Raw genomic sequence first — 57671 nt, 5'->3', positions numbered from 1 at the left:
ACTGCATTATGCAGACCTTCTTTGGCTACAATAGCCACCGGATATTACGCGTCAACCATTGGTATCACAGGTAACACACCTGCCTTCGATGTGTATGGTAAAAAAGGATCCGCTGAGCATAATACACAACGTGAAAAGCTAATTTCTAAAATTGACAATGTTGATACATTACCTCAGCTTCTAAAACCAAAAGGGTATGTCTCTTTTCAATCCGGTAAATGGTGGGAAGGAAGTTATAAGCGAGGCGGTTTTGATGAGGGGATGACTCGTGGTTTTCCTAAAAAAGGCGGTCGTCATGGTGATGATGGGCTTAAAATTGGCCGTGAAGGTATGGAGCCTGTGACCTCATTCATAGATAGAGCGGTTAAAGACAAAAAACCCTTCTTGGTATGGTACGCACCCTACATGCCGCACTCACCTCATAATCCTGTTGATAGGATTTATAAAAAATACAAGTCGTTAGACTTGCCCGAGTCAGTAAAAAAATACTATGCAATGATAGAGTGGTTTGATGAAACAAATGCAACACTACTCAATCACCTGGAAGAAAAAGGGGTTAAAAATAATACTATTATTGTTTACGTCTCAGATAATGGCTGGATATCAAATCCTGATAGATTAAACAGCTTTTTACCACGCTCAAAACAAAGCCCCAGTGAGGCAGGAGTTCGAACACCTATTATCTTTTCATGGCCCGATAAGCTTAAGCCGCAATTACGACATGACTTAATAAGTAGCATTGATATCGTTCCTACATTACTTGGGGCGGTAGGCGTACCTATTCCAAAAGATATGCCTGGTTTGAATCTGATGGATAATATGCTCTCGGAAACCCCTATTGATCGCGAAGCTATTTTTGGAGAGGGTTTTGCACATGATATTGCTGATTTAGATGACCCTGAAGGTTCACTAATGTATCGGTGGGTTATTGATGGCGATTGGAAGTTAATATTAAGCTACGACGGAAAAACAGATCAATACCGTAAACGCCATACCACATTAACTAGCCCGCAGTTGTTTCACCTTGCGACAGATGAGCATGAGCAACATAATTTGATTGATGAATACCCAGAGATTGCCGCGAAGCTAGCGAAAAAAATCGAGCAATGGTATCCATTGAAAAAACGCAAAGTAATCCAATAGGTTTTCCGCAAACGTGTGGTTGCAGAGATAGTTAAACCTACCGATAGCTGTTAGCCACAGATAAATTATTATACAATAAAAGCCTCATTTGAGGCTTTTATTGTTTTTGGGATTTATTCCTCTGTCTGATTCTAACCAGAGACTACGTCTGTTATGGCGCAAAAATGTTGACTTAAACTCGGATCACAGAGGCACTTGCAATGGTGACTGAGGGGAATACATGTGCTAGTTGTTGAGGTGTTAATTTCCAGTGTTCATTGAGGGTCTTAGCAATCCACGAAAACGTATTTGAAGTAGGCATTAAATCCCGTTTTTCAAAAAGCTGTTCATCAGCAAGGCCGGGCCACTGGCCAGCAATTTGTCCACCTTTTACTTTTCCACCAGCGATAAACATGGCACTTGCGGTGCCGTGATCTGTACCTAGGGTACCATTTTCTTTAACCGTTCGACCAAACTCAGTGGCTACTATAACAACCGTATTTTGCCATTGCGTCCCAAGCCCCTGTTTAAGCGCGTGCAAGCCGTTATCAAGTTCTTCTAGTTGCCTTGCTAAGCGGTTATTTTGATTGCTATGTGTGTCCCACCCGCCAAGCTCTAGCATTGCGCAGTCAACGTTACTTTTTGGGTCAATCATTAACTTGGCACATGCTTTACTTAAATCAACAAATTTACCGGTGCTTTTGCTTGATTCTTGTTGCGTGAGCCCTTGTAATGCGAGACCTTGGTTTAAACGTTCAAGTAACAATTTATCATTAGCATACATAGCTGATAATGCTTGATACACATCACTATCAGCATCTTTCAATCTACTCGGATACCAAGTATTTGCTTGTGGTGTATTACGTAAGCTAATAGGGGTTGAGCGTGCAAGGGCAATGGCATTAACATTCCTTTGAGATATAGCCCTTGCTAGCCAGCCAGAGTCATGATCAATACTAGCTAAACCACTTTCCAAATAATCTTGCCCATCAAAATGAGAGCGTTCTTTATAGCCAGATGAAACAGCAACAACAGGTAAAAGCTGCTTATCTTTATACCATTGATGAAGGTTTGCTAGTGCTGGGTGAAAACCATACCCCTTATCCAACGGTAATAGTTGTTCTTTGATACTGCTTGCGAGTTTTGGCCGTTGCTTTAATAGGTTTGCGTCAAATGCAGGAACTACAGTACCCAGTGAGTCCATAGCTCCACGCAATACAACCCATACAAGTTTTGCTGGTTGCGCACTAGCTGGCTGATTCGCTTCCAAGCTCATTGCTAATAAAGGGGTTTGAAACACCACTAAACTTGCGCCTAACGCTTTAATAAAGTCTCTACGTTCCATCATTATCTCCTTAAAAACTCTGGGCTCATTAAAAACAATGTCAGCGCTTGCTTGCGACTTTCTGCTCTAGATATGGTTTGATAGCTCAATTGGCTAATAGACTCTGAAAAACTATTTTTTATGATGGCTACAATCTGTACTTTTTTGGCTCTAGCTGCAACTGTGGATGCCCAGTTAACCCTTGAAATTAAAGCACTAGCGCCATTCCAGTCATCTTCTTTATCACTGTAACCTGCCGGAGATCCTGCTTTAAATGGTTGCTGACCAAGAGTTACCAGCGATGAATATAGTTGTCGATTATTGGTTTTCAAATCCAGCGCTCTAAGCGATGAAATTACAAATTCACGAGGGGTTTTAAATTTTAGCTGCTCTGCGTGCCATGCTTCATCAGCATTGATCAGCGTAGTCATGACTTCTTTGAGATTACCATTTGTAGCCAGCCAACACTCAGCCATTTTATTTACTAGGCTTACTGGAGGATTATCACTAATAAAGTGATGGGCTAGTTTATAGCTAATATGCTTGGCTGTTGCTGGGTGTACAGCTAAATCGCGGAGCATACTTTTGCCTTGCTCACTATCTTTTTGTGAATACGTTTTATTTAATAGAGTACGTACTCCAGGTTCATGTCCTGAACGACGATATTTAAAGCCCTGCTCTTTATCTTTAAGTGGGTTAGCTACGCTCCAACCAGTAATTCCTTTTGCTAATTCAATTACATCTTTTTGGCTGTAACCACTGTCGACACCTAATGTATGCAGCTCTAAAATTTCACGGGCTAAGTTTTCGTTTAAACCTCGGCCATTCTTTTTAGCAACCTTTGAATTAGGCCCAAATGATTTTTCGTTATTTAAATAAATTAACATTGCAGGGTGTTGTATAACACTAATGAGTAAATCATCAAATCGGCCCAATAAGTTAGGGGCAATGGCTTCGCGCTCTAGTGTTGGCGCTAATGCGGTCATCACAGGACCTGCACCACTAACACTAAAATGATTAGAGAAAAAGTCTAACAGTCGCCAATTTAAACTATGCTCAGAGCTAATTGCATGTTCAAGTGTATCAATGCTTAATTGCAGGTAAGTTTGTCGGTGATAACTTACTTTTGGTGCTTTAGTTTGTGGTGTCTGAGAGGATTTATTACTTTTGAGATTATTTTTATCAGATTTCTTTTGTTCACGTAGTTCAGCCAACTTCTGCATAATCTCATTTGAGTGAGCTAAATTTGGGTCAAAGTGAATGGCTTGCTTTAAATGCAATTGGTTAATAAGCCATTGTTTAGGATCTTTATTAGCGGTAGTGAGTTCTGAGGGTTTAGCTCCCAAACCAAAACGATTTATCGCTATAGTAGCTTGAATTGACATAATGACCTCAAACGGTTGTACTTAATAATGAAAATACACTTTTCAGCTTTTATCGCTATTTAATTTACATATCTTTACTCAACTCACTTCTATTCAGTCTGATGATATCAACCAAAGTTCCTCATGAATTAAACAGATCACTGAATTATTAGGGTGATTTAAGAAACAGTGTTTTTTATTATTGCTGATATACAACTAATTGCAACTCAAGTATATTGAAGTAAGTCCATCTGATTACATGTTTTATTGGAAACAAAATGATTATTTCAGCCTCTACAGATTACCGCAAAGCTGCTAAAGCTAAACTACCTCCTTTTCTATTTCATTATATTGATGGAGGCTCATACAAAGAACATACTCTAAATAGAAATGTACAAGATTTATCTGATGTAGCCTTAAGGCAGCGTGTTTTAAAAGATATGTCTGACTTAGATTTAAGTGCAGAGCTATTTGGGGAGAAGTTAAACCTACCTTTAATTTTGGCGCCTGTAGGCTTAACCGGCATGTATGCACGGCGTGGGGAAGTACAAGCTGCTAAGGCTGCTGAAAACAAAGGTATCCCTTTTACAATGTCTACAGTGTCAGTGTGTCCAATAGAAGAAGTTACTCCTAACATTGACCGCGCAATGTGGTTTCAGTTGTATGTGTTGAAAGACCGAGGCTTTATGAAAAATGCGCTAGAAAGAGCAAAGGCTTCTGGCGTGAAAACCCTTGTATTCACAGTAGATATGCCTGTACCAGGTGCGCGATACCGAGATATGCATTCTGGCATGAGTGGCCCATTCGCAGCGTCGAAACGAATATTACAAGCTATGACACATCCTCGCTGGGCTATGGATGTGGGTTTAATGGGTAAACCTCACGATCTTGGAAATATTTCTGCATATCGTAACGAAAAAACGTCTTTAGTCGATTATATTGGTTGGCTTGGTAACAACTTTGACCCATCGATTAGCTGGAAAGATCTTGAATGGATAAGAGATTTTTGGGATGGTCCAATGATCATTAAGGGTATTTTAGATGAAGAAGACGCGAGAGATGCCGTCCGATTCGGTGCTGATGGTATTGTAGTCTCTAATCATGGTGGTAGGCAATTAGATGGAGTTATGTCGTCAGTAAGAGCATTACCTAAGATTGCTGATGCGGTCAAAGGAGATATTAAAATTCTCGTAGACTCAGGTATCAGAAATGGACTTGATGTAGTCAGAATGCTGGCTTTAGGCGCTGATTCAGCAATGCTAGGCCGCTCTTATATATACGCCTTAGCAACGAATGGCCAAAAAGGCGTTGAGCATTTGCTAGACCTGTATGAAAAAGAGATGAGAGTAGCGATGACTTTGACTGGCGCAAAGTCAATAAATGATTTGGGTCCGCAATCTTTGGTTTCATATTAATAGTTGTTCTGAACTACAGGAAAACCTATTTATTAGGAGTCCTAGCAGTTATGTGGAAACAAAACGCTTTAATGACACCATATTTTTATTAAATATGGTGTATTAGACCAAGCATAGATAAGACATATTATTTTTTGTAACTGAAGCTTATTAAATCAATAAATGTTCGCCTATGTGAAAACCCTACAATGAATACATTATTCACTATATCAAATTGCTTTTTACAATATATGCTTTCTTAAAGTCTTTTATTGGAAAGCGAAAAACTCCAGCTAATACATTTTTATATCTATATTTTACTGTAAACACCACTTTTCACATCGACCCCATTTTGGGAATTATTTTTCTTGTTAAATATTTGTTAATTTTGTAATATTCAAAAACAGTCCGGTATAGTCAATATCATTAACTATTGATCATATTTAGTCATATAATATAAGGTATAAAATGAAAAAAATAAAACTCTTTGGACTTTTTAGTATTGCTCTAGCGCTGTCAGCAACATCGGGTTTAGCTCAAGCTTTGCAAAATAGTTGCAGTAAAAAGCCATTTAATCCCGCCAGCGGAAATTATTCACAACTTGTTGAGGCGCTGCAAAGAGCCACTAATACCGGTGTTCCTGTTACAATCACTGGTGATTTTACTATATCTAAACCTATTACGATCGTTCTCAGAAAAGATTTAACGGTAAATGCATCAGGAGCTACCTTTACTTCGGCTACAGGGCTTGATGGTGACATGTTTAGTATTGATGCAGTGAAAAGTGCTTCTGATCAATGCCGTTATTCTAATAAGCGAAACGCAAATGTAAGTTGGAAAGGAGGGTATTTTGAATTTTCAAAATCTGATAACTCAGCCGTTGTACCAATTCAAAGTCTTGTACCATCTTCTAGGCAAGGAGTTCAGAAAACAGGTGATGCATTATCTATAAGAGGTGCATGGACAAATGGGCCGCAGCGAATAGATAACGCACTTGTTGATGGTGTGCTCATGCGCGGAACGTTAGGCTCTGATAAGGTTTTTTCGGACGCGGGCGGTGACAGTGGTGTATTTATGAGCTCCGTAAAACGTGGTGAAGTTAGAAACAGTGAGTTTTACGGTATTCGCGATGCGGGTATTTATGTGTCTGCTAATGGCCAAAATGCGAATATGCGAAGTGAGTACCACTTAATAAATAATGTTATTAAGCGTGCATATGACGGTATATCCTCTAAGCGTGGTGCTGATGGTATAGTGATGCGCGGTAACGAGATTGTAGACACTGCAGTTGGGCTTAGCATTAAGCAAAACTTGCCAGGGCGTGTAGCGTCAAATATCACAATTGAAAATAACGAAATCAATCGCTCTGTAAGAGGGATATTATTAGAAAATACGCGTAATTCAAAAGTAAATGGTAACGCCATTATTAACTTAGGCGGCAAAGTTGCTGGTTCAGAAAGTGCGTTAGGCGGTGGCGGTAAATATAGAGGTGTAACTTTTGAGAACCTTGGTGGTACTTTAAATCAAATGAGAAATAATAATTTCAGTGCTGATGGCTCAACTTCGCAAAGACGTAATAAAACAGTGATTGCATTGTCTAAGCAAGGTAATGCACCTATTAGTATCACCGGAAATACTTATAATAGTTATATTGATATTCGTTCTGTAAACGAATAATGGTGACTTGTTGGTGTTAATAATGACATTACGTAAAGTTACACTTTTGATCGGTGTAACTTTATTTGCATTACTCTTCGTGCAGCAAATACTGCAATCAGAAAATGATACACTAGATGATTTGAAGAGACTGAGTGATGATGACTCAAAAAGCACCTTTCCAAAAAAAGAGGAATTGGTAGAAAAAGACTTTACTATTTCCTCGCCTCTTTCACATAAACAAAATCCCAGAATTAACAGACATACTAAAGATATACATAGCTGGATAGAAAGGTTAGGTCACCCCATGTCAAATGACGATATTATTTCATCGTCAGAAGCCATGCTAAACAAAGTTGCTCAACTAGCAGAATCTCAACCTGATATCTATTATCAGTTACTTAATACATTAGTTGATTTGCCGCATGGTGAGCATCGTATTTATTTGCAAAGAATTTTAGCGCAAGGTACTACAGAACAAATTAAAGCAGTAATTGACGAATTGCTATACCACCATATTGACGAAAATCGCACTTTTGCGATTCAATTATTATTTTCATTAGATGATAAAGCTGCGCAAGCGCAACTGTTAAATACAGTATTTAATTTATATTTAAGTGAAATTGAACAACTCCAATTATTAAGATTTTTAGCCGATGCTGAACACGCTAAATTAGCAAACTTACACCAAGCCTCAATTGAAACCCTTTACCAGTATTCGCAAAGTCTCAATATAAAAAATACAGCATTAGAGGTGTTGCTGAACAATACTAGTTATACTGATTTATCGGTGTATGAATTATTAGTGAAGTCGGGTCCTGTAAGTGAAAACCATATGCTTCGTATTATCAGAAGCTTAGCCATATCAGAACAATCTAAGTTAGGCGATATAGATACATTATTAAATCATTTATATTATATGAAAAGTGATTCGTCACAGAGTCTTGAAAATAAGGCGGTTATTGCCGATATTCTGACCTTACTAAATGCTTAATAAACTTACTAGCACAATATTTAGGCTTACTATTGTGCTAGTGAATATAATTTTCCCCCCTGGTTTCATGATAAGGTTTTAATTGTATTAAATTATTAATCTATCTTAATAATGCGTACAGGGCCTAATAATCCGGAGCTCTGAAGTGTTCTATTTTTCTCTTTTGTAAAAAAGTTATAACCTGTGAAAGTCACACGCTCACTCTTTGGTGGTGGCTCATTTGCATTGAGCCAAGGTACAGTTTTACCTGTCATTTTATAGCCACTGGTATCTGGAAGTGCCTCGTCACCAATTAAGCGGTTCACCCATGTATTGGTTATTTTTACTTCGAGTTCATTGCGACCAACCTTGATTGTTTTACTGATGTTTAAAGCGAATGGTGGTTTCCACAATGTTCCTAACTTTTTACCATTAAGAGAGACTTCTGCTATTTGCTGTACTTCACCTAAATCAAGGTAAATCGCTTTATCAGAACTGATTTGCTCCTTAGTGATAGAAAATGTTTTGGAATAATTCGCGGTGCCAGAATAGTGTCTTATTCCTTCATTTGGGTGGGTACTCCAATCCTGTAATTTATCAAATGTTACTGATCCGGGACCTGCCAAATTTTGGTCAAACTCAATATTCCACGAGTCGTTTAGCTCTTCTATTCTCCTGTTTTCCTTGTCTTTTAGGTACACATCTGTAACAAGTTGAGAGTGTGCACCGTTATATTGTGGCGTGTTTTTATCACGACGAATCAAAATAAATCGGCTCGCATAAGGCTCAAGCACTAAGTCAAATATGATTCGATTACCGTCTCTGCGGTAATTTTGGATTTGTTCAATAGTGCCATCCGTATTGTTCCAAATCTCCGGTGAGCCGTCGCCATCACGTATTTCGATGCTGATTTGTTGAAACTCTGGCTTTTCACTGTGAAAAAAGTATAAGTCATTACCGTCAATGCGGCGTTTTGCAAAAACTTTTACGGGCTCGTCGTTTATTAAAAGATCAGGTTGTAATTTAAGTTCCTTAATTGTCTCAGCAAGACTTAAGTTGCTTACAAGGCCTTTTTTATAAGCCTTAATGGTGCTTGCAGTATTTGGCCAAAGCTCATCAGCAATTTGCTGAAATTTGTCTCTATTTGGCCACTCGCTGAACCCGATCACATCTTTCGGTTTGTTACCAATAACGGTTGCACCAGCAGCTACTAACGACTGTATCCGTTTTAACGTTTTTAAGTGGAGATAATCAGTTTTGGTTAAGTATAATGCTTTATATCGAGTACCTTCAGGTAAGACAAGCCAGCCATCTTTTACACTTATACGGTTAAGCAATACATCGGTATTAGTGAAGTCGTGACCAAAACCTGCTGGTATTTCAACACCACTATTTCCTCGTACTGGTGCAACATCGCCTACATGTACTAAAAAATCAGCGTCCGGCACACCTTGTTGTAATAGGTACGATCCGCGGGCTAAATATTTAAACCAATGCGTCCCCCCGTTATTCCACCATGTTTGAGTGCGATCAATATGAGACCCAATTGAGTCCATTGTCATACCCGGCTTAATATGATTGTTTGGCTGATGTGCAAAGCGGTGGAACATGGTCTCGTTAATGCCTCGAGCCCACATATGATCACCATGATGTTTGTAATAGAATGGGTGGCCTTTCCAGTTAACGGTTGTAGAGGTAAATGACTCCGCGGAGATGATTTTTTTACCGTAGATATGACCTGATGAAATAGCAGCACTGGTTCGCCCATGATAAACCTTGTCTGTACCTGGGAATGATTTCACCCAAAACTCGCCCATTAAACGGTCTGCTTTACCGCCTGAGGCTAATTCATCAAAAGGGCCCCAGCCATAAGGTTCAATGTATGACTCTAAGCCATATTGGTGTGATAAACGAGTAAACTCACCAAAGTAGTTTTCAACCATTAAATCTGATTGATGCTGGCGTAGCTCTTGTAAAATAGCTCCTGTATGTTCTGGTGATTCAATTACGCGGCCAGTTAGTAAAGGTAACCACTTAATTAAGTCGTAACCGAACTTTTCTTGGAAGGTTTTTTCTATCCCTGTGGTCCAGTTTTGTCCACCCACTTCATAGCTATCAATTTCAGTTGTTTTTAGTGAGTTAATGCCTTTTGCTTGCACTTTTTTTACTAATTTTCCTACAAAAGCATCAAAGTGAAACCGTAAGGCTTTTGCATCAAACTTATCAACCTCTAACCCTTCACCTTCAACTGTCGCGGGTACATTATAAGCGCCGGTACTGGTGTAACCAAAACGCAAGACGCGCCATTTACCTTTAGGGAGTTTGATGCCTTTTTTGGGTAACTCGCCACGATTCAACACTAAAACATCTTTTGCTTTAGTAATCGCAGATTGATTAATTTTAGGTGCTAAACTTACTCGGCCTCGTTCCATCGAATTCATCGAAAACCAATCATCAATTCGCGGCACTGACCATAAGTCAAAGCGTTTTAGTGTTATAGGTTTGTCAAACACCAAACGAAAGAATTTGGCTTTATAGCCATCCGTTTCTTCACTAATAAGCTGCGGGCTAAAAGCCCATAGTCTTGCTCCGGGTCGAGGCCGCCTTAGCTTTTTAACGACGGTAGTGAAGTTAATACCATCAGCTGATATTTGTAATGCTGCATCACCATGACGGTTAGGGGTTTCAATATGTAAACTACGCAATGTGGTTGGCTTATCAACTTCTACTTGTACCCAGTAGTTATTGGCTTTATTTTCTTTGAAAGTTAATGTGCTATCCCAGTCATTGTCGGTGAGCAGGTCAGCATTTAATGTAGGATCTGAAACAGTCACTTTCGCATTAGCAAACGCGTTACTTTGGTTATATTTATTTGCAGGTAACGCAATAACTGCAACATCACGATAAAATTGCTCATAGAATCCTGGTTGAGGGGGTAAAAATAGTTGATTATCTTGGCTTATTTTCACAGCTTTCTCTGACCAAGTGATCCTTTTCATCGATATTTCAGGTGTAACCCAAGGGCCACCACTTGAAGTCCAACCATCGGCGTTATGAATGCCAAACTCAATGTTATTTTTATCGGCCTGTGCGGCTGCATGGACAAGATGGTCATAAAATTCTTCAGTGCCAAATCGAATTGGACCATCTGATGAATAGGGCCTATTACGGCGATGTACATGAAAAAATATAGCCCCTCCAATGCCTGCTTCTTTCATGGCTTTAAAGTCTTGAGTAAACCCTGGTTTACTCAAGTTACCGTTCATTGCATGCATCCACGTTTTAGGTAAATAATTTTGTTGGGGATCATTAAACGAGTCAGGGGATAATTGTTCTGCTAAGGCATTTAGAGAAAATACAGCTATAGCTAATGGCAGAATAGTATGAGTCTTGAATTTCATATTGTTCTCTTTAAAAATTTACGGTACTAATTTAGCGTTTGGCTTAACCCACTTTAGAACGCTCTATTAGTTAGCTTTAGGTGCAACGTCCTGATAGCTAATATCTTCCCCTTCGGCTTGACGAACTTCGTCAAGATACATAATCATGTCTTGGTTACGGTTGACGTATTTACCCCAAAGATACCAACCAAATGAAGGGTAAACTCCCATGTCATCGTTATAGCCAATTTTAATATGTGTACGGTTAACCATTTGCTTACCATCCACCCAAATAGAAATTGCACCGTTATTTTCAAAGGGGTCTGTTTTTACCTTGATAACAAAATCGACCCAGCGGTCTTGGTATTCGGCTAGCTTAGCTGGAACATCAAAGGTTTCATTATCTTCACCATGACTACTTGTACTGGTCTTTTTACTGTCCCATGAATAGCCAATATTAAAGCCATTCTCCACTAAGTTTATTGAAAGTGGTGGGATACGATTTGGTTCTTTATTTTTGTCTCTAGCTCCATGAATTTGAAAAAATAGAGCACCTTGGCCATCCTCTAGTTGTGTTTGTTCGCTAGGAAAATAAGCGCTAAAGCCGTACCAAACAGTCGCTAATGTCGTGCTGGCTTTATGCCCATGAAACATCGCTTTACGGTCTGTATTATCGAGCACTTGAGGGTCACCATTGTATTTTTGAGGTTCATCATGCTGCCAATGTAACTTTGCTGAAAAACTGCCGAAACGTGCAATTGAACTTTCTACCGAAAAGGAATGCGGTCCTTGAAATTGAGTGAACAAAAAATTTTTCGGTAGTGCTCGATTGAGTCCCGGCTGGTGTGTACTTATACTAAGGCTGGTATTTTCCGCATTCCATCCTCTTTGTTCAAATGATTCATAGTTCACCGAATCAAGACGCTTAACCTCAGAATTACTATTAGTTTTATTGTTGACAGGGTAACTCGGTGTACTGAGTGATTCCTGAGTATCTGCAGTGTAATCATTGCTATTACAACCTGATAAAAGCACTGCCAATGCTGCGAGCTGAAAGTATTTATTTCGCATTAATCAAATTCCTACTTAGTCTTATTTTTAGGGCTCTATTACCACTGGATTTGATATTTTTGCACCGCGAAAGAGGGCAGTGTGTTGTCTATTTCTACTAATGAGGTAGAAGCACCCTTACTTTCCTTGGTCACAGATGTGCGCCATTCACTCCAGTTGAGCGTGTTGATTTTTCCATATTTGGGTAGGCTTTCTTTATAGACTTTAAGTCCGGCTTCGTTTAATGCGTTAGTCGCTGATGCAGTTGGGTGAGCATCGTCTTTGCGCCAGCCTCCTTGGCTTTGCGGTATCATGGCATTAGGGTGATCTGCAAAAAATAATTGATCAATATTGCTTGCGTTATCAATTTGCGCAACTCTGTATTTAAACTTGGTACCAACTGGCTTACCGACATTTAATGAAAGTGAGATTGGCTCGGGTGCTTGATATTCCATGTTTTCTTTATTAAAGCTAAACATAAGAATATCAATGTTTTGGTTGTTTGAGTTTTGAGAAAATATACCATCAATATAATTTCCACTGATTGATTGAGTAACACCTCGTATATTACGGTAAAAAGTATTGCCAACCATATCGATGAGTGCAAGTTGCGTCATTGCTTCCGGACTATAGGAGCCATCTCTTGCATTACCCCATTGGTAAACATCTTTTATGTTTTTCTCGAGCATCATTTTTGACAACATGGCAAAAAAAGCAGAGTTGTGCGACGTTGCCACACTGACGAAACCAGCACGTTTCATTTTTACGATAAATTTATACTCATGAATCTCAAAACGGGCATCATCGTTATAATCAGGGTGCTCGAGAATTGGTGCTATTTGCGTTTGATATACTTCATGCATATCCATTTCATGGGGGTGAGTAATATGGGGGTAATAGGAAATGGCTAAAAAGTCATAGGGTACGTTATTTTGTTTTGCCCAGCTGACAAAGCTTGGAGCATAAGCATCCTCAGTGTTGCCTGTATAGTCAATATACTTACTTTTATGGGTCGCTTCTCTAAAGTGAGTACCAACTATGGCATTAGGTAGCACAGACTTTATTGCTAAAACTGTGTTCTGATAATGTTTAAAAAACTCTTCTTGAGTGGCGGCCCAATGCTGTGGCCGAGTATCTATTTCTGAGCCAATTCTGAATCGCCAATTATTTACTTTTTCTTCGCCATAGGTTGAAACTAAGTGCTTTATGAACGCTGAAATATAGTTATGCCAGGCTTTTGCGTCTTTTGGCGGTAAACCGTTACCATAAACGCCGACTCGGTCTTTGGCTAAATAATGTATGCCATCAGGCTCGTTGACAAAGTTATAACCACGCTGGAATGCCCAAGGAGGGTTATCTAACACTATTTGAAATATATCCCAATCACTTTCAAGCCAACTATCAATGCGATCAGTCGCGGCTTTAAAATTGTAGACGTATTTCTCTCCATCCCAAATATAGGTATCACCAGTAAGATCTTGGTTGTACCAACCACCTAGCATACGGACAGTATTAACTTTGGCTTTTCGACCAAAGGTAGCTGGTTTAGATTTAGGGTTACCGCGCTCGGTCCTTACTGCGATATCATAAAAATCATAAATCTCACCTAGCTTTGCTTCATCGGAGGTGAAGTCAGCAGTGAAAGTATGTGTCATTTCATTTTGCTGTTCGATCATATTATCTTTATGTAATTCCGTTGTAGCAGACGATTGGCAGCCAGAAATACAAATACAGAGTGTAATTAATGTGTGCTGAAGTAGTTTCATTGTTTTTTCTTAATTGTTTTTTATGTGACGTTTTTCATAAAACGATGGAGCGTCTTGTGGAAATTTTTCATGTAGAAGGGTTTTTAACCCTTGTTCAAGCGTTTGATATTGCCTCTGGCCAGACACATTAGCGGTTGCGACAACGCTGGCTGTGTGATTGTAGAGCTCAGTACTCTTAATCCGTTGCGTTTTAGCATCTCGCCATTCTGTATAGCGCCAAAGGCCGTCCGTCACTGTCACTCCCATGATTTTTCCACGATTAAATAAGCTATAAGCAGCTTTCTTAAATGGCATGTCAGGGTTATCTGCTAAGGCTAATAAGCTTTTACCATCTATGTTAGGGGTGGGGAGTCCGGCTGCTTGAGCTACAGAAGGGAAAATATCAACGTTTTCGACAAGTGCGCTTGATGTTACACCTGCTTGTCGGTTTTCATGTGATAACTCACGGCTGATAATAAGGGGAACCTTTGTATCTAATTCCATATTGGTGTGTTTATTCCACGCACCATACTCACCTAATTTATATCCGTGATCGCTCATAAACACGACCATTGTATTGTCACGTAATCCCATTTCATCTACTGCTTTCATGACTCGGCCAACTTGTGCATCCATGTAACTTACTGATGCGTAGTAAGCATGAATAAGCGTTTTAGTGAGCTCATCATCAACATCACCTTTTTTCGGAATACCGCCATACATGCGAAGCTCCCCCCACTTGGTGAGAGCTAGCCTATACATATTCTCTGGTTTATCTCTGCTTGGAACTGTGAACTGCTCTCGATCATAGAGACCCCAATATTTTTTTGGGGCATTAAAGGGGAGGTGTGGCTTACTAAAGCCTACAAACATTAAAAATTTATCATCTTTAAGTTGTTTTAGAGTATTGATTGCATCCGTTGCTACTTTGCCATCTTTATAAAAGTTGTCATCTACGTCGCCAGCTTCATAAGCGAATCGCGTTTTTGAGTTTTCAGCGATAGCGTAAAAGTTATCAAGCTTTTTAATATGCGTTGACCAGTTTTCTTGGTCGTCCGTTACACTATGGTAAACCTTACCTATGCTAATAGTCTTGTAGCCGTTTTCTTTAAAAAGCTGCGGCATAGAAACAATATCAGGTTGATTTGGGCGCAAGCGACCATCCCTGCGAATTGTATATAATCCAGTTGTCTCAGGGCGTAACCCTGTCAGAATACTAACTCGTGACGGCCCACAAATCGCTTGTTGTGCATAAGCATTGGTAAATTTTACGCCTTCATTCGCCAGTTTATCTATATTAGGACTTTTTACATCTTTGTGACCATAAACGCCAAGATCATTACGTAAATCATCAACCAAAAAAACGAGTATATTGACGGGTTCTTTAGCCTTTTTGCCATGCATTTCATGCTTTGTTTGGCTTGTACTGCATGCTGTAAGCGCTAGCATTAGTAATGCAGCTATATAATTAAATTTTGCCATTAATCAGGTACTCCCCAGGTGTTAATCTTTTCTTAGGGGTAACAGCTTTGCCTTGCTTTAAAATTGTTACGTTACTTAAATGAGCCAAATCTAGTATAGCTGTGGAGTTCTTTGGTACTGTGAGAGAAATAGATGCTTCATTCCCCTCTAATGTCCAATTGAGTTTAATGGCACCATTTGTTGTTGGTATGGTTCCGCTAACCTGATTTAGATAATGAGAAAATTGTGGTGAAACGTTAAATTCTCTAAATCCTGCTTCTATAGGCTTAACACCCAATATTCCTTCATAGAACCACCTTGATATAGTGCCGTAAGCGTAGTGGTTAAGAGAGTTCATTCCTTGTGGGTTAAAGCCATTCTCTAATGAATAGGAGTTCCAGCGTTCCCATGTTGTCGTTGCGCCATTGTTGATTGAATAAAACCATGAGGGATAACTTTCTTTAAATAATAGTTGATAGACTAAATCGCTACGGCCAGCTTTTTGCAAAGCTGATGCTAGTAGCGGTGTTCCCAAGAAACCGGTGCGAAGGTGATTGTCAGCTTTATCGATGAGCTTAATAAGTAGGTGCTGTGCTTTTTTAACCTCTGCTAGCTCGAGTAGATTGAACTCCAAAGCAAGCAAATAAGCTGTCTGCGTGGCCTCACCTTTTTTTGGTTTTAGGTTTTGATCAAAGAAAGTGTTTCTAAACGCGGCTTTTATTTGTTGATGCAACTTCGTTAGTTGCTCTATATCAGCCTGCTGGTTAAGTACTGTTGCTGTTTTTAGCGTTAACTCTACAGAACGAGCATAGAATGCCGTACCAATTAAACTGAAATCTGTATCACCTCGGTTTGCTTTTTTCCCCTGCGCTTTCGGGTAAGGTTGTAACCAGTCACCAAACGTTTGCATGTTAGAAATGAGATTATCACTTTGGCTCTCGTGGTACTTTAGCCAATTTTTCATCATACTGTAGTTATCTGATAGAACTGATTTGTCGCCAGTCATCATGTACAGTTCCCAAGGAATAATAGTGGCGGCGTCGCCCCAGCCTGAAGAGGTCCATTTTATCCATTCAACATACGGAATATACAAAGGAATTTTGCCATTATCAGTTTGTTCTTCACGCATGCTTTCTAACCAGGCTGACCAAAAACCATACGCATCAGCCATGTACATTGAAGGTGTAATAAACGCATTGGCATCGCCAGTCCAACCAAGTCGTTCATCTCGCTGAGGGCAGTCTAGGGGAACATCATAAAAGTTACTTTTAAGGCCCCAGTTAATATTTTTAAAAAGCTTATTTAACTTAGTATGAGAGGAATGAAAGTTATCATACAGCTTGATATCAGAATGCTGTACCAGTGCTTTCACCCAGTCCTTAGATGGAACTTTTGATGAATCGAAGCCTGATAGTTTTATGTACCTATACCCATGAAAAGTGAACGTGGGCTTGTATGTAATTCGCTCAGATTTGGATGGTGTGAAGTAGTTAGTTGATAATGCACTGCGATAGTTATCAGTATAAAATTCGCCCATGTGTAGTGCTTCAGCAAATTCAATCTTAATTTTTTGGTTGGCTAATGCCGGTACTTTTATTTCAGGTACGCCAACCATGTTTTGACCAAAATCAAATACCACACTATCTTTTGAAATACTCATAATTTTGACAGGTGAAAGTTCATTGATAACTCTTATAGGCTCGTGCCTTTTTGGGCTGAGCTTAATAGTTGGATCTATTTTTTGTGTGTACACGCTTTGCCATTTAGCACTATCAAATTCATTTTTATTCCAATTAGGCTGCTCTAAAGCTTGTGCATAATGTTCACCATCGTAATTACTAGCAAAACGAATAGGACCATTTTGAGTTACTTTCCAAGATTCATCTGTTTTGATAATTTGTTTGGAGCCATCAGTAAATTGTATTTCAAGCTGAGCAAGTAAAAGAGGGGAGTGAGTATGATCTGTCTCTTTTAAATCGGCTATTCGTGCTGAAAACCAACCTCCTGCTAATATTGATGCAAGAGTGTTTTCCCCTAGTGTTAATTTATCAGTCAAGTCATACGTAAGGGTTTCTATTCGTTTACTGTATGGTGTCCAACCCGGTGTCATTACGTCAATTTTAGAAACTTCTTTACCATTAATGTAAGGTTTAAATACACCTTTAGAAGTAATATATAAACGCGCTTTGTTTATATTTTTTTTGATATTGAATGACTTTCTAAAATATTGGGGGGTAGCGATAGTACTCTTTGAAGGTTTTTTGGATTGCTTGGTTTCTGGATGACCGATCCAATGAGCCTGCCAATCTTTATTAGTCAATAGCCCAAGCTCTATACTTTGCGGTTCACTCCATTCGGAGGGTCTGCCTTTTTCATCCCAAACTTTAACACGCCAAAATACGTTTTGTCTTGAAGAGAGAGGCTGCCCTTGGTATTGAATCCAACTAGTCTTAGGTGAGTTTACCTTTTTACTATCCCATAAGTCTGGCTGCTCAGAAAGTAAGTCTAAAGTTGTGCTTACCTGGATTTGATAAGATGACTGGAAATTCGAGTGAGTATTTTTTGCTATTTCCCATGAAAAACGAGGTTTACCTTCATAATAACCAATGGGTGATTCAAAACCTTCACCTACTTTTAACTCTATGGGAGCAGCAATTGATTCAAAGGCTTTTTGTGTAGAACTGGGCGTTTCTCTTTCACTATTGCACGCTACGTTCAAGGACATAATTGACATGATAATCAAAGGCTTAAAAAATGCCTTAAATAAACAGTGTTGTCTTGATTTATTCATTTTGTGTGTGTGTTTGTTAATCAAATATTTCTTTACAGTAACATTAAAACTGTCATTTTCAAGCTAAATAAGTCATTATGGTGATTGGTTTTGATTTTTTTCACTCCGAGTAGTGATGCAAATTTTTGGATGGATAAAATGAAAATGTATTTAAACACACTGTTTTTAATAACTTTAATTACCATAGGGTTTAACTCTCATGGGGCCGAACGAGGGGATGTTAAAAAAACGACTAACAAACGTCCAAATATTCTTTTTATCCTTGCTGATGATCATCGCTGGGATTTGCTAGGCAAAAATCACCCTATTATAAAAACACCTAATTTAGATGCGTTAGCAAATCAGGGGGTGAGCTTTTCTAATTCATTTGTTACTACTCCTATTTGTGCATCAAGCCGTATTAGTATATTAACCGGGCTAACAGAACGAACTCACGACTTTACTTTTAGTCGACCAGCAACCGGTGCTATTGAATCTGACAATATTTATCCAAAAAAGCTAAAAGATAGTGGGTATACGTCTGGATTTGTTGGTAAATATGAAATTAAGCTCTCAGGTGATGATTCAGATAGGTTTGACTTTTTTGAGCCGCTGCTACATTCAAAAACAAACACTTATAAAGGCAGCGAAATCCCTCAAACTCATTATATTACGCAAAAGGCTAAAGACTTTATTGTAAATATGCATGACACTTCTAAGCCTTGGGTGCTCAATGTTAACTTTTGGAACCCTCATGCACTTGATAGTGACAAAGAGAATCAATATCACTACCCAGCAAAATTCGAAAATTTATATAGTGATATCACGATTCCTCCTGCAAAGTTATCTGATGATGGGACATTCGAGGCGTTGCCAGAGTTTTTAAAGAAGTCTATTGGGCGGATGCGTTGGGAGTACAGGTATGCCAATGACGCAATGTACCAAAAAATGATTAAACGTCATTATCGTGCAATCACCGCGGTTGACGAGGGCGTTGGTCAAATTATCGCTCAACTTGAAAAGCTGGGGGTGTTACAAAATACGATTGTAATTTACACCGGGGATAACGGATACAGCCTAAATGAACGTCAATTAGCTGGTAAGTGGTTTGGTTGGGAAGAAGACCTTAGAGTGCCTTTGATTATCTATGACCCACGTAATAGTGAACATAAAGGTGTAAGTATTGATGAAACAGTACTTAATATTGATATTGCCCCTACTATTTTAGATTATGCGGATGTAGCAATACCACAAACGTATCAAGGTAATAGTTTACTTGGGCTGGTTGAAGGTGAAAAAATGTCTTCATGGAGAGATGAATTTTTCTTTGAGCATATGTATCAGCCAAAGAGGGTATCGATACCTCCTATGGTTGGTGTGCGAACAAACAACTGGAAGTTTGTGGATTTTTATAAAAATAACTATTTACAACTTTATAATTTAATTGAAGATCCCCAAGAAAAATTAAATCTAGCTACACTTCCTGAGTATAAATCTAAAGTTGAGTATTTTCGGAAGCGCACAGATGAATATATTAAAAAATATGAGAGTGAGAGAAGTAAAGAAGTAAGTTCAAGAGTATCATTTTTAAACTCGAGAGATTAATTTTAAATTTCAGTTAGCTCAGCATATTTAAAAAAGGTCGCTTTTTTAAACATAAAGCGATTTTTTATAATATCGTCCGCGGATCTTTGAATGCAAAGTAGGTAGCGATGTTTAGTAGGAGCCGAATTAAGTCATTCGGCTCCTGAGATAGTGCTAGTACTAGAAAACCTGTGTCATTACTTTTACTTGTTAAAGAGTAATAACACAGAGTTTTGAATCTACCGATTAATCTAATTTAAAAGCTTTTACTGCTTGTTGTAGCTCATGAGATATAGTTGATAATTCATGAGCATTTTCAAGTGTTCCATCAGAACTCACAGCCGTTTTATTAGCTAAATCTCTAATCGAAACAATACTTTTATTTATATCTGTGGCTACATTGGTTTGCTCTTCTGCAGCTGTTGCTATTTGCGTGTTCATATTTTCGATAAAGGTAATTGATTCACGTATATCTGCTAGTGCTTTACTAGCAGTGACAGATTTTTCATAAGTAGACTGAGCTCCTTGCATATTAGTGCCCATAAATGAGACTGATTGTTTTGCAGAGTTTTGCAGTTGTGTAATCATTAATTGGATCTCATCAGTACTTTGCTGGGTTCTGGTTGCTAAGTGACGTACTTCATCAGCTACAACAGCAAACCCTCTTCCTTGTTCTCCCGCTCTTGCCGCCTCTATAGCCGCATTTAGTGCTAATAAGTTTGTTTGCTCAGATATCCCTTTTATAACGTCTAAAATACTACCAATTCCCGTGGTTTTATCTTCTAGCTCGGTGAGCACCTGTTCAACTTCTTGCATGCCAGACACTAATCTGGTGATGCTTTCATTCATAGAAGCAACGATTTCATTGCCTTGCTTAGCATTTTCGTTTGCTTTTTGAGTTGAGCTTGACGCTTCTAGTGCATTACGAGCAACCTCTTCAGCTGTAAAAGTCATCTGGTTCATCGCTGTTGCGGTTAACTCGAGCTGTTCCATCTGAGTCTGAGAATCTTCTTTAACTGAGTGCGCGCTATTTATCATTGCTTCCGCTGAAGTATTAAGTGTCGATGAAGCACCATTAATATCGTAAATAATATTCTTTAATTTATTTACCATTTGTTGCACTGCACCGTAAATCCCTGTCGGGTTTGAGGTATTATTACTGGTAGTTGTAAAATCACCTGATGAAATTTTTTTGACAACCGATTCTATTTCATAAGGCTCACCGCCAATGACCTCGTATAATCGTTTAACAAATACAAGGGCGAGAGCGATTACAATTGCAAGTAAGAACAATGCAACCAAAATGAGGCTACGAATAAACGAGTTAAGTTTAATTTCCCCATTCAATTGTTTTTCCTGAATAGTGTGCGCTATTTCATCAATATAAAAGCCTGTACCAATATACCAATTTGTACCAGGAATCATTTCTAGATAGGCCATCTTCTCATAAATTGCAGAGTTATCGCCCGGACGCCCAGAAAGGTAAGTTAGATAGCCGTCTTTTTTTGTTACAGCTTCGATTTGTTTCAAAACGCTTTTATTTTTACTGAGATCTTTCCCTCGTATTGCTGGGTTTCGTCCATTTGCCAGAGCAATACCGTCTATGGTCATAATAAAAAAATAGTTAGTTGAATCAAACTTTAGATTGTTTATTATATCAATAGCTTGCTCATTATTTCCCGCTGTAATTGGTTCTTCAATAGTATTGAGTGCCAAACTAACTAAGCTTTTTAAATGATGGCGTTTAGCTTTTGTTATATCGGTTTGATAATGCGCTAAATCGCTATCAAAAGTATCAATAGAATTGTTATAAGTCAGAAGTACAAAAATTGCTATGATGGCAATAATAGGTGTGATGACGCTAAGTATTATTTTCTTTCTAAAGCTTAAATCCATATTTATTCTTACCCTGCAAATACTAAGGTGCTTCTATGCGCGCATGACAAGAGTGGCATGCAAAATATGCACAAAACTTGGGGGCTGCTATAGCAGTTATAATTTTTTGTTTATATCTGTATGAATGAACATCAAATAAAGTGATGTTTACTTCTATGAAACAGGTTGAAAACGGATAAATGGGTTATATTTAAACATGTGAGTTACCTATTATTGTGTAAGTGTGCTAATAGCAATCTTATTTGGTTTTAGTGATTGAAAGTGATTGTATTTGGCTATGTTGGTTAATATTGTGTTAAATGTCAAGTTGTGACTTTTAGGTGGGAAAGTAAAGTTGTAACCTTGTCTTTTCTGGCAACTATTTAGTTATAGCGTACTGTTCTTACGGGTAACTTATTTAAATGTGTCGTTTAATTAAAAATATGTTTAAGCGATTTATATTCTTTTCTTATACTTTCAATGAGCAAGGTTATTTTTTCTGGTTTATGTCGCGTGTAAGGGTAAATAGCAAACACACCTAGTGAACGTGCTTTATATTGATGTAGCATTTGTACTAATGAGCCATTTTTAAGCTCTTCGTATACGCTGCACTTCGGAACATAAATCAAACCTACATCATTCAAAGCTGCTTTTTTCAATGAAAGGGCATTATTAGAAGATATACTCCCTTTGACTAGAATTGACTTTTGTTGTCCGTTCTTCGTGAAGCGCCATTCATTACTGCCGTTTGCTTGTAGATCATAACAAAGGCAATTATGCGCTCTCAGATCTTCGATTTCTTCAAGCTGGTGGGCACTCTCTAGATACTTTGGTGAGCAGCAAACTACCCAACTTGATTTTAATAGGGGCACTGCAATGAGAGATGAATCTGCGAGATCTGCTGTTCTTATAGCTAAATCCACTCCTTCTTCGACTAAATCAATCAGCTTGTTCTCAAGCCTTAACTCAATCGTAACCTTAGGATACTTTTGACAAAAATTAGCGACTAAATCAGCTAATAGTAGCTCCCCTGAAATTGTAGGAACTGACATAACAATATGGCCAGATACTTCTTGAGAAAGCTCATTAATAGCAGTAAAGGCATCATTAGCTTGTTGGTTAATATCTTTTGCATGTTTATATAAAAGCTTTCCAGCATCTGTAAGGCTTAGCTTTCGTGTTGTTCTATAGAGTAGTTGGGTGTTTAATTCGTGCTCTAATGCCGACACTTTTTTACTGATAACAGTCTTTGATAAACCAACTTTTAATGCTGCCTGACTGAATGAGTTTTCCTCAACAACAGCGGCAAAAATAGCGAGTTCAGATGCACCTATCATTAGTAGCCTTAATTATGTCTATTATCGAAACAGTTTGTTTGTTTATTGTCAATATACACATAAATAATAGCGGAGTATATTGTTTTGCTGATAATTAGCTAGTAAGTGTTTTCGTCCATCTGCTGGAAACGCTGGCGACTAGTGACGTTTAAAGATCATGATAAAAACGTAGGAAAGTAAATTGCAAAGATTAATACCGGTACTAAAAAAAGATAATGTTGAGCTAGAATTAATTATGTTGATCAGAACAATTCTTGCAGCTTCTAAAGAGATTTCATTCAGAGTCAGCCAGGGAGCTTTGGCAGGTGTACTCGGTTCTACGTTGGATGAAAACATTCAGGGTGAAGTACAAAAAAAACTTGACGTTATCGCCAACCAGTTACTCAAAGATATGTTGTTGGATGATGACTCTGTTCGCGCAATTGCTTCAGAAGAAGAAGATTTTGTTGTAGCTGGGACGCCAAATGCGCCATATATCGTCGCTTTTGACCCCTTAGACGGTTCTTCGAATGTAGATATAAATGGTCAAATTGGCACTATTTTTACTATTTATAAAGCAAGAGATGACGTTGCTGATGACAGTGATGAACAATTTTCTCAATCTGGCAATCAGCAACTGTGTGCTGGTTATGTATTATACGGCGCATCGACTTTACTAGTTATGACAACGGGTGGCCCTACACGTTGCTTTACGCTGGATTTAACACATGGTGGCTATTTACTTACCGATAGTAGCTGTAAAATTCCACTTAAAACAAAAGAGTTTGCTGTTAATTTAGCAAACTATAGGTATTGGTCCGAGCGTGAGCAGTTTTATTTTGATGAAATTTTATTTCAAAATGAAGAACATGCAGGTTCATCTATGCGATGGAATGCAGCTATGGTTGGCGACATGCATAGAATTATATGTAGAGGTGGTATATTTTTATATCCTGCAGATAGTAGAAAAGCGAGCCGTAATGGCAAAATTAGGCTGCTTTATGAGGCAAATCCATTAGCGATGCTTGTTGAAAATAGCGGCGGAAGAGCAACAAGCTTAGGTCAAAAAATATTAGATATTCAGCCTGAGTCTTTACACCAAAGAGTACCGGTAGCCCTTGGCTCTAAAGAGCAAGTTGATGAGTATAATAAAGTAACGTTAAAGTTATAGTATTCGCGTAAAAGTTACTTCTTTTATTATATAAACTTCCTGCACTTTACCTTTAATATTTTTAAAGTGTTAGTGGCATTAACGTTTAATTCCATACTTTAAACCAATACCTCTTAGGTATTGGTTTCATTAACTGTAATTGATAGGCAGAAATATAAAAATTAAAAAATTCTTATATTTAAAAGTTTCATAAACTTATTATTTATGTCCTCAGTTCACCATTGCTTAATAATTTTAAGTGCTTATAGGATTTCAAAGTTGCTTAGTCATATATTTGATATTGATGGCACCCTAACTAGAACAGGGTACGACTTATGGTTTTTAACAATGAAAGAGTTGTGTGAACCAATTGCTTTTAACCGTTTAGTTTTAAACTGGAATGTTAATGATAGAACACACGAAAATGCTCACAAACGGCTCGTTGATGGGCTTAATTTACTTAAAGCAGTCAGCAATCCAGAAGAAAAGTTATTTAAAACGGCAAAGCGATTAACACTCAGTTTGATCCATCAAAATATAATACCCAATAAGGCAATATTGACACTACGTCAAAGCATTCAATTATGCGATTTAGTGGTATTAAACACAGCTAACTTTGCAGAGGTTGCTAAAGGATTTACTGCAGCCCTATTAGAGAGCGGATTAATCACTCAGGTTGAACATGATAAGATCGTTGTTTTGGCTACAAATATTAATTGGGATTCATTTTCTGCGCAGTGTTTTAATGTGGGTGATGTAAAAATACACACATATTACAGATACTTACAAAGCCAGAATTACGTAGTTAAGGTCCCGGATAAAGTGTTTGTTGATGATCCATTTTTTAGTGATGCCTCACTTGTAACTGAGGCACTACAGGTCGTATTAATAGATAATCCTCAAAATAGAGATTACTCAAGAAACGTTGGGTTTGAAAGGGTCTTTTGGGTGTAGTAGCTTAACACAAGCGGCGAGGCTGATTGCTAATGATTGAGTTAATCAATCAATAGCCTCCACTACAATAACTTCAATATTTTGCTCTTCAAACGTTTTAATAAGTTTTGGATTCGCATTTGAATCAGTAATTAATATGTCGACCTCTGTTAAAGGACAAAAAATAAAGTTACTTTGCTGACCAAGCTTTGTGCTATCAGCTAAAATAACTAATTTCTCTGTTTGTTTTTTTAATTTTTTTTCAGAACGAATTAATAGAGGATCGGATTCCATAACACCAAATTCACCTACGCCAGGTGTCCCCATAAACATCATGGATCCTCTATAGTTCTCTGTAGTATCACTTTCATAAGAGCTTAATATAATACCCTGTTCCCTATATATTTCACCGCCAGGAAGGGATACTTGGTTTGAACTATTTTCTGAAATGTAATTTGCTAAGACAAAAGAGTTAGTCAGAATGTTTAGTTGTAGCTTATCAAGATACTCACCCATCATAAAGGTAGAGCTACCGCCATTGATAATAATAGAGTCCCCGTTGGCACACAGTTCGACTGCACGTTTTGCAATTAACTTTTTGGTTTTGGCATTTTTTGTTTTATCTAGAATAAATGAGGAGCTAGAGATATTTTTTTTCTTTCTCATTTTAGAGATTGATTCTGCTCCGCCCCTAATTTTAGTAATTTCACCTCGGTTAGACATTTTTGTTATATCACGTCTAATTGTTGCCTCTGAAGCATTTAATAGTTGTGTTAAGCTGCGAACGCTTGCAAATTGGCGCTGCTCTAAGATGTTAACTATCAGTTGTTGTCTATGCTTTTCTAGCATGGGAAGCGTATGTTCAACACTTGCAATACTTTCAGAAGATTTATTCATGTTCACTATATTTTATGTCATTTATAAAACTATTGTATCACAGCTGACTAAAAAAGACATTTATTGGTTTATTTTGATTGTTGTGACGGGTCTGGAAATTATCTGTTTCAGCCGTGTTTCTGCCTTTTTTTAGTAATTCGGTTTCTTCATTTAAAGAAAAGTTAAACTTTGAAAGTCGATAATTAGTTACATTTAATCAATATCGCTCAATATAATCATTTACAATCATTTAACCTGCAGTTAGAATCGACCAGCTAAACGCTTTTTTAATAAGAATACTAAATAGCCGTTGTGTATCTAAAAGTGGCTTATCTAGATTTGATCTGAGGATGTAATTGTGAAAGTAGCTGTATTAGGTGAATGCATGATTGAATTAAGTCAGCAAGTTGGTGACCAATTTAAAATTGGTTTTGGTGGAGACACTTTAAATACCGCTATTTATTTATGCCGTTGTAACGGTGAAGCTGACTATTTTACCGCATTAGGAAATGATCCATACAGCCAAAGCATGCTTAATGCTTGGCAAGACGAAGGGGTTGGCATTGAACATGTAAAAATTAAAAATAACGCATTGCCAGGCCTCTATATCATCAATAATGATGAAGATGGAGAGCGTCATTTCCAATATTGGAGACAAAATTCTCCTGCTCGGACACTGCTTTCTGACTACCCCTCTGTATTAGATGAAATTAAATCATATGAAATGATTTTTTTGAGTGGAATCACCTTATCTCTTTATCCTCAAGATGACCTTATTGTATTTTTTAATTGTTTAACCCAATACCGTAAACAAGGCGGAATAGTTGTTTTTGATAACAACTATCGTCCCCGCAACTGGATGGGCATGGACACCGCCGTTCAAGTTTTTTCTAAAATGATGACATTAACAGATATTGCACTTATTAGTTTTGATGACGAAAAATCTTTGTATGGTGAACACTCAGTTGAACAATGTATCAATCGATGGGTTGATGCGGGTGTTGAAGAAGTGGTTGTTAAAAACGGCCATCATGGCTGCCATCTATACAAAGATAAGCAATATAGTTTTTACCCATTGAAATCTGTTTTGAAGCCAGTTGATACAACGGCTGCAGGTGATTCATTTAATGGTGCATACTTAGCTGCTAAATTGCAAAGTAAAGATATAAAAGATTGCATCAGTGCAGGGCAGCAATGTGCAAGTACAGTAATTATGCACAAAGGCGCAATTATTGAACGCAATATTGCCTTAACTGATGGAGGCTCATAATGTCTATAAATATATTTGTTAGGTTAATAAGTGCCCTAGCACTCTGTATTTTTTTATCTTCTTGTAATGATGATAGACACACATCAATTCGTCTTGCTCATCACTTAGATACTCAGCATCCTGTGCATAAATCGTTGGTGCATATGGATGAAGTGCTTCAAAAATTATCGGGTGGGACGATGGAGTTGGTAATCTATCCGTCTGCTCAAGTGGGTACCGAGCGTGAAGTACTAGAACTGCTGCAAATTGGTAGTATGGGAATGACTAAGGTTTCTGCCAGTTCCTTAGAAGCATTTGTTCCGCAAATGAAAGTCTTTAGCCTTCCTTATTTATTCGATAACCATGAGCACTATTGGAAAACACTAGAAAGCAATATAGGTCAAGACTTACTTGACGCAGGGACGCCTTTTTTAATTAAAGGTTTGGGTTATTTTGATGCAGGAAGTCGTAGTTTTTATACCACAAAGAAAAAAGTAGAAACGCCCGGTGATCTTGCTGGCTTAAAAATCCGAGTTATGAGCAGTCAAACGGCCGTTGATATGGTTAACACAATGGGGGGCGCAGCTACTCCTGTAAGCTGGGGAGAGCTCTATACTTCATTACAGCAAGGGATTGTTGGTGGTGCTGAAAATAACCCTCCAAGCTTCTACTATTCAAAACATTATGAAGTCAGTAAGTACTACTTGTTGGATGAACATACCTCTATCCCCGATGTGATCGTTATAGGAACTAAAGTATGGGACAAGTTAACCACCCAAGAACAAGGCTGGCTAAGTGAAGCAATGCATCAAGCAACAGAGTACCAGAAAGTACTTTGGGCAGAGTCAACGGCCATGTCATTAAAAAAAGTAAAAGAAGCTGGCGTGAAAGTAATAGAAGCTGACAAGGCACTGTTTCAAGATAGTGTTAAACCAATCTATGAGTCACTTGAGGGGACTATTCTAGAGCCTTTAGTAGAAAGCATCAAATCTATGGGGGAAGAATAGTGAAGTTTTATGAGAATGTTTTACAGCATATAGATAAATTTTTACGGGTATTGCTGGCCATTATGCTGACTTTGTTAGTTATTGACGTAACTTGGCAAGTTTTAACTCGATTTGTACTACCACAACCCAGTTCATTTACTGAAGAAGTAGCCCGCTTTTTATTGATTTGGATTAGTTTACTTGGTGGCGCATATGCTTACAGGGAGCACAGTCACTTGGGCTTTGACTTAATTGTAAGAAACCTTAGTGCATCTAAAGCAAGATATGTATTTAAGTTTTGTTGTTTATTAGTGGCCGTATTTGCCATTACTGTTTTGATAATTGGTGGCTCTAATTTGGTACACCTTACTTGGACTTTAGGTCAACACTCAGCTGTACTCAATGTCCCTATGGCTGGTGTTTATCTTGTTTTGCCACTTAGTGGATTGTTATTTTTAGCGTATAGCGTTTACTTCTTTTTTAATGCTCAAAGTTATTGTTTAGAGCAGGAGGACATCACATGATTACGATGATTCTATTTGGTGTCTTCGCTGTTTTATTGCTAATCAACCTGCCTATTGCGCTGGCTATAATATTTGCTACGTTAATAACTATGTTGTTTACCATAGACACACTACCAGCCTTGACTACCATTGCTCAGCGGTTAACTGCCGGCATAGATAGTTTTGCATTACTTGCTATCCCTTTTTTCATTTTATCTGGCTATATAATGGGGCAAGGAGGAATTGCCCTTAGATTAATTGAGTTCGCGAAAGTATTAGTAGGGCGCTTGCCGGGAGGCCTTGCATTCGTAAATGTGATTTCGTGTGCACTTTTCGGTTCTATTTCTGGCTCAGCTGTTGCTGCGACTTCAGCAATTGGTGGCTTTATGATACCCGCTATGAATAAAGAGGGTTATAACAAGCCATTTAGTACAGCAGTTACCGTTACTGCCGCAACCACTGGCATGCTTATCCCACCTAGTAACATATTAATTATTTATTCACTTGCAAGCGGTGGTGTGTCTATTGCTGCATTGTTTATTGCGGGTTATTTACCAGGGTTACTTGTTACATTTCTGCTAATTGCAGCAGCGGCTATATATGTTAAACGAAAAAATATTAAACCATTATCTGAAAGCTCAATAGGCCCTTTTTGGCCGTCATTATTTGGTGCAGTGCCTAGCTTATTTTTAATATTTTTAATTATTGGCGGGATTATTGGTGGCTTCTTCACCCCCACAGAAGCGGGGGCTATTGCTGTATTATATTCACTTGCGGTCTCGCTGTGTTTTTACAAAGAGCTGTCGTTCAAAGATTTATATCCTATTTTATTAAAATCAGTAAATACGACTGCAATAGTTATGTTATTGATTGGGGCCTCTTCAGCAATGTCTTGGTTAATGTCTTACGAGCTAATACCACAAACAATTAGCCAAACCCTGCTTGCATTGTCGGATAACCCATTAATGATTCTATTAATTATTAATATTACGCTGTTACTGATTGGAACATTTATGGATATGACCCCTGCGGTCCTTATTTTTACGCCTATTTTTCTACCCGTTGCTGAGTCTTTAGGTATTTCACCTTTACACTTTGGCATCATGATGATTTTAAATTTATCAATCGGATTATGTACGCCACCAGTAGGAAGCGTTCTATTTGTTGGCTGTAGTATTGGTAAAGTGTCTATAAGTGACATAGTAAAACCAATACTGCCGCTGTACATAGCAATGGTGGTTGCGCTTATTTTAGTGACAATCTTTCCGCAGATTAGTGAATTTTTACCCCAACTTTTAGGCTTAATTTAAGCTATTTATATAGGAATTTAACAATGAACACATATTTACAGCAACAGTTTGGCTTAGAAAACAAGGTAGCAGTTATTACTGGCGCGAGCCGTGGGTTAGGTCAGGCTATGGCAATTGCATTGGGTGAAGCTGGTGCAACGGTTGTAGCAATTGGTTCAAAGGTTGAGAATGTTGCCAATACAATTTCTCTATTAAAAGAAAAAGGGGTTTCTTGCTTAGCTCTTGGCTGTGATCAAGGTGATGGTGAACAAATAAGCCAAGCAATCAGCGATACAATTAGCGAGTTTGGCCGAATAGATATTCTTGTTAATAATGCTGGCACGATTAAACGCTCGCCTGCTCATGAGTTTTCAGATGACGACTGGAATGAAGTTATTAATACCAATTTAAATGGTGTGTTTAAATTTTGCCGTGAGGCGGGCAAGCATATGCTTAAGCAAGGCTCTGGTAAAATCATTAATATCGCCTCGTTGTTAAGCTTTTCTGGTGGTATCACTGTGCCAGCTTATGCTGCAAGCAAAGGTGGCGTTGCTCAGTTAACGAAAGCATTGGCAAACGAATGGGCTGCGAATAATATTCAAGTCAATGCAATTGCGCCTGGTTATTTCGAAACCGACAATACATATAACCTTCGCCAAGACAAAGAGCGTTATCAAAGTATAACCTCTCGTATTCCAAGTGGTGTGTGGGGTAAGCCAGAAGATTTAGCTGGTGCTACTGTATTCTTATCAAGTAGTGCAGCAAATTATGTAAACGGTCATGTAATGTTAGTTGATGGCGGTTGGATGGCGCGTTAAGTCATTAACAAATTTAAATTTTAAAATGTATAAATTACTTATGCAAAAGGGGTCTTTATGAACTTTATGTTCTCAGCTGATATTAGAAGTTATAAAACAATGCGTAATGATGAATTGCGTGATGCTTTTGTGACCGCACCATTGTTTGAAGCAGGTAAAATCAATCTAACATATACCGATGTTGATCGCGCGGTTATTGGTGGTATTACACCTGCCGCCGACTCGATTATTCTTCCTACTCATAAAGAGTTGGCAGCTGACTACTTTTGTCAACGTCGTGAAGTTGGGATTATAAATATTGGCGGTGAGGGTGTAATTGTTGTTGATGGTACGTCATACCCAATGAATAATCGCGACAGTTTGTATATTGCTAAAGAAAGTAAAACTGTAGAGTTTTCATCTAAAGATGAAAATGTGCCAGCTAAGTTCTATTTAGCATCTTATCCTGCGCATCGTGTAACAAAAACAGTGCACGTTCCAAAGAGTAAGGCAAAATTCATTGAGTTGGGCTCGCAGGAAACTTCGAACGAGCGAACTATATTCCAATCTATTCGTCCAGGTATTGTTGACAGCTGTCAATTAGTAATGGGGATCACTGAACTTAAAAAAGGCAGTGTTTGGAATACCAAGCCACCTCATACTCACTTTAGACGAACGGAAGTTTACATGTACTTTGATCTACCGAAAGATGAAAAAGTATTTCATTTAATGGGAGAGCCTTCTGAAGTGCGCACATTACCAATAGAAAGTGAGGTGGCTATAGCGTCACCAAACTGGTCTATTCACAGTGGTGTTGGAACATCAAACTACACATTTATTTGGGCAATGGGTGGAGAGAACCAAGAGTTTGATGATATGGATCATATTGAGGTAAGTGCATTACGTTAGCTAGTTATGCATTTTAACTGAGCGATCGCCTCTTCTGTGTTGGCGTTCGCCAACCAAATAAGACCCAAACAGTTCTTATAAAGTAACCACCTTCACTTTATCTGTTTGGGTTTATTCAAATTTATCCACTTTATGGATATTAAAGTCGTGTCCACCAATATTTTTTGGAGGATTTATTGCACCTTAAATTTAGGAATGAGGAAAATTTATGGCCAACATAGTTTGTCTAAAGGAAAAGGGTACCCGCGAGCGGCGGTGTGCCTTATTACCAGCAAATGTTAAGTCTTATGTTTTGTTAGGCACTGATGTAATTGTTGAATCAGGTCTAGGAGAAAATGTTTTTATCACCGATGAAGAATACGCTAATGCTGGAGCTACTGTTCTGAGTAATCGAGCTGAAATTATAGCTCAAGCTGACGTTATTTTATCTGTAGATAAACTCCCCATAGAAGATGTAATACTTGCGAAAGGGAAGACGGTTATTAGCTTTTTAGACCCTTTCAATAGCCATGATTATGTAGACTTGCTGTGTCAGCATCAGGTAACGAGCTTAAGTGTGGAAATGATACCTCGTAGTACGCGTTGTCAAAAAATGGATGCATTAAGTTCGCAAGCTAGCCTAGCAGGCTATGTGATGGTAACCAAAGCAATTACAGAGCTTCCAAGTATTTTACCAATGATGATGACTGCTGCCGGAACAATTAAACCAGCAAAAGTATTTGTTATTGGTGCTGGTGTCGCAGGATTACAAGCTATTGCGACGGCTAAACGATTAGGTGCTGCGGTAACTGCATTTGATACTCGAGCTGTTGTAGCAGAGCAAGTACGCTCGTTAGGTGCTAAGTTTTTGGATATTGACCTAGGGGAAACAGGCCAAACAACCCAAGGATATGCGCAAGCGCTTAATGATAGCCAAATGGCTAAACAGCAAGATGCCCAAGCCCAATGTATTGCCCAATCAGATATTGTTATCACAACTGCACAATTATTTGGTCGTAAGCCACCAGTATTAATAAATCACGATACAATAAAGTTAATGAAAGCTGGGTCGGTTATTGTCGATATGGCAGCTGAAAATGGTGGTAATGTTGCAGGTTCGATTGCGGGTCAAACTACCGTCATTGAAGGGGTAAAAGTAATAGGCACCGGTAATTGGTCAAGTGAAGTAGCACTGAATGCTTCACAAATGTATGCCAATAATTTGTTTAACCTCGTTAGTGAGTTTTGGCAAAAAGATACTAAGCAATTTTTAATTAATCTCAAAGACGATATACAGGCAAGTGCTGTCATTACTCATCAAGGCAACATTACGAATCAAACTATTAGTGATTTACGATCACAACCAATGGAGCAAGCATCATGACTGGTATTTATCTTTTATTTATCCTGATGCTGGCTATATTTGTTGGCTTTGAGTTAATTCGTAAAGTTCCTGCAACTTTACATACACCACTTATGTCAGGCGCTAACGCAATCTCAGGTATCACAGTTATAGGTGCCTTGAGTTTAGCCGGTGGTGAGTCTGATCGCTTAGCAACATGGCTTGGTGTAGTCGCTGTAATGTTAGCCACCATAAATGTAGTTGGTGGTTATTTAGTAACCGACCGCATGCTTGCAATGTTTAAAAAACGCTAGGAGATAAAAATGACAGATTACTTAATACTGATAAACGCGGTGTATGTATTGTGTGCATTGCTCTTTATTTTTGGCCTAAAACTATTGAGCCACCCTTCTACTGCACGTAAAGGAAACCTCCTATCAAGCCTTGCAATGCTCATTGCTGTTGTTGTTACACTACTGGACAAACAAATTATTTCGTTCGAATTTATTGTTGGGGCAATAGTCATTGGGTCTGCGGTAGGTGTGTTCGCTGCAAAGAAGATTGAAATGACCTCTATGCCTGAACTTGTATCGCTATTTAATGGTGTAGGTGGCTTAGCAAGCTTAGCTGTTGCATATGCTGCTATAGTTAGCGGCGCATCTGCTACCGTATTCGTTTTAGTGGTTAGCTTTTTAGCATTATTAATTGGTGCAGTCACATTTTCAGGTAGTATTGTTGCTTGGGCTAAATTAAGCGAGCGCATTGTAGGTCGTCCTATTGTATTTAAAGGTCAGGCTATTGCGAATGTATTGCTAATTTTTGCAATAGCTACATCAGGGTATTTACTCGTTTCACAGCCAGAGGTTACTACATGGCATTATATTGCAATTGGTTTGGCCTTGTTAATGGGGGTGATGTTAGTATTACCTATCGGTGGTGCAGATATGCCGGTAGTAATTTCATTACTGAATAGCTACTCTGGCTTAGCGGCATGTGCAGCCGGTTTCGCACTTGAAAATAATTTGCTTATCGTTGCAGGCGCATTGGTTGGAGCAAGTGGCATAATTTTAACAAATATTATGTGTAAAGCGATGAACCGCTCACTAGTCAATGTACTCACATCAGGCTTTCAAAAAGTTCACACAAGTGAAATTAAAATAGAGGGCGAAATAAAACCATTAAGCCCAGATGATGCATTTTATGTATTAGAAGCAGCGCAGTCGGTACTGGTTATTCCGGGGTATGGTATGGCAGTAGCACAGGCGCAACATACAATGAAGGAGCTGCAAACTCTATTAGAAAACAACGGTGCAGAAGTTGCCTATGCAATTCACCCTGTGGCAGGGCGCATGCCTGGTCATATGAACGTATTACTTGCTGAAGCGGATGTCTCTTACGAGCAATTATTTGAAATGGATGAAATTAATCCACGAATTGAAGGCTTTGATGTCGCTATAGTGATAGGTGCAAATGATGTAGTTAATCCTGCGGCGCGTGAAATGGTGGGTAGTCCTATTTATGGTATGCCAGTAATTAACGCCGACTTAGCTAAAAATGTATTTGTTCTAAAACGAGGTATGGCTACGGGGTTCGCTGGTGTTGATAACCCTCTGTTTTTCAAACCAAACTGTAGAATGATTTTTGGAGATGCTAAAGAAACACTAAATAGTTTAGTGCGTCAATTTGCTGATTAATCCTGACATGAACCAGAGAATAGCGTACCAAATAACATTTGAGATACGCTATTTCTCTGATTTAAAAGTATAAACCTATTAGATCCTTTTAGCTGTCTAATGACTCAACGATAATGACTTCTATATCTTTGCTTTCAAAATATCTGATCATTTCTTTATCGGCATCAGAATCAGTTATAAGGACGTCCACGTCTTCAAGAGGGCAGAAAACAAAATTACTGCGTTTACCTAATTTAGTGCTGTCTGCAAGGATAATTAATTTATCAGTTTGTTTTTTTAGTTTTTGTTCTGAAAGTATCAATAACGGGTCTGACTCCATCACACCAAACGCACCTATGCCAGGGGTGCCCATAAACATTTTTGAACTGCGATAATGCTCCGTATTATCCTTTTCATAAGAGCTTAAGATGATACCCTGTTCACGATAAATCTCCCCTCCAGGTAATGATACTAAATTATCACTATTTTCTGAAAGAAGATTAGCCAGTACGAATGAGTTAGTTAAAATATTCAGATTTTTTTCTGCAAGGTATTCACCCATCATATAAGTAGAGCTACCACCATTTATGATAATAGAGTCATTATCGTCACATAACTCTACCGCTTTTTGTGCAATAAGCTTCTTTGTATCGGTACGTTTTGTTTTATCGACCTCAAACGCTGAACTTTGAATATTTTTACGTTTGTTGGAAAGAGACTCTGCACCTCCTCTAATTTTTATAATTTCCCCACGATTAGACATTTTTGTTAAGTCTCGGCGAATGGTTGCTTCAGAGGAAGATAAGGTTTCAGTTAAAACTTTAACACTAACAAAACTTTGGCGATCCACAATTTCTTTAATCAGCTGCTGTCTATGTTTTTCTAACATTTATAACTATTCCATTAACCAAAAAGGGATATATGTATTTCGTGATACATATACAATGGTAAAAGTTTATCACTATAATAGTTAAAAAGGAAAAAATAGGTTTTACGGATATTTACATGTTGAAATTCTATATGTACTAAATGAATTACGTTATTTACTGCTGCGGTAATTATTTAAAATAAACGCTTCCACCGCTTCCTTTCGCTCAAACTCGGTCCAAACTAATCATTTGCAATCATATTCTTTGTGTGTAAACTAAGGCGAATATATTTCTATGTAAATTAATAATAAGTAATAAAAAATGATTGAAATGACACGGTATTCTTTGGTTATAGATATAGGTAAAACACATGTAAAACTGCATGTGTTAGATGATAAATATAATTCTGTATTTTCCAAACAAATGAAAAATACAGTAGTGAAGGAAGGCCATTTCCCTAGTATTAATACAAGCGAGATTTGGGGTTGGCTTATAGCAGGTATTAAAGAGATCACACCAAAATACAGAATCAATGCGATTAATATAACAACGCATGGGGCTACGGCTGCGTTGATTGATCGCAACTCGATAGGTACCGATGGTCTTGTGCTCCCTATTCTGGATTATGAATACGCAGATGTTTTTGAGCAAAGCCCTGAATATGAAAGTATCCGGCCTTCGTTCAATGATACTTTTTCACCGTCATTACCAGCTGGATTGAATTTAGGTCGTCAATTATATTGGCTTAAAACAAAATTCCCTAATGAGTTTGCAAAGGTTACGGATATACTTATGTATCCTCAATATTGGGTGTGGCGTTTTACTGGACAAAGAGTAAATGAAATAACATCCTTGGGTTGCCATACAGATTTATGGTCAATTCAGAGCAATACGTATTCCTCTTTGGTAGATCATTTAGAGTGTGAAAAATTACTTCCTGATATTAAACCCGCTTGGTTTAATTGTGGCAAAGTATCATCTTCACTTATAGCTGAGCTTGGACTTGACCCTCAATGCCACTTTTTTAACGGCATTCATGATAGTAATGCGAGTTTTTTAAGATACAAACTGACCCAAAATAAAGCACCTTTCACCGTAATATCGACTGGAACTTGGACTATTTTGATGTCATCTCAGGTCCCACTCAGTAACCTCGATGCTGATAAAGATATGCTCGCTAATATTGATGCTATGCAGCAGCCGATTGCTTGTGCTCGCTTCATGGGCGGCAGAGAATTTGAAGCTATTTGTGAGCGAGCAGGCTCTTGGCTTGGCGAGCAATTTAATGTTGACGACATTCAAAATGTGATTGATCAACAAGTGTTTGCATTGCCTGACTTCAGTAATGGAAGTGGCCCATTTGGAGGTGCTATGTGTGGTTTTACTACCAATACAGATAAAGTAAGCGGTATTGCATTAGCAACGATTTACAGTGCTTTAATGATAGATTACCAGTTGGATATGTTGGGCGCCAAAGGCGACATTTTTATCGAAGGCGCTTTTTTGAAAAACCCTTTATTATGCGCTGTTTTAAATCAGTTAAGAGACAATAATAATGTGATTTTATCAAAGGACTCTACAGGGACAGTACAAGGTGCTGGTTATTTATCTGATTGGGGTAATGTTCAATGTGAAATTGAATGTGAACCCTCGTCAACTACTGAGCTTAGTAACCTTTCAGGGTATAAGAAACAGTGGCGAGAATATGCTGAATCTAGATCTACTGTATTATAGGGATCAGCTTTTAATCTACTGAGGCCCATTTTTTATTATTTTTAGGTGTAATCTATACGGATAAATGCACTTAATGGTTTTAAATGTGCCTCAACCTCAAAATGTAAGCAACTATTGAGATAGGTTAGTAAAAATCTGCTTTGTAATCTAGATGCATGTACTCTACTTTTATAGGTTGAGTTTAATATGCTTTATTGTTTTTAAAATGTTTTTTGACGCAGATAGTAAGGCTACTCCCAGTAGCTTAAAAAGTTAGTAAATATTGGAATATAACAATATTAAGTTTAACCTTAATTAATAAGGTTTTTGAGCACACTAACTGCTTTCATGTAATCCCCCCTGCAACTCCAATTAAGTTAGTTAAAATTTGCAATGGCAAAGTTGCTTTTTCTTTTTATACTTTATTTATTCCACGATTGAGTTATTCAGTTACTTTGAGAGAGACATCTATAGCTTTTTATTTATTAAAATAATATAGATCTGTGCCCTGCTTTGTTTATTTAAAGGCATTTACTTAATTAAAATGCATCATGAATTGTGTGCAAATAAATATTCCAACGCTAATTTAACATAATAACATAATTAGTGTAAATGGACGTTTACACAAGTAATGTTTAAGTGTATAAATATGTAGAGTGATATGTTGAAGGAAATTGGGTGCATTATGAAAAGTAGGTTAAAAAAAATTATGGACCATGATGTAAAGCAATTACCAGCAACAAAACACAGTTTAATTCATACTGTACGTGTTGATAATAAATGTCCGATATTTAACTATATACATTCATTGAATGCTGATACCTCAAAACAAACAGCGATACGTTGCTTACAAGCAATAGCAAAACACAATAACTATTCATCTTTTTACGAAATTAATTGGCGTGAAATAACATCTGTAGATATAAATAGTTTAATTCATACACTAAAAGATAAAGGTCTTTCACCAAAATCCATTTCACTTTACGTATCTATAGCCAAAAGCGTATGCGAACACGCATATTTACTTGGCCAAATATCTCGCCTACAGCTAGATGGGGTTTTAAAAGTTAAAGGCTCTACCGGTTCACGTATAAAAAAGCATAAAGTAATTGACCGAAATGAATTTCAAGCTTTACTTTTACGCATTGAAACTAGCAACCCATTTAATAAAGTAAAACTGATAAGAGATAAAGCCATCTTTCACTTATTGATAGGTACTGGGCTCAGAAGAAATGAACTGGCAAATATCCAGATCTCCTCCTTAGATATAGAAATAAGCAAGCGACATACTATTTTTATTAGCTCTCAATACATTAAGATAGTTGGTAAAGGTAACAAAGAAAGGTATGTAGCGCTTCATCCTGTGACTAAAGCTGCTTTAGAGGACTGGATAAATATAAGAAGCATACTGAGCGGCCCGATTTTCATAAAAGTATCCAAGAACGGGAGTTTTTCTATAAGAGAAAATAACTTTTTAACAGGAAATGCAATTTATGAGCTATGCAGAAAGTACAACACAGTTGCCCCTCATTCCTTAAGGCGATCTTACGCGACCTGGCTTGATGATAAAGGAGTCAAAATTAGTCGTATCAGTAAGCTTTTAGGCCATGCGAAAGAAGTTACAACGGCTTTGTATATTGTTAATGATGAAGAGAAAGCTTACGAGGATGTTTTAAATAGCTTGTTTTAATATTGATATATACTTATTATTGCTACCGTAATAAAACTTACTGTAATATTAATTACAATGTATTTAAGGGGCTAGTGTATGCAAAAGTTTTATAATAGAGAAGTCCAGGTTAATAAGTTAAGAACGATCTCTGATGATATAGAACAATCTAAAGGTCGGTTAAGTGTCGTTGTTGGTCGTAGGCGTGTTGGAAAAACACGCTTACTTAATGAGGCTTTTCAAGGTATTGCGCAGAAACACCTTTATTTATTTGTAAGTCGAAAATCTGAGAGTGCGTTAGTCAGCGAATTTTCAACTATATTGCAAAATGAATTGAATACAAAGTTCTTTAAGCCCGAGTCTTTGAAAGATATATACGAATATTTGCTCGATTACTCCACACATACACCCATTACTGTCGTTATTGATGAATTTCAGGATATTGAACGAGTAAATAATAGCCTATTTTCAGATTTACAAAATCTATGGGACGAATACAAAAATAAATCGATGATGCATTTGGTTTGTTGCGGGTCTATGTACAATTTAATGACAAGAATCTTTAAGGACGAAAAGCAGCCATTACTTAACCGTGATGATTACTTTTTTAAAGTTAATCCTTTGGCGCCGAATTATATAAAAGCAATTATGAAGGATAATGATAAATATACGCCAAACAATATGCTTATTTGGTGGTGTTTATCTGGCGGTATACCTAAATACCTTGAGTGGCTAACTAGTGCAGGTAGTTCACCTTTTGACACACTAATTTCAAATGGTTCACCCTTAATAAAAGAGGGGATGCATCGACTTGTGGAAGATTTTGGCTCTGAGCACCGTGCATATTTTGATATTTTAGGTGCTATAGCCAGTGGCTACAATAGTCGGCCCCGAATAGAGAGTTATTTAGATGCGAGTGTCGGCGTACACTTAGATAAGTTAGAAAAAGATTTTGATATCATTACTAAGCTCAGACCGATTACTGCAAAAGAAAACTCTAGAGACATTCGTTATAAGATTGCAGATGAATTTTTAAGCTTTTGGTTTCGTTTTATATATAGTAACCGAAGTGCGGTTGAAATAGAGAACTACGACTTCATAAGACGCATAGTATATAGGGACTTTGATACGTATTCGGGTACGCAGCTAGAGGAATTATTTAAAGCTATTATTATAGAATCAAAGCAATTTAACAATATTGGTAGTTATTGGAATAGTAAAGGTGAAGATGAAATCGATATTGTTGCTATTAACGATTTAGATAAAGAAGTTTTAATCGCTGAAGTTAAGCGCCAATACAAAAAGTATAGTGAGCCTAAACTAATACTTAAATCTAGGAGTTTACTTCAGAACTTAAACAAAAAGGGCTATAGAGTTTCATATAGAGGGTTTTCACTAGACAATTTAGATGATATTCAGAATGAGTTTAAAAAGGGAGCATGATCTTGCCCCTAACAATTAAATACCTGACTAATTTTAGCAAAGGTAACTAAAACAATTACTATACCATCATACTAAAATCTACTTTTAGACTTCTTTCTTTAAACGGTTACTATTTAAATTATCGGGTATACACCAGAGCAAAAGTCTGACATATTGTCATTACTTAGTATGATGGTATAGTTTTATGTCTTTATATATGGAAATAGATTGTGCGTATAATCAGCTAGTACAATTTACAGATTTACTAAACCAATCTTTATTGGAAACAGAGGTAATTCATGCGCAGTGCTATAAGTTACCCGCTGTAGCGGGTGATATGTCAGACTCAAGTGGGTGGGAATTCATCGAGCCAGAGTCTTTTACCGGCTTCACAGCTCTTAGTATGGCTACGGGTGCATTCTCTAGATTCACGCCAGATTACCAATACTCTGCGAAATACCCATTTCGTTTACCAGGAATTATTCAATTAAACCCAGTGCATCGAGAGCGTATTTCAGAGCTAGTCTATCAATGCAATCACCTAAAATTAAAAATTAAAAGTTTAATTAACTCAAGCGCACTAAATCAAACAAAAAAACGTGAATTAATACAGAGCGTATGCCCAAACGCAATTACTTTACAGATTTATCGCTTAATTAAAAACACAACCTCACCAGTAAGGCGCGTTGGATTTACCTGGTGTAATAAGAACAGTATGCGTAGAATAAAAAAAAGTGAGTTTTTAGACTACCTACAAAGGAGTAAAAACAATCCTCCGGCAGGGCAAACTAAATCAGAATGGGCGCCTTGGGTAGATAAAGAAGTTGATTTAATTAAAAATAAAACTAGCGACTTCGTTAAAGTGAAGCGACCTCTCCCCATCGTACCTAAGCTAAACATTTCATTTACTGATGATACGAAAACTATTATGTTTTATGGCCATCTACCAGCTATCATCTTTACCGCTGAGCCTATAAAAATAACTCCACTGAGAAGTTACATCGATAAGAAGAATAAAAAGCAGTTTCAAAATTATCTTATTAAACGACTGTACGTTGTTAGTGAATTTATTGACCAATCTTAGCTATTTGCTCTAGCGTCGTTGTATATTTTAAGAGCGGGTGAATTACTATATCAGCGTCTCCCAACTCACTTTAAATTTATGCCTCTTTAAAGTTACCCTCTGACGAGCAATAAGTAAGATCTCTCGTACTTCTATCAACTAAGCTACTTTAAATTAGTTCTACTGGGGATAGACATAAAACTTTTACAAGGGAAGCAGAAAGCATAACTCTAAACTTAGACTAAATCTTCGTAAAAGTATCAAGTTAGCTTTTGCGTAATCCCATGAGTTAGGTTGTATCATTTGTTATTTTTAGTGTAGATGACTATTAACTTTAATGATCTACTTCAGACTTTAAACGCTGAATAGGGCCATTATCACCTAGTAAGTAAACTTTTCTATTGGCTTTACCTTTTTGCTTTTCAGCCACCACCATCCTTGCATCTGGATGCCCATCATTGATGATTGAAGTAATCGCCCAATTAGAATTTGTGCGTCTAATTAATTCATCACCTTTGTTGAAAGTAGTGCCTCCGTCCTTGCTATCCCAATAAGAAATTACACCATCACTACCCTCTTTTGATTCAAGAATAAAACTTACTTCTTTTGGGGCTTTAATAATAAAATCCCCTCGTGTATCTTGATTACTAGTAACAGCACTTGAATCAACCGCACTATTTGAGATCCATTGTGAGCCACTCCAACGAGTGTGCGTCGTTTGCTTGGGCCCGCCTGTTTTCATGCCTATATCTTTGCCGATATTAGTAGCTAAATGCGGATAGCCGCTAGAGTCAAGGTGAACTGTCCCATTAAAAGTCCATTTCTCACCAGTATTTAAGGCTAATGTTTTTTGATCTGCAATTTCTCGCGTGATTGGTAGGGGTAATTGCTCACCTTTAACATTTTTCCATACATCATTTTTGGTATCGAATGTCATGTAGTACGCATTATGTCTTTGTGTTGTGTGCCCTCGACCATTAATACCTGCTTTACCATCCCAACAAACATGATAGTCATAGCCTATTATAATTTCACCCTCTGCGCCTTTATCAACCCACGCATACCAACTATCAACAGCTTGAATATCATCTCGTCTTTTATGCTTCAAAAATGAAACGGGTGCTTCAAATGTGCGACCATGATCTGTAGATTTTTGATATACCCAATCGCTACGATGCGCGCCATGCCTATAAAATAGATAAATATCACCATTATCCATTTTTACCGCTTGATTATAAGTACCAAATACAGGAATTGTATCAAGCTCTTCCCAGCTACTGATATCATAAGGTTCTTTAGTAACAGCATGAATATTTCTGCCATAATGAGTATTACCTAAAGGGTTTTTACCGTGTTTAGGCATCCCTCCATGACCACCAAAAAATACATGAATATAGCCTAAATCATCCATCAAAATAGTTGGTTTACCGTGATTGTCTATTTTACTTCTTGATGGATCTTTACCCATGTCACTTATGCCAGCTTTATATGGCCCTTTCCACTCCTTGGTTTCATGATTATAAGAAGCGACATAGGGGTCTTCTAAAGGCCCTTGGTACGAAACATACGTTACCCCGTCATGGTAAATACCTGCAGGGTGTTGAACGATGGCCAAAGGATTACCGATTGCATCATTGGCAAAGTAATCTACATACTCATCATTACTCGATTTATAATGGCTACATCCAGTGAGAAGAAGTGCTACACATGTAGAAATAACACTGAGTGGTTTTATTATTTTTTTCATTGTTGTCACCTGTGGTCTACCGATTATGAGTCAAAATCATTTAATAAACTTCCATTTGATAAATATTGATTTAATGTGACTGAAAATGCAAGCTAATAAGGTGAGTAGAGCCAAAATAGGTCAGCCATCATATAAGCTTATGATGGCTGAAGCGAAAAACTATAAGTATAGAATTAGTCAGTTGCTATCGTTAATTCCACTCAGAGTTAATACACTCGGTTGGGATATATAACTATGAGCGCTATCTCTATTACCAGGTTGTGTAAGCCAAGATAAGTAAAACTTTCTACCAAAAGCTGATGAGTCTCCTTTTCCCTCAAAAACATGATTTTCTAATTTAATCAAACCATTACCTTGCGATAGATGGGGGTTAGCAGCTTCAGTCGCAGCATTAATAGCAGGAGGATAAATATCTGCTTCTTCAACTTTAATCGTTTTTAGGCTATCACTATCTAGTATAAAACGCATGACATCATCATTTTGTCGAACTAATACTGCTAGTTTATTATTTCCCAGTAGCTCTGGTGAGTAAGGTTTGACCTGAAACCGACCTAATGATCCATGCCCATCAAAGTCCCATCGAAACCCTTTCCAATCACTAATTTGTACTACTTCCCAATCCTTGCCTTCTTTTCGTGCAACGTATATTTGAGTATCGCCATTTGCATCATATTTATGATATGAGATGATAGGCTGCTTATTGTGATCAAACCCGACCTTTACATTCCCATTAATCATTCCACCAAAGGGTGGAACAGGGTCAACGACTTCAGCACTTCTCGCAGTAATAGGTAACGAAATATCTTCATCGTTTGAATTCTGCCAATTAATCAGGTCTTCGCTTTTTGCATACGACAAACTGTGATTAGTCGCCGCATTTGGTGTATTGCGCCAGACCCAAATTAAATGGAACATTCCATCAGGGCCTAGTGTAGGTCCTTCGAAATAACCACTCATTTTACCTTCGCCATCTAAGAAAGTATTGGCGTGTAATCTGCTCCATGACTTAGATTGAGTATTATAAACGTTGTAAATTTCGCTACCATTGCCACTACTACCATCGCGATACTTTACGATAAGTTGATCCTGTTTGTTGCGAAGAAAAACAGGGTAAGTCATTCTTTTTTCGAGTGACTTTTCAGCCATAACAGAAACACGCTTCAAGGAACGTACATTCAAAGGCTCTGACATACGAAAATACTCAAGTGGATCTGCATGCATGTTACCCATGACATGTAAGTAACCTTCAGAATCTAGCTCCATAGTGACATAGTTATGGCTATCCCATCCTAACCAGCTGTCTACTTTGTAGTATCTCCACTTACCACCTAGCTGTCGGTGTGCCACCGTCATTTGGCGATTTGCATCATAATAAGCTACAAATTGTTGCTCGCCTCGAGTTAATAAATAAGGCTTAATTCTATGCCCAGACCATACATTATCGATTGCTATGCTCGTGATCTCCGGCTCTTTGGCATACACTATTGAACTGAAAAACATCGGTAAAAATACCAAGCAATAAATTATTTTCTTCATATATTTCATATTGATTAAAAACATAGTATTCACTTTTAAATTTATAATTCGCTCTTAAAGTGAGTTACATATGCTAATTTAAACGCGCTACATAATGCTTAAAAATTACAAAGAAACTCACTGTATATTAAATACAAATTTAACCCTGCATATCCTCTAGTTCTTTACCTTTTGTTTCATGCAAAAACATAAAGACAAATACCACCGAAACGAGCGCACAAATTGCATAAAAGCCATATGCCCCAGCGAGACCAACACCAGTTAGCATAATAGGGAATGACCAGGTGATTAAAAAGTTAGCTATCCACTGTACAAAACCTGATACCGCTAAGCCTGATCCTCGAATTTGATTAGGGAACATCTCGCCAAGCATTACCCACATCACAGGCCCCCAAGACAAGTTAAAGAAAAACACATAAGCATTTGCTGCAACTAATGCGACGATACCTTGACCACCTAATTCTAAATTACCTGAAGCACCGGTTTGAGCTTTAACAAAGGCATAAACCATCGTGAACAATGTCACAGTCATACCCACAGAGCCCACTAATAAAAATGGTTTTCTCCCAATTTTGTCAATAAAGTACATTGTAATAAATACAGCGATAATACTTACTAACCCACTGATAATATTAATTAGCAATGCATCAGATTCATTAAAGCCCGCAGCTTGCCAAAGCACGGCACCGTAATAAAAGACGACGTTTATACCAACTAATTGTTGAAATGTAGCCAGGCCGATACCGACCCAAACGATAGGACGCAATTTATTTTTAGACTTATCTATTAAGTCTGATAGTTTTGGTTGGTGCTTATCTGTAGCTAATGATGCTTCTATTTCATCTCTTTTGATTAGAGCCGTTTCTTGGCCATATAAATTTGTTAGAACACGAACTGCTAGCTCTTTTCTGCCAACCATCATTAAATAACGAGGGCTTTCTGGAATAAACAACAAAGCTATAAGAAATAAACTTGCAGGAAGTAACTCTACCCAAAACATCCAACGCCACGTTTCATAACCAAGCCAAAATAATTTAGTTGATCCTCCGGCAGTATCCGCTAAAAAGTAGTTACTGACAAAAGCACAAAACAAACCAAAAATGATAGCAACTTGCTGTAATGTGGAGAGTGTCCCTCTATATCTGGCTGGAGCAATCTCGCTTATATAGGCAGGAGTCATAACAGAAGCAGCACCAACGGCTAGGCCACCTAATACCCTATAGATGACAAACTCTATAGAAACATCTGCAATACCAGAGCCCCAAGCACTGATGATGAAGAGTACAGCTGCAAAAAGTAAAATGCGACGACGGCCAAATTTATCTGCCAACCGTCCTGCAGTAAACGCACCGATAGCACAACCTATGAGCATACTCGATACGTTAAAACCTGTGCCTACGCTGCTGGAACCAAATGCTGTTTGTAGGCCATCGACGGTGCCATTTATTACACCACTATCAAAGCCAAACAAAAACCCGCCAATCGTTGCAGCAAAGCAAACCATGACAATTAAAAGTACATTCTCTTTATTGTTCATAAGTATCCATATTGTGTGTTGTTGTTCTTCTTATAGAAATTTTGAATAAAAGCTGGTTGAAACTTTATTTGATATAGCTCGACTCTCTCTCTATCAATTCAAAATCTAAAATATGTCTTAATTCCAAACTTTTTAAATTGCTCATATTGTCATATTGGCCAGAAGCGAGTAACGAAACTGACAATTCGGCCATTTCATTTATCGGCTGTTTAACGGTTGAAATATGCGGCCATACGACTCGAGTAAGTTGAGTATCATCAAAGCCAACTACTGAGAGATCGTCTGGAATTTTAATACCTTGTTGTTGTGCAATTGATATGACAGCTGCAGCCATATCGTCATTTGCTGCGAATATCGCTGTAGGCTTGTCATCTAATGCAAGTAACTTAACTGCAGCTTCCATTCCCGATTGATAAGTAAAGCTTCCTTGCTCTATGAATTCTGGAGGGGTAGTAATTTTATTAGAACGCAACGCATCTAAGTATCCCTGGTAGCGTAAACGACTTACACCCTGTTTATTATTACCAATAATATGAGCAATTTTTTTATGACCCTGATTTATAAGCCTCTCTGTAACATCAAATGCAGCCTGGTAATCGTCCATACAAATATAGGGAGAGCTATTTAATTTAGTATCTGGCGTTATTCTTACAAATGGTACTTGTGCTTTCGTAAGAACTTCTAGCACATCTTCGTTGTCACACATCGGTGGTAATAAAATCATTCCATCAACCTGCGTAACGTCTATTAGTTGATTAACTGATTCTATTGTTTTATTAATATCTAAGTGAGCTTCATCTACTACCAGGTGATAACCCAAAGTACGACATTTTTTTAGTGCAGCTAAGAGAAACTGACTGATATACGAATCACTAGGGTTATCGTATAACAAGCCAATAAAAAAGGATTTATTGCTTGCTAACCGTCTCGCAGACACATTGGGGCGGTAATTTAACTTCTCAACAACCGCCATTACTTTTTCACGTGTTTTATTGCTTACTTTTTTGTCTTGGTTGAGTACTCGTGAAACTGTCATCATGGACACACCAGCCTGTTCAGCTACATCTTGAATTCTTGTTCTTTTAGGTTCAGCCATGTTTTTAATTACCTATTAATAATCACTTTATTGATATATCGCGCTTCGATACCTTTAACTATACATGGTTAAAAACCGCTTTTTCTGTGTTGCTTTTTAGACATTTTGTTATTAATTTTATACAATCAAAAATGTTAGCGGTAACAATAAAGCATAAAAAAAATTACAGCGCAACAACACTCACCTATAAAAATATTACAAAAACAACTTAATAAAGATTATTTAACACAACGGTTGACTTAATATTGCACAATCACTAATGTTAGCGCTAACAAAATAAAATATAAGTTTCTGGTTTATGTATCTTGGTATAGATTTAGGCACTTCAGGTGTAAAAGTAATTATTTTAGACGAGCAAGACCACTTGCTTGCTCAAGCAAGTCGATCTTTAAGCGTTTCACGCCCTGCACCACTTTTTTCTGAGCAAAACCCTACAGATTGGTGGCTTGCTACATGTAGTGCAATCGAGGAGCTTAAAAATACTCACTCTGCATTACTAAAGTCAGTAAAGGCAGTAGGCCTTTCTGGGCAAATGCATGGCGCTACGCTGCTTGATAAAAACAATAATATTATTCGCCCCGCCATTTTATGGAACGACGGGCGCAGCGCAGCGCAATGTGTGAAGCTTGAGAAACGCGAACCTAATTCTCGTAATATTACCGGCAACATAGCAATGCCGGGTTTTACTGCCCCTAAATTGGTATGGCTAAAAGAGTTTGAACCAGAAAACTTTGCAAAAGTAGCCAAAGTATTATTACCAAAAGACTACCTACGCTTTTTAATGACCGGTGATTTTGCATCAGATATGTCTGACTCAGCAGGCACACTGTGGCTAGACGTTGAAAAAAGATCCTGGTCTCAAAAAATGCTTAGTGCTTGCGACTTAACAGCGCAACACATGCCTACCCTATATGAAGGCACACAGATTACAGGCAAATTAACAGCCCAAGTTGCTACTAAATGGGGAATGGAGCAAGTACCCGTTGTTGCAGGCGGTGGCGATAATGCCGCAGGCGCTGCCGGTGTTGGCGTAGTAAAACCTAAACAAGCATTTTTATCGTTAGGAACGTCGGGCGTTTACTTTGTTGCCAACGAAAAATACCTCCCTAACCCTGAAGGTGCTGTACATACTTTTTGTCATTGTATTGAAAACACATGGCACCAAATGTCAGTGGTATTAAGCGCAGCAAGCTGTTTAACCTGGGTTACTCAATTAACCGGTTTTGAAAACGAAGGCGCACTTCTTGAACAAGTGAGTAAATGCGACTTTAGCAAACCAAGTTCAGTGATATTTTTACCCTATTTAACTGGCGAACGTACACCGCATAATAACCCCGATGCCAAAGGCGTGTTTTTTGGTTTAGACAGTGATACCGATGCAGCTGCCCTTGGCCGTGCAGTACTGGAGGGCGTTGCTTTTGCCTTTGCCGATGGACAACAAGTACTGCTTGATGCTGGTGCGCAAATTGATGATGTAACCGTCATTGGTGGTGGCGCTAAAAGCCCACTGTGGGGAAAAATCATCGCAAGCGTACTTAACCGCCCCCTAATTTACCGAGAAGGCTCAGAAGTTGGTCCCGCATTTGGCGCAGCAAGACTTGCCCGAATAGCAGTAACACAACTCTCTGCACAACAAGTGTGTGTTAACGGCAAAGTAACGCAAACCATTGAGCCAGACCAAATCATGCAAGACTTTTACGCACAGCAATACACCGCATACAAAGCACTTTACCAGAGTCTAAAAAAACACTTTTAATACACGATTATAAAATTAATGGAGCACATCATGAATGAGCAATTTTTTAAAAACGTAGAAAAAATTAAATTTGAGGGTGAAAACTCTAAAAACCCATTTGCATTTCGTTACTACGACGAAAATAAAGTCGTTCTTGGTAAAACAATGAAAGAGCACCTTCGTTTTGCAGCGTGTTATTGGCATAATTTTTGTTCTACAGGGTTTGATATTTTTGGTGAAGGTACGTTTGACCGTCCTTGGATCCAACCTGTCGGCAACCAATTAGAACTTGCGGAACAAAAAGTAAAAGTAGCCTTTGAATTTTTCGAAAAGCTAGGCGTTCCTTACTTTTGTTTTCATGATGTTGATATTGCCCCTGAGGGTAAAACACTTCAAGAAAGTCACGATAACGTAACGCACATAGCAAACATTATCGAAAAAGAAATGCAGCGCACAGGTGTAAAATTACTGTGGGGTACTGCTAACTTATTCTCAAACAAACGTTTTTGTGCAGGGGGTGCAACAAACCCTAATCCTAATACGTATGCATATGCAGCAGCGCAAGTTAAACATGCAATGGAAATTACACATCGTTTAGGCGGTGAAAACTACGTACTTTGGGGCGGCCGTGAAGGTTACGATACACTACTAAATACAGACCTTGCACAAGAAAGCGAACAGTACGCACGCTTTTTAAAAATGGTGGTAGAGCATAAGAAAAAAATTGGCTTTAAAGGCACATTATTAATTGAGCCAAAACCACAAGAGCCAACTAAACATCAGTACGATTACGATACAGCAACAGTGGCAGGCTTTTTACATAAGCATGGCTTACAAAACGAAATTAAAGTAAACATTGAAGCGAACCACGCAACACTTGCAGGTCATAGCTTTCATCACGAAATTGCCGTTGCTTGCGCAGAAGGCATTATGGGTAGTATTGATGCTAACCGTGGCGATATGCAAAACGGATGGGATACAGACCAATTCCCTAACGATGTAGCCGAATGCACACTTGTCGTTTATGAAATCTTAAAGAACGGTGGTTTTACAACAGGTGGCTTTAACTTTGATACTAAGCTTCGTCGTCAATCATGTGAGCGTGATGACTTATTCATTGGTCACATTGGCGGTATGGATACAATGGCTAAAGCATTACTCAATGCAGCAGCAATGATTGAAGGTGGCGAGCTGTCTGACTTTGTTGAAAAACGTTACGCTGGCTGGAAAGAAGAGCTAGGTCAAAGCATTCTAAATGGTGAGCAATCACTTGAGAGCCTTTCAGCCTTAGTACATGGACAAAATATAAACCCAGAGCAGGTATCAGGACGCCAAGAACTGCTTGAGAATATTGTTAACCGCTACGTTTAAATGTAGATCAACTCCCCCTCAGCTAAAAAGAGAGGGGTCTCAATATTAAAACTAATATGAATAAGCCATTAGCAAGTTACTACCCTCTAATGGCTTTTATTTCCGCTCTTTCATTAGCGCTTTTTTTGTTAGCTCTGAAAAATATGGGTTGCCGGTATAATCAGAAACAACTGACCACTCAGCATTTTCTTTGGGCAAAAAGGCAATTAAACGCTCTTTGATTGCTTGGTATTCATCTAAAGCAGCGACATTGTTCCACTCATTTTCATCATTATTATGGTCGTATAACTCTTCACTTCCGTCTTCATAGCGGATATAGCGATACCGGTCTGTCCTAATTGCATGATTATTTGGACCATAAGTCGTTACTGCCGCATGTTCCCAAAGCGCATCGGGTTTCCTTAGCAATGGTGATAAGTCTTGCCCTTCATTCAGAGGGTTATCAGGCAAGCCACATATTTTGATCAATGTAGGATACAAATCCAATAGACTAACAGGGCGATTACTCACTTGTTTAGTCGAAGACTTTGGCGGTTTAATTATCAACGGTGTTCGAGTGGCTCTTTCCCACAAAGCCATTTTTGCAAACTTACTTTTCTCACCTAACTGATAACCATGATCCCCCCACAACACCACTGCAGTATTTTCTGCGTACTGACTATTTTCAAGAGCGTCCAGAACAGTACCAACACACGAGTCTACAAACGAAATACTGGCTAAATAAGCTTGTACCATGTTTTTCCATTCATCATTTTCTATCGCCCACTTTGTAGTGGGCATCATAGGTAATTCGGTTATAGCTTTTGCAATCTCAGGGACATCGTTTAGGTCATCTTTAAAATAAGGTGGTAACTCAATTCCTTCAATAGGGTGCATATCAAACCACTTTTGTGGCACATGCCAAGGAACATGTGGACGAAGAAATCCGCCAACCATAAAGAAAGGTTTATCGTAATCTTCTCCTAACTGTTCTGCTAGCCATTGTGCAGACTCAAAATCAGGCATTTGCTCATCACTATCAGGAAACGCCCCCCAATCGGTATTTGTTCTGGGATCATGCCATTTCATTCTTTCAGGAGGGTAAGGACCAAACCCTTTTGCTCGGCCACCATATTTATCAAAGCTGGCATCAGCTACTCGCTTATGAAAAACCTTGCCCACTGCCGCTGTATAATAACCATGTTGACTAAAATACTCGCTTAAAAAAATTGACTGACTTGCTTTATCATTTGCAGACTTAATATCATTGTCCTCAACATGCCCATAAATCCCCGTAGTCGATGGCGCTAAGCCTGTCATAATACTAGCTCGCGATGGGCCACACAGTGGTGCTGGTGCATGTGCATTGGTAAACACAGTGCCCATATTGGCCAAACGATCTATATTAGGGGTTTTAGTACTAGCATGGCCTCCTAGGGGGCCAATCCAGTCATTTAAATCATCAACAATGAGCATTAACACATTTGGGTATTCTTTTTTTAATTGTGTTAACCAGTTTAACTCGCATCCAGTTAACGAGGCTGCAGCTAAACCGGCGCTACCAATAAGAAACTGACGCCTGTTCATATTTAATGCTCCTTAAATTTTTAAATCTAGCTAAGTTTGATTTAGGAAGTTGGCAATACATTTAATTGCAATAACAGTCATTATAATGCAATATCAATCACAAGTAGGCAATGTATTACTTTTGACGGGGGTAACTTAAATGGTTTTTAATTTGAAAAAGAATAAACAATCAAATTTGCGATTAAATAAAAGAAAACGTTATGCGATTGTTATATTAATAGCTATTACAGCAGTTAATATTATTTATTCAATACCAGATAAGAGTACATTACCCCCTACCTCGAGCACCAATAATTCGTAATATAACCAGTTATTTAAGAAATATTTTAACTTGTAATGTAATAACTTTAATGGTTCGTAAAACACACAATTTATAGGAATCACCATGAATAAAAAATTTAAAGCTAGGAAGTCACCTCTCTTTTTATTAGCCGCAAGCTGTTTAATTTTATCAGGATGCGCTAACGAAATATCATCAACTAGCCAAAGTGATAATTCATATAAAAATGAAGTAAAAGCTTATGCTGTGTTTGTTCCAAAAAGACAAGATGATTTTGCTTGGGAAAATGACAAAGTTGCATTCCGCGTATATGGTCCCGCAGCACCTATGAAAGGTCACTCTAGTGGTGTTGATGCATGGTTAAAAAAAGTAGATTACCCAATTATCGACAAGTGGTACAAAGAAACGTTTAACAAAACGGGTTCATACCATACTGACACAGGTGAAGGTTACGACCCATACCATGTAGGCATTAGCCGTGGTGTTGGCGGTTCAGCTATTTGGGTGGATGGAAAAGACTACACAGCACATAATTATAACAGCTATAAAATAATTACTAATGGTCCTGATAAAGTCGTCTTTACACTCGAATATGAATTTAAAACACCGTTAGGGCTGGTTAATGAGTCAAAAACAATATCGTTGCCACTAGGTTCAAATCTATACAAAGTAAATTCTGAGTTTAAACTTGATGGTAAACCCGCTTCTTTACCCATTGCGATAGGTATTACAACACATGATGGAAAGGCCAAGGTGTCGCACAATAAAAAGACCGGCAGAATTTCAGCATGGGAAACGTTTGATTCAATGGCACTTGGAACGGGCGTGGTGATTGCTTCAAGCAAGGTAACAGACATTAAACATATTGCTAAAGAAGCAAAAGATGAAAGCCATATTTGGCTTTTCACCAATTCTGACAAGAATGGGGAAATTGAATATTACGCTGGATTTGCATGGGAAGCTGCAGGTGAAATAACCACCCAAACCCAGTGGCATAACTACCTCGATAACTTTAATAAATAAGGACATTAGCATGGAAAAATTTGCTTTTACAATGACCTTATTACCCGGACATGAAGCAGAGTATAAGAAGCGACATGACGAAATATGGCCTGAGCTTGTAACCGAACTAAAAAATGCGGGCGTTTTTGATTACTCCATTTTTCATGACCCTTCAACAAACATTTTATTCGCTGTATTGAAACGAGAAAGCAGCCACAAAATGGATGACTTACCGCTTACACCAGTTGTTAAAAAATGGTGGGCATTTATGGCTGATATTATGGAGACCAATAGTGATAACTCTCCTGTTGTTAATCCTATCGATAAGGTCTTTCACTTAGATTAGTTCTATGCAATTACAAACCTTATGCATGATTCATAAGGTTTGACTTGATACATCAGCTGTTTTCAACAGCCTTGCTGCATCCATCAATATGGAAAATTTAATGAAATCAATAACAAAGTGGTTTTCACTTGCTACATTAATAGGTTTCTGTAACGTACAAGCGGCTGATATTCTCAAAGCTGACCGCTATTTCACCGAGCAGCAGTATGAGTTGGCAAGGAGCGAATACGCGAAAGCAGCTCAGCTTGGTAACCCTCATGCGTATTATCAATTAGCCAGAATACACGCGCAGGGCTTAGGAGTAGAGCAGGATATTATTAATGCACTTATTAACTATTCATTAGCAGCCGAATACGATTATTTTGACGCGCAAAAGGTAATAAACGATACTTTAACTAAACTTTCCGCTGAGGCACAAGAAAGCTTTGCCAAAATAATGAACGACTACAAAGCCATTCAAGGGAAGCAAGCAATTGACGCAAAATACTTTCCAATAATTAATCAAAATACACTATCTAAAAAAATTACGTTTAATGGCGAACCAAGCCTAAAACATATTTTTCATAGTGATGACTTTCTTACAGAATCAGTAGCTAGTTTAAACAATTTAGCAATTGAAGAAGGCGGTAACGAAAACGCCGTGTATATGTCCTCCCCTAAGGCTCCATATTTAATTTTAGATATTGATATTAGCCCTGATGGTTCAGTTCGTAACTATTCGATCGTGCAAAGTATTGGAAAAAACACATCGGAGTTTATTAAACAATTTTTACTGTTCCCACAGAAAAAACCTTTTGTAAATAATCACTATACAGATTTTGTGCACCGCGTGTTTATAGGAGCTGCCGGTTATTCTAAATCTATATTAGTTGATAAAAACGAGCCTATGTATTCTCAAATATTGCGTACTTTTAAACGTATAAAGCAAGGGAGAACCTTGAATGAGCGCTATCAATACACAATGGCGATACTTAATTTCCCTTGGTTAACTAATGATCCAAAGGGCGCTGAGCAACAACTGCTAACCTTAGCTCAAAAAGGCCATCCCGGCGCGATGTTCGAATTGGGCATGTTGCTCTACAGAGAGCAACGCGATATTCAAGATGCCATTTATTGGATTTCGCAATCTGCAAAATATGGGCTTATTCGCGCAGAATACCGCTTAGGGATGATTTTAATTTCTAGCCCTTGGGTTCAACACGATGAAAAAAAGGCCTTGTTTTGGTTTGAGTCTGCAATGGAAAAAGGCGACATTAATGCGGCAATGAGAGCGATTAATATTACACTCACAGCAAAGGACAGGTCTTTAATCAATGTTGAGTCTGCTGTCAAAAATTTAAACAATATTGAGCAACACCATGCTGACAACCCTGAGTATTACTACTTATTAGCGTTGTCTTATCGTGATAGAAAAAAAAGAGATTTCAGTAAGTTTGTTAGTAATATGCGAACAGCAATTAGCCGTGGCAACTCTGTAAATTGGGATACCAGCGAATGGCAAACACTATTAGATAAATCAACGATTGGCACTGTGTACATAACTGATGGAAAGTAACCTATATGCAGCCCTCTTAAGTAATACTTTTTATTTTTAAATCACGGCGATTCAATTAATGCTTTGTTATCCATCGTAAAACGCTAATTTATATATTCTGCGGTGGTTGTTGAAGCCAGCCTTACTTTATGCATATTTAATGCAGGTAACCATATTAAAAGGAGAGTATGTGTTTGATAGTTACTTTGCACAAGGTTTAGGATTTGTAAGTTATATATTAGCCATTTTGTGCTTTATTCAAAAAGATGATCGCCACCTAAAATCAATGATGATTTTAATGAACTTAAACCATGCATTACACTTTTACTTATTAAATGCCGTCACCTCCTCTTTGTGTTGCTTATTCGCAGCCGGGAGAACGGCTGCTTCAATTAAAACCAAAGAAAAATGGATAGCTGGCTTATTCATTATACTCACAGTATTAATTGGTTACTTAACAGTAGCTCAATGGACAGATTATATTGCCGTCTTAGGCTCATGCTTAGGCACATTCGCCTTATTTTGTCTTACCGGAATTAAAATGCGCTGGGGAATATTAGTAGGCTCGTGTTTGTGGCTAATAAATAACATTCTTATTGGATCACTTGGTGGCATACTACTAGAAACAACTGTTATCATTATTAACTTAACAACAATTTATAAACTACACAAACATACTAATAGTACCTCAATTTAAAAAGAATTTAGTCCAAATAGTCGTCATGGTTTGAAGCTCTATACAAACTTTCTTTATCCACTTAAAATCAGACATTAAAATATCAAATAAACTCAAAAAACAAAGCTTAAAGACATCATAGTGTTATTTGGCGAAGTTATTAATTATTAAACGAAGGTAACATACAAACAGCCTTTGCAGAGTACTTAAATACGCGCCGATAACAAGCAAAATGCCTTGTAATGCTTTATCAAAAAAGTACAACTCCGAGCCCCCTTTTTTGATATCACTTTTAACCCTCACTCTTTTGCGATCGTGCAACATCATTTGAAGGTTACCCCAAGCGCACCTACTTTGAAGGACATTTGAGAATTAGCATCTGCCGCGGGGTATGCAAGTTGAAAACAAGTACAAGGAAAGGTATCTGACATTGCTGACGCTATTTCTAACTTTAAAAATGTTGCGTAATCGCCCGATATCAATAAACAAACCATTCGCTTAGAGCAGCAGCTCAATAATATTCACGCCATAAATAAACATTTAATTACTGGCTAATGTGAAACAATGTTTAACCTATATTATCAATTGCTTGTACTTCGTTATTTGTAACTAAAAAAGCCTAACAAAAAATTGTTAGGCTTTGACAAGTAACTACATTTTTACTTAAAAGTTATAACTAAAACTAACCTCATAAATTCGACCAGTGTAATCAACTCGAGATACTGCTTTTTCATTGTTACCCCAGTATTCATAACGTTGCTCGTCGGTTAAGTTATAACCACGTAAATACGCTCTGAAATTTTTGTTGAATTTATATGAAGTCACTAAGTCTAAACGGCCTGTTGCTTTTTGTGTACGAGGCTGAACACCAAGGAAAGAATTTTGACCTTTTAATGTTGAGTCATCTTTCCAGTTGTATGCAACCCTTACGCTAAAGCCATCATTTTCATAGTAACCAATGGCGTTAAACGACTCTGGAGCAACAGAGTATAATGTACTATCTTCTGTACCATCCTGGTCAATGTACGTGTAGTTGAATACACCACCAAAGCCATTCCAAGGGTACGGTAAAAAGTCTAGCTTTTGCTGAATAGCTAATTCAATACCTGTTAACTCAATGGTTTCGTTATCATTAAACTTCTCGTTAATTCTTACAGAACGGAAGTTTTCTGTGCCATCGTCACCTATGAATGGTTCAACTTGCGTACAAACAAAACCACCTGTAGCTGCGTTATCTTCACGAGCTACATCGCTACCTAATGCCTCGATAACTAACGGGTCGCCTTCAGGGCAGCTTTCTCTGTCCTCAAAAAATCCGGTCAGTTCTTTGTAAAACACACCGACTGATATCGCACTACCATCACGGTTATACCATTCTAACGACATGTCGTAGTTATCAGCGTCGTAAGGCTTAACAAAGCTGGCTGGCTTATCAATTGTGACACTTGTATTGCCACCTCTAACTTCTGTAGTTGGCGTCATCACACGAAGGTTAGGACGGACAAACCCCTTACTATATGCTGTACGTAAAACAAGGTCTTCGCGTAAGTCAAACGCAAAGTTAACCGATGGTAACCAGTGGTCGTAGTCGTCATTTATTTTAGTGTTTACTAAAACATCGCCAGCACTGCGGTCACGTCTAATACCATTAAAATCATTATCAGTACGAACATAACGCATACCCACATTACCAGTCCACATTACATCGCCAAGCTCACCATTTAAATCGGCCATAGCATAAGCTGCAGCTATTGTTTGCTCAACGTCAAAGTTTGTTGCATACCTTTGTGGGTGTGGGCCATTAAAACG

42 protein-coding genes and 1 pseudogene (2 of these 43 cut by a window edge) are annotated in these 57671 nt (G+C 38.0%); 26 read left to right on the top strand and 17 right to left on the bottom strand.

The window, feature by feature from the left end; genetic code table 11:
- Window positions 1-1143: the 3' portion of a sulfatase gene (locus tag R0J88_RS11810; RefSeq protein WP_410900013.1), read on the top strand. Its footprint begins 225 nt before the window's first position; 1143 of the gene's 1368 nt are visible here — the last part of the coding sequence; the start codon falls outside the window, past its left edge; its stop codon occupies window positions 1141-1143.
- A 172-nt stretch (window positions 1144-1315) separates the two neighbouring features.
- On the opposite strand, the gene R0J88_RS11805 is transcribed toward R0J88_RS11810, so the two are convergent.
- Both R0J88_RS11805 and R0J88_RS11800 read right to left on the bottom strand, forming a co-directional pair.
- Window positions 1316-2470 (bottom strand): DUF1501 domain-containing protein, encoded by a 1155-nt coding sequence (locus R0J88_RS11805; protein ID WP_410900012.1) that lies wholly within the window; start codon window positions 2468-2470, stop codon window positions 1316-1318.
- Complete coding sequence (locus R0J88_RS11800) at window positions 2470-3831, bottom strand: DUF1800 family protein (protein ID WP_410900011.1); 1362 nt, start codon at window positions 3829-3831, stop codon at window positions 2470-2472. The genes R0J88_RS11805 and R0J88_RS11800 overlap by 1 nt, the downstream gene beginning before the upstream one ends.
- Before the next feature lie 257 nt (window positions 3832-4088).
- Here R0J88_RS11800 and lldD point away from each other — a divergent pair, with 257 nt between their 5' ends.
- From lldD to R0J88_RS11785, 3 genes are all read left to right on the top strand, one after another.
- Window positions 4089-5225: an FMN-dependent L-lactate dehydrogenase LldD gene (gene lldD, locus R0J88_RS11795; protein WP_182769316.1), complete on the top strand. Its 1137-nt coding sequence runs from the start codon at window positions 4089-4091 to the stop codon at window positions 5223-5225.
- A gap of 447 nt (window positions 5226-5672) precedes the next feature.
- Entirely contained in the window at window positions 5673-6881 is a 1209-nt protein-coding gene (locus R0J88_RS11790; RefSeq protein WP_410900010.1) for a right-handed parallel beta-helix repeat-containing protein, read from the top strand.
- Between the two features lie 46 nt (window positions 6882-6927).
- On the top strand, window positions 6928-7854 hold the full coding sequence (locus R0J88_RS11785; protein WP_410900009.1) for a hypothetical protein: 927 nt from the start codon (window positions 6928-6930) through the stop codon (window positions 7852-7854).
- 95 nt (window positions 7855-7949) lie between these two features.
- Here R0J88_RS11785 and R0J88_RS11780 read toward each other — a convergent pair whose 3' ends face one another.
- From R0J88_RS11780 to R0J88_RS11760, 5 genes are all read right to left on the bottom strand, one after another.
- Window positions 7950-11234: a glycosyl hydrolase gene (locus tag R0J88_RS11780; RefSeq protein WP_410900008.1), complete on the bottom strand. Its 3285-nt coding sequence runs from the start codon at window positions 11232-11234 to the stop codon at window positions 7950-7952.
- Window positions 11235-11300: 66 nt separating this feature from the next.
- Window positions 11301-12284, bottom strand: a complete 984-nt coding sequence (locus R0J88_RS11775; RefSeq protein WP_410900007.1) for a heparin lyase I family protein — start codon at window positions 12282-12284, stop codon at window positions 11301-11303.
- A gap of 38 nt (window positions 12285-12322) precedes the next feature.
- Entirely contained in the window at window positions 12323-14029 is a 1707-nt protein-coding gene (locus R0J88_RS11770) for a GH39 family glycosyl hydrolase (RefSeq protein ID WP_410900006.1), read from the bottom strand.
- A 9-nt stretch (window positions 14030-14038) separates the two neighbouring features.
- Window positions 14039-15490 carry a sulfatase gene (locus R0J88_RS11765; protein WP_410900005.1) on the bottom strand — a complete coding sequence of 484 codons (1452 nt, stop codon included), beginning with the start codon at window positions 15488-15490 and terminating at the stop codon, window positions 14039-14041.
- Window positions 15477-18284, bottom strand: coding sequence for a family 78 glycoside hydrolase catalytic domain (locus R0J88_RS11760; RefSeq protein WP_410900004.1), 2808 nt, complete (start codon window positions 18282-18284; stop codon window positions 15477-15479). Before R0J88_RS11760 ends, R0J88_RS11765 begins: the two co-directional genes overlap by 14 nt.
- Window positions 18285-18389: 105 nt before the next feature.
- On the opposite strand from R0J88_RS11760, the gene R0J88_RS11755 reads away from it, so the two are divergent.
- Window positions 18390-19844, top strand: a complete 1455-nt coding sequence (locus tag R0J88_RS11755) for a sulfatase-like hydrolase/transferase (protein ID WP_410900003.1) — start codon at window positions 18390-18392, stop codon at window positions 19842-19844.
- A gap of 225 nt (window positions 19845-20069) precedes the next feature.
- On the opposite strand, the gene R0J88_RS11750 is transcribed toward R0J88_RS11755, so the two are convergent.
- Window positions 20070-21719 carry a methyl-accepting chemotaxis protein gene (locus R0J88_RS11750; RefSeq protein ID WP_410900002.1) on the bottom strand — a complete coding sequence of 550 codons (1650 nt, stop codon included), beginning with the start codon at window positions 21717-21719 and terminating at the stop codon, window positions 20070-20072.
- A gap of 410 nt (window positions 21720-22129) precedes the next feature.
- Window positions 22130-23035: a LysR family transcriptional regulator gene (locus tag R0J88_RS11745; protein WP_410900001.1), complete on the bottom strand. Its 906-nt coding sequence runs from the start codon at window positions 23033-23035 to the stop codon at window positions 22130-22132.
- Between the two features lie 181 nt (window positions 23036-23216).
- Between R0J88_RS11745 and R0J88_RS11740 the strand changes: the two genes are divergently transcribed.
- Window positions 23217-24185: a class 1 fructose-bisphosphatase gene (locus R0J88_RS11740; RefSeq protein WP_410900000.1), complete on the top strand. Its 969-nt coding sequence runs from the start codon at window positions 23217-23219 to the stop codon at window positions 24183-24185.
- A 258-nt stretch (window positions 24186-24443) separates the two neighbouring features.
- Complete coding sequence (locus tag R0J88_RS11735; RefSeq protein ID WP_410899999.1) at window positions 24444-25118, top strand: hypothetical protein; 675 nt, start codon at window positions 24444-24446, stop codon at window positions 25116-25118.
- A gap of 45 nt (window positions 25119-25163) precedes the next feature.
- On the opposite strand, the gene R0J88_RS11730 is transcribed toward R0J88_RS11735, so the two are convergent.
- Window positions 25164-25994 carry a DeoR/GlpR family DNA-binding transcription regulator gene (locus R0J88_RS11730; protein ID WP_410899998.1) on the bottom strand — a complete coding sequence of 277 codons (831 nt, stop codon included), beginning with the start codon at window positions 25992-25994 and terminating at the stop codon, window positions 25164-25166.
- A gap of 337 nt (window positions 25995-26331) precedes the next feature.
- On the opposite strand from R0J88_RS11730, the gene R0J88_RS11725 reads away from it, so the two are divergent.
- From R0J88_RS11725 to R0J88_RS11685, 9 genes are all read left to right on the top strand, one after another.
- Complete coding sequence (locus tag R0J88_RS11725; RefSeq protein ID WP_410899997.1) at window positions 26332-27243, top strand: sugar kinase; 912 nt, start codon at window positions 26332-26334, stop codon at window positions 27241-27243.
- The gene (locus tag R0J88_RS11720; protein ID WP_410899996.1) at window positions 27243-28229 is read left to right on the top strand and encodes a TRAP transporter substrate-binding protein; all 987 of its coding nucleotides are present in this window, start codon (window positions 27243-27245) and stop codon (window positions 28227-28229) included. The genes R0J88_RS11725 and R0J88_RS11720 overlap by 1 nt, the downstream gene beginning before the upstream one ends.
- Window positions 28229-28732, top strand: a complete 504-nt coding sequence (locus R0J88_RS11715) for a TRAP transporter small permease (RefSeq protein ID WP_410899995.1) — start codon at window positions 28229-28231, stop codon at window positions 28730-28732. Before R0J88_RS11720 ends, R0J88_RS11715 begins: the two co-directional genes overlap by 1 nt.
- Window positions 28729-30021, top strand: coding sequence for a TRAP transporter large permease (locus tag R0J88_RS11710; protein ID WP_410899994.1), 1293 nt, complete (start codon window positions 28729-28731; stop codon window positions 30019-30021). Before R0J88_RS11715 ends, R0J88_RS11710 begins: the two co-directional genes overlap by 4 nt.
- Before the next feature lie 23 nt (window positions 30022-30044).
- On the top strand, window positions 30045-30818 hold the full coding sequence (locus R0J88_RS11705; protein ID WP_410899993.1) for an SDR family NAD(P)-dependent oxidoreductase: 774 nt from the start codon (window positions 30045-30047) through the stop codon (window positions 30816-30818).
- A gap of 57 nt (window positions 30819-30875) precedes the next feature.
- Complete coding sequence (kduI, locus tag R0J88_RS11700; RefSeq protein ID WP_410899992.1) at window positions 30876-31706, top strand: 5-dehydro-4-deoxy-D-glucuronate isomerase; 831 nt, start codon at window positions 30876-30878, stop codon at window positions 31704-31706.
- Window positions 31707-31914: 208 nt separating this feature from the next.
- The gene (locus R0J88_RS11695) at window positions 31915-33069 is read left to right on the top strand and encodes an NAD(P) transhydrogenase subunit alpha (protein WP_410899991.1); all 1155 of its coding nucleotides are present in this window, start codon (window positions 31915-31917) and stop codon (window positions 33067-33069) included.
- The gene (locus R0J88_RS11690) at window positions 33066-33341 is read left to right on the top strand and encodes an NAD(P) transhydrogenase subunit alpha (RefSeq protein ID WP_410899990.1); all 276 of its coding nucleotides are present in this window, start codon (window positions 33066-33068) and stop codon (window positions 33339-33341) included. Before R0J88_RS11695 ends, R0J88_RS11690 begins: the two co-directional genes overlap by 4 nt.
- A gap of 9 nt (window positions 33342-33350) precedes the next feature.
- Window positions 33351-34721 (top strand): NAD(P)(+) transhydrogenase (Re/Si-specific) subunit beta, encoded by a 1371-nt coding sequence (locus R0J88_RS11685; RefSeq protein WP_410899989.1) that lies wholly within the window; start codon window positions 33351-33353, stop codon window positions 34719-34721.
- An 88-nt stretch (window positions 34722-34809) separates the two neighbouring features.
- Here the strand turns inward: R0J88_RS11685 and R0J88_RS11680 are convergent, their stop codons facing one another.
- On the bottom strand, window positions 34810-35589 hold the full coding sequence (locus R0J88_RS11680) for a DeoR/GlpR family DNA-binding transcription regulator (RefSeq protein ID WP_410899988.1): 780 nt from the start codon (window positions 35587-35589) through the stop codon (window positions 34810-34812).
- Between the two features lie 301 nt (window positions 35590-35890).
- Between R0J88_RS11680 and R0J88_RS11675 the strand changes: the two genes are divergently transcribed.
- The 4 genes from R0J88_RS11675 (at window position 35891) to R0J88_RS11660 (ending at window position 41457) form a co-directional block, all read left to right on the top strand.
- Complete coding sequence (locus tag R0J88_RS11675) at window positions 35891-37303, top strand: FGGY-family carbohydrate kinase (protein WP_410899987.1); 1413 nt, start codon at window positions 35891-35893, stop codon at window positions 37301-37303.
- A gap of 664 nt (window positions 37304-37967) precedes the next feature.
- Window positions 37968-38972 (top strand): tyrosine-type recombinase/integrase, encoded by a 1005-nt coding sequence (locus tag R0J88_RS11670; RefSeq protein WP_410899986.1) that lies wholly within the window; start codon window positions 37968-37970, stop codon window positions 38970-38972.
- A 78-nt stretch (window positions 38973-39050) separates the two neighbouring features.
- Window positions 39051-40394: an ATP-binding protein gene (locus R0J88_RS11665; RefSeq protein ID WP_410899985.1), complete on the top strand. Its 1344-nt coding sequence runs from the start codon at window positions 39051-39053 to the stop codon at window positions 40392-40394.
- Window positions 40395-40578: 184 nt separating this feature from the next.
- Complete coding sequence (locus R0J88_RS11660) at window positions 40579-41457, top strand: DNA replication terminus site-binding protein (protein ID WP_410899984.1); 879 nt, start codon at window positions 40579-40581, stop codon at window positions 41455-41457.
- 313 nt (window positions 41458-41770) lie between these two features.
- Here R0J88_RS11660 and R0J88_RS11655 read toward each other — a convergent pair whose 3' ends face one another.
- The 4 genes and pseudogenes from R0J88_RS11655 to R0J88_RS11640 form a co-directional block, all read right to left on the bottom strand.
- A complete protein-coding gene (locus R0J88_RS11655; RefSeq protein WP_410899983.1) occupies window positions 41771-43183 on the bottom strand; it encodes a BNR-4 repeat-containing protein in 1413 nt (470 codons plus the stop codon).
- Window positions 43184-43360: 177 nt separating this feature from the next.
- Window positions 43361-44536: a BNR repeat-containing protein gene (locus R0J88_RS11650; protein WP_410900019.1), complete on the bottom strand. Its 1176-nt coding sequence runs from the start codon at window positions 44534-44536 to the stop codon at window positions 43361-43363.
- A gap of 322 nt (window positions 44537-44858) precedes the next feature.
- Window positions 44859-46271: pseudogene (locus R0J88_RS11645) on the bottom strand (sugar porter family MFS transporter); the annotation flags it as partial.
- 49 nt (window positions 46272-46320) lie between these two features.
- Entirely contained in the window at window positions 46321-47352 is a 1032-nt protein-coding gene (locus tag R0J88_RS11640; protein WP_410899982.1) for a LacI family DNA-binding transcriptional regulator, read from the bottom strand.
- Between the two features lie 298 nt (window positions 47353-47650).
- Between R0J88_RS11640 and xylB the strand changes: the two genes are divergently transcribed.
- Entirely contained in the window at window positions 47651-49108 is a 1458-nt protein-coding gene (xylB, locus tag R0J88_RS11635) for a xylulokinase (RefSeq protein WP_410899981.1), read from the top strand.
- Between the two features lie 30 nt (window positions 49109-49138).
- Window positions 49139-50458: a xylose isomerase gene (xylA, locus tag R0J88_RS11630; protein WP_410899980.1), complete on the top strand. Its 1320-nt coding sequence runs from the start codon at window positions 49139-49141 to the stop codon at window positions 50456-50458.
- 96 nt (window positions 50459-50554) lie between these two features.
- Here xylA and R0J88_RS11625 read toward each other — a convergent pair whose 3' ends face one another.
- Window positions 50555-52024: a sulfatase-like hydrolase/transferase gene (locus R0J88_RS11625; RefSeq protein WP_410899979.1), complete on the bottom strand. Its 1470-nt coding sequence runs from the start codon at window positions 52022-52024 to the stop codon at window positions 50555-50557.
- Between the two features lie 385 nt (window positions 52025-52409).
- Here R0J88_RS11625 and R0J88_RS11620 point away from each other — a divergent pair, with 385 nt between their 5' ends.
- The 4 genes from R0J88_RS11620 to R0J88_RS11605 all read left to right on the top strand — a co-directional run bounded on the left by R0J88_RS11620 (window position 52410) and on the right by R0J88_RS11605 (window position 55883).
- Window positions 52410-53327: a DUF4861 family protein gene (locus R0J88_RS11620; RefSeq protein ID WP_410899978.1), complete on the top strand. Its 918-nt coding sequence runs from the start codon at window positions 52410-52412 to the stop codon at window positions 53325-53327.
- A gap of 10 nt (window positions 53328-53337) precedes the next feature.
- Window positions 53338-53652 carry an L-rhamnose mutarotase gene (gene rhaM / locus R0J88_RS11615; protein ID WP_410899977.1) on the top strand — a complete coding sequence of 105 codons (315 nt, stop codon included), beginning with the start codon at window positions 53338-53340 and terminating at the stop codon, window positions 53650-53652.
- A gap of 100 nt (window positions 53653-53752) precedes the next feature.
- The gene (locus tag R0J88_RS11610) at window positions 53753-55207 is read left to right on the top strand and encodes a tetratricopeptide repeat protein (protein WP_410899976.1); all 1455 of its coding nucleotides are present in this window, start codon (window positions 53753-53755) and stop codon (window positions 55205-55207) included.
- 169 nt (window positions 55208-55376) lie between these two features.
- Window positions 55377-55883: a YgjV family protein gene (locus R0J88_RS11605; protein ID WP_410899975.1), complete on the top strand. Its 507-nt coding sequence runs from the start codon at window positions 55377-55379 to the stop codon at window positions 55881-55883.
- A gap of 642 nt (window positions 55884-56525) precedes the next feature.
- Here the strand turns inward: R0J88_RS11605 and R0J88_RS11600 are convergent.
- Window positions 56526-57671, bottom strand: the 3' portion of a protein-coding gene (locus R0J88_RS11600; RefSeq protein WP_410899974.1) for a TonB-dependent receptor. It continues 1962 nt past the right edge of the window; only the last 1146 of its 3108 coding nucleotides appear in the window; its start codon lies beyond the right edge, outside the window; its stop codon occupies window positions 56526-56528.

The organism is Pseudoalteromonas sp. SIMBA_162 (assembly GCF_046535955.1).
GTDB lineage: Bacteria > Pseudomonadota > Gammaproteobacteria > Enterobacterales > Alteromonadaceae > Pseudoalteromonas > Pseudoalteromonas marina.
The sequence above is the reverse complement of the archived record's forward strand: the minus strand, read 5'-3'. Positions and strand labels throughout refer to the sequence as shown.

What these genes read in the sequence shown, in the direction of transcription:
- R0J88_RS11805 (WP_410900012.1), bottom strand. Translation starts at nt 2,470, where the DNA reads ATGATGGAACGTAGAGACTTTATTAAAGCGTTAGGCGCAAGTTTAGTG.
- R0J88_RS11800 (WP_410900011.1), bottom strand. Translation starts at nt 3,831, where the DNA reads ATGTCAATTCAAGCTACTATAGCGATAAATCGTTTTGGTTTGGGAGCT.
- lldD (WP_182769316.1), top strand. Translation starts at nt 4,089, where the DNA reads ATGATTATTTCAGCCTCTACAGATTACCGCAAAGCTGCTAAAGCTAAA.
- R0J88_RS11790 (WP_410900010.1), top strand. Translation starts at nt 5,673, where the DNA reads ATGAAAAAAATAAAACTCTTTGGACTTTTTAGTATTGCTCTAGCGCTG.
- R0J88_RS11780 (WP_410900008.1), bottom strand. Translation starts at nt 11,234, where the DNA reads ATGAAATTCAAGACTCATACTATTCTGCCATTAGCTATAGCTGTATTT.
- R0J88_RS11775 (WP_410900007.1), bottom strand. Translation starts at nt 12,284, where the DNA reads ATGCGAAATAAATACTTTCAGCTCGCAGCATTGGCAGTGCTTTTATCA.
- R0J88_RS11770 (WP_410900006.1), bottom strand. Translation starts at nt 14,029, where the DNA reads ATGAAACTACTTCAGCACACATTAATTACACTCTGTATTTGTATTTCT.
- R0J88_RS11765 (WP_410900005.1), bottom strand. Translation starts at nt 15,490, where the DNA reads ATGGCAAAATTTAATTATATAGCTGCATTACTAATGCTAGCGCTTACA.
- R0J88_RS11755 (WP_410900003.1), top strand. Translation starts at nt 18,390, where the DNA reads ATGGATAAAATGAAAATGTATTTAAACACACTGTTTTTAATAACTTTA.
- R0J88_RS11750 (WP_410900002.1), bottom strand. Translation starts at nt 21,719, where the DNA reads ATGGATTTAAGCTTTAGAAAGAAAATAATACTTAGCGTCATCACACCT.
- R0J88_RS11745 (WP_410900001.1), bottom strand. Translation starts at nt 23,035, where the DNA reads ATGATAGGTGCATCTGAACTCGCTATTTTTGCCGCTGTTGTTGAGGAA.
- R0J88_RS11730 (WP_410899998.1), bottom strand. Translation starts at nt 25,994, where the DNA reads ATGAATAAATCTTCTGAAAGTATTGCAAGTGTTGAACATACGCTTCCC.
- R0J88_RS11720 (WP_410899996.1), top strand. Translation starts at nt 27,243, where the DNA reads ATGTCTATAAATATATTTGTTAGGTTAATAAGTGCCCTAGCACTCTGT.
- R0J88_RS11710 (WP_410899994.1), top strand. Translation starts at nt 28,729, where the DNA reads ATGATTACGATGATTCTATTTGGTGTCTTCGCTGTTTTATTGCTAATC.
- R0J88_RS11705 (WP_410899993.1), top strand. Translation starts at nt 30,045, where the DNA reads ATGAACACATATTTACAGCAACAGTTTGGCTTAGAAAACAAGGTAGCA.
- kduI (WP_410899992.1), top strand. Translation starts at nt 30,876, where the DNA reads ATGAACTTTATGTTCTCAGCTGATATTAGAAGTTATAAAACAATGCGT.
- R0J88_RS11695 (WP_410899991.1), top strand. Translation starts at nt 31,915, where the DNA reads ATGGCCAACATAGTTTGTCTAAAGGAAAAGGGTACCCGCGAGCGGCGG.
- R0J88_RS11690 (WP_410899990.1), top strand. Translation starts at nt 33,066, where the DNA reads ATGACTGGTATTTATCTTTTATTTATCCTGATGCTGGCTATATTTGTT.
- R0J88_RS11685 (WP_410899989.1), top strand. Translation starts at nt 33,351, where the DNA reads ATGACAGATTACTTAATACTGATAAACGCGGTGTATGTATTGTGTGCA.
- R0J88_RS11680 (WP_410899988.1), bottom strand. Translation starts at nt 35,589, where the DNA reads ATGTTAGAAAAACATAGACAGCAGCTGATTAAAGAAATTGTGGATCGC.
- R0J88_RS11675 (WP_410899987.1), top strand. Translation starts at nt 35,891, where the DNA reads ATGATTGAAATGACACGGTATTCTTTGGTTATAGATATAGGTAAAACA.
- R0J88_RS11670 (WP_410899986.1), top strand. Translation starts at nt 37,968, where the DNA reads ATGAAAAGTAGGTTAAAAAAAATTATGGACCATGATGTAAAGCAATTA.
- R0J88_RS11665 (WP_410899985.1), top strand. Translation starts at nt 39,051, where the DNA reads ATGCAAAAGTTTTATAATAGAGAAGTCCAGGTTAATAAGTTAAGAACG.
- R0J88_RS11660 (WP_410899984.1), top strand. Translation starts at nt 40,579, where the DNA reads ATGTCTTTATATATGGAAATAGATTGTGCGTATAATCAGCTAGTACAA.
- R0J88_RS11655 (WP_410899983.1), bottom strand. Translation starts at nt 43,183, where the DNA reads ATGAAAAAAATAATAAAACCACTCAGTGTTATTTCTACATGTGTAGCA.
- R0J88_RS11650 (WP_410900019.1), bottom strand. Translation starts at nt 44,536, where the DNA reads ATGACGGTGGCACACCGACAGCTAGGTGGTAAGTGGAGATACTACAAA.
- R0J88_RS11640 (WP_410899982.1), bottom strand. Translation starts at nt 47,352, where the DNA reads ATGGCTGAACCTAAAAGAACAAGAATTCAAGATGTAGCTGAACAGGCT.
- xylB (WP_410899981.1), top strand. Translation starts at nt 47,651, where the DNA reads ATGTATCTTGGTATAGATTTAGGCACTTCAGGTGTAAAAGTAATTATT.
- xylA (WP_410899980.1), top strand. Translation starts at nt 49,139, where the DNA reads ATGAATGAGCAATTTTTTAAAAACGTAGAAAAAATTAAATTTGAGGGT.
- R0J88_RS11625 (WP_410899979.1), bottom strand. Translation starts at nt 52,024, where the DNA reads ATGAACAGGCGTCAGTTTCTTATTGGTAGCGCCGGTTTAGCTGCAGCC.
- R0J88_RS11620 (WP_410899978.1), top strand. Translation starts at nt 52,410, where the DNA reads ATGAATAAAAAATTTAAAGCTAGGAAGTCACCTCTCTTTTTATTAGCC.
- rhaM (WP_410899977.1), top strand. Translation starts at nt 53,338, where the DNA reads ATGGAAAAATTTGCTTTTACAATGACCTTATTACCCGGACATGAAGCA.
- R0J88_RS11610 (WP_410899976.1), top strand. Translation starts at nt 53,753, where the DNA reads ATGAAATCAATAACAAAGTGGTTTTCACTTGCTACATTAATAGGTTTC.